This window comes from Rhizobium johnstonii 3841 (genome assembly GCF_000009265.1).
Taxonomy (GTDB): domain Bacteria; phylum Pseudomonadota; class Alphaproteobacteria; order Rhizobiales; family Rhizobiaceae; genus Rhizobium; species Rhizobium acaciae.
Genome location: NC_008380.1, coordinates 2,564,556 through 2,622,226, shown reverse-complemented (window position 1 = coordinate 2,622,226; position 57,671 = coordinate 2,564,556). Strand labels below are relative to the sequence as shown.

Here is a 57,671-nt window from a genome sequence, read left to right as displayed (position 1 = left end):
AAGCTGGCTTCCGTTGCTGTCCTTTACAATGATGTCGGTCATAATGTCCCCGCTTGGTGATCCCGGACGGGAAATCATGGCGACGCAGGATAGTCAATACGAACGGATCAATCGGCCTGACCTCAGATCCGACGCGGCCCTTCAATCATCTCGCGCGCAGGCGTCCCGAACGCAGCCGCGCAGCCAGCGATGCGCGGGATCGGCATCCATCCTGGGGTGCCAGAGCAATGACACCGTGATCTCAGGCGTCGGGACGGGGAGGGGAAAACTGTGCATTCCCGCGCGCAAGGCTCCCGTGTGCCGTTCGGGTACGCTGGCGATCAGATCGGAATTCCGGGCGAGCACCAACGCCGTGGAAAAACCGCTGACGATGGTGGCGATCTGCCGTTCCAGCCCGAGCCTATTCAAGGCGTCATCGATCGGTCCCTTGTCGAGCCCGCGCCGCGAGACGTAGATGTGCTGGCCGGCGGCATAAAGGGAGGGCGTCATCTCGCGCTCGCAAAGCGGGTGCCCCAAGCGCACGACGCCGATGAAACGATCGCGGAACAAGGCCTGCGCCCGCACCTCCGGCCCGGTCGTCCCGCCGACGACGCCGGTTTCCAGATCCACGGTCCCGTCGCGAAGCGGGGCGCTGTCCTTGTCCGGCTTCTGCACGAAGCGCAGCCGCACACCGGGCGCTTGCCGGCCGAGGCGGGCGATGAGATCAGGTCCGAAGCTCTCGGCAAAGCCTTCGCTGGTGCGCAGCGTGAACGTCCGGACCAAGCGTTGAAGGTCGAGCGCCTCGGCAGGACGCAGGATCGCCTGCGCATCCTCCACAATCCGGCCGACCCGCTCGCGCAGTTCGAGCGCGCGCGGCGTGGGGACGAGGCCGCGGCCGGCGCGCACCAGCAACGGATCGCCCGTCGTTTCGCGCAATCGCGCTAAGGCCCGGCTCATCGCCGACGGGCTGAGCCGCAGCCTTTGCGCCGCACGCGCAACGCTGCCTTCGGCAAGTAGCACATCGAGGGTGACAAGGAGGTTGAGATCGGGTGTCGACATGCATCAAGTATAACACGCTTTTATCGTGATGTGGCGTCAGACGCATGAATGAAGTGCAAATCATGCGCCTTCCGCCATATCATGCAGAGGACTAGGTTTTCACAGTTCCATTCGGGGAACTAAGAGAAAACGGAGTTCACGGGGTGAAATCGATCATTGCAGAGCGAAGCGAGGCCATCGCCGAACGGGCACCCTCCGTACGATGGGCGCTTGCCAGTCTTTCCGTCTCGATGCTGCTGCCGTCACTCGGCACCAGCATCGCCAATGTCGGCCTGCCGAGCCTGGCGCACGCGTTCGATGCCGCCTTCCAGGATGTGCAGTGGATCGTTCTCGCTTACCTCCTTGCCATCACCACCCTGATCGTCAGCGTCGGACGGCTCGGCGACATCACCGGCCGACGCCGGCTGCTGCTCATCGGCATCCTGCTCTTCACGCTGGCCTCGATCCTCTGCGGCATCGTGCCGACGTTATGGCTGATGGTTGCCGCGCGCGCTGTGCAGGGCCTGGGTGCGGCCATCATGATGGCGCTCACCATGGCCTTTGTCGGCGAAACGGTGCCGAAGGAAAGAACCGGGAGCGCCATGGGGCTGCTCGGAACGATGTCGGCGATCGGTACCGCTCTTGGGCCTTCGCTCGGCGGCCTGCTGATCGCCGGGCTCGGCTGGCCGGCAATCTTTCTCGTCAACGTGCCGCTTGGCGTTCTGACCTTCGTTCTCGCCTATCGCCATCTGCCCGCCGATATCAGCAAGGGAAAGACGGATCGGAGGGGCTTCGACATGGCGGGCACACTGCTGCTTGCGTTGACGCTGTCGGCCTACGCGCTGGCGATGACGATCGGGCACGGCCGCTTCGGCCCGCTGAACATCGCCCTGTTGCTGGCCGCCGTCTTCGGCACCGGTTTGTTCGTCTTCGCCGAGGCGAGAGCGGCATCGCCGCTGATCCAGTTGACGGTGTTCCGCAATCGCGTGCTCAGTGCCAGCCTGGCGATGAACGCGCTGGTTTCGACTGTGATGATGGCGACGTTGGTAGTCGCGCCGTTCTATCTCTCCCATGCGCTCGGGCTCAATCAAGCTCTCGTCGGCATCGTCATGTCGATCGGCCCCGTCGTCTCCATCTTGAGCGGTGTTCCGGCCGGCCGCCTGGTCGACCGTCTGGACGCGCCATTCGTGGTTGTCGCAGGGCTCGTCGCCATGACGGCAGGCTGCATCGCCATGGCCGTGCTTCCCGGGATATCAGGCTACATCGCCGCCATTGCCATGCTGACACCCGGCTATCAGCTGTTCCAGGCGGCCAACAACACCGCCGTCATGGCGGATGTCCGATCCGAGCAGCGGGGCGTCATCTCGGGCATGCTCAACCTGTCGCGCAATCTCGGGCTGATTACCGGCGCATCCGTGATGGGCGCCGTCTTCGCGTTCTCTTCGGGAACCGCCGATGTCGCTACGGCGCATCCCGAAGCCGTTGCCTCAGGCATGCGGATCACCTTCGCCGTCGCGGGGACATTGATTATCGTCGCGCTCGCCATCGCGGCGGGGAGTTACCGCCGCCGAGCGCTCGGGAAGAGTTGAGTCAGGCACTGATCGGCGCGAGCGAACCCCAGACCAAGGTCCGATCCATCCCGGACTTCGTGCCCATAGCAACTTGCCATCGATGCAATAGGTTGCTTCGGCATGCGTGGAGGTGCTCGGAGTTTTGCTGTGACTAAAATGATCGTTGCGGGGATGATACTGGCGCCGCTCATCTTCTGGGGTTCTATCGGCGTCCTGATATACGCGTACTTCTCGTGAGGGCTGTCAGGCGAAACATCGACATCGCCGAGCCCGTATTTCGAAACATTCTGCGCCTTGACGATACCGGCCTCGATGGCGCCGAAGAGGTTCCGGGCTGCCGCCTGACCGCCCACATATCAGGATCAGTTCGAGTGGCCACGGAAGATCGCAACGGCCGCAGTGACGAGCGCGGCATTGTCGTTGGCAATCGTCCCATCCGGGAGGTGCTTGCCATCTTCCAGGCCGATACGGGTGGAGTAGCGCCGCTCGCGCGCCAACCTGACGAAGGGCCAGACGGTGTCGTCGAAACCGTGCAGAAGAATGGGCCGATTGACTCGGCTATCCCTGAGCACCTTGATAATGCCGTCCGCGATATCGCATGCGTGTTGCGGATCCTGTTCGTCATCGAGCTCGATGAGCACGCGAAAGACCCGCTCATGATCATCGAGGCCGATGTAGCGCTCCGCATCGGCGACCGATGCCAGCCCGACTTCAATGCCGACACCCTTCTGCCGCAGCAGCTGCATGACGCCGGGGCCATCGTCTTCGGAGAGGTTCACCGAGGCATAATCCGGCAGGACATCCCATTGGCGGATGGCTTCCCGCGTTTTCTCCCGATCACCTTCGATCCAGGCGCCCGTGGACACGCCGATCAGCGTTCCCGGGCAGATACGGCGGATCGCGCCGACAGTCTCGTCGACGGCGGCAAGGCTCTCCTTGCCATCGGCTCCGCGCGGATGAACGTGGAGCTCCGCAGCGCCGGCAGCAACCGAAGCCGTGGCATCACGCACCATGGCATCGATCGTCAGGGGAAGGAGGGGATGGAAATCGCTCGGACGTGCGCCGTTGATGCAAGCTTGAACGATCATAAAAGGAGCCTCGCGCTTGTTGGGCCGCCTAAGACGCCGGGTATACCAAATTGGAAACCTGAAGACCTAGGAGCGCTGCCGACAAAGTCATTTCCCTTGCCGTTGCAGCCCCAATAATAACATCTCAGTCGAGATAGGCGACTGCTGCTCTCGTACAGAATCAAGCTGCGCGCACGCCGACCACAGGACGGCCACGTGATCTCGTGGCAGCGACGTGACGTCAATCTGCCGCCCGACCCCATTCTTAAGTTAATGGCGGTCGCGTCCTGTTGCTGCCTGTATATCATCTCATCGTCGACGCAAAGGAGGAGGGTGAAACTCATCTATTGCCCTCAGGGAAGGCCAACCTTCCTGAGGTGCCGCATCGGCGGCGGGACCAACACCATAGGCCGGCGATCACCACCCGCGACCACACCAGCGGCGTGCCGGCCGGTGTTTTCTGGGATGCTCGCTGCCGTTCATCGGAGGTTAATGCTTATTAACCCAGAATCGCAGCCTGAAAGGATGCGCCGATGAAGATGCTTTATTCCTCACTTGCAGCCATGATCTTGTCTGCATCTTTCGCCCTGCCGCTGAACGCCGCGCCGATCGTCGTGCCGAACGCAGTACATATGCACACACCCGACGTCGAGCAGGTCAAACACCGTCGCCACGGTAATGGACATGCGTATGGCCACCGGAAGAAACACCGGTACGCTTACCGCGACTGTCGGTATTACGGCTCGTGCTATCGTCCGCGGTATTACGGCAGTCGCGACTATTACGGCTATCGCGACCGTTACCCCGATCGTCGTCGGTCAGGTGTGACCGTGTATTTCGATTTTTAGCCGGCAGCGCCACTGAAACCAACCTTGGTGCTCAACAAATGCGCCGCCAGCCCACCAGCTGGCGGTTTTCATACTAAAAGCGGGGTTATGACAAGCGTGCAATTCTCGCGCGGAAAGCGGAAATTTTGCAACAAAATCAATAGAACATGGCGGAAGAGGTGGGATTCGAACCCACGGTACGGTTTCCCGTACGCCGGTTTTCAAGACCGGTTCCTTAAACCACTCGGACACTCTTCCATCTGATTGAAAAGGTTGAGACATCAACATGCTGTCGATGTCTACGAACCGGCCATTGCTACCGATTTGCGACCCAATCACTCAATGGCTGGCTTTTTAGCAGCTTTGATAGCAGCGTCAACGTGCTCTGCAGCATTTGCCAGCATCTTCGCCATGACGTGCGACTAGCTCGAGAGAGCCGAGCTTCCGCTGTTCTTCAGCCTGCGCGAGCCGGTAGAGGTTCCGGCGCAAGGACGCTGGAGGTCAGCCCGACGCTACTGAACAACTCAACCCTGTTGCGACCCTTGTTTTTGGCAATGTAGAGCGCCTGATCTGCACGCTTCTGGACGTCTTGTTCGGTCAGCCCCGCTTCCCAAAGTGCCACACCTGCACTGACAGAAGGTGTGACCTGATTTCCTTCGAAGACAAGGCTCACGGCGTTGACAGCCTCGCGTATGCGCTCAGCGAGCGCAAAAGCAGAAGATTGCGTTTGGCCGCGAAGAAAGAGGCTGAATTCCTCGCCGCCCAGCCGGCCGAACACGCAGGAAGAGGGGGCACTCCGAGCAATTGTCCGGGCAACATTTGTGAGAACGACATCACCTTTGTCGTGTCCGTACATATCGTTAACACGCTTGAAAAGGTCGATATCGATGAGGACGAAGGCGTCCCCGGGGGCGAGGCATTTCGGAAGGGAATTGAAGAAATGCTGCCGGTTGGGAATGCCAGTCAACATATCGGTATTTGCAAGTCTGATAAGCTTCTCTTCGGTTCTTTCCTGCACGAGGACGAGCACGAACAGAGCCACTGCGAAATGACAGATAATCAGCAGAAAGAAAGCGTAGCGCGGGGGAAGAGGCGCATCGTCTGGAAAGATGAAACCAACGACGACCAATGCAGAGAGAGACGTCGCCACCCATATTGAAGCGGAGAGGCCAAGCCGCGCGGTAAGACGCTCGTTGAAGAAGTCGCGGGCGATCACGAAACCCGACAAGGCAAGCAGAATGGCGGCGCTGCCATTGAACACGGATGCTCTCAATTCATTGTTCAAATACCATGGCGTGATCGCCGCACTCAGCATCAGGATGACGGGCAGGAGCAACGGCCACCAATCTCGTAGAGAATTCTGACGCCGGCTGAGGCCGAAAAGCCCAACTGTCATCAGCCCGTAACCATTGGCGCCCAGTGCAAAACTCCAGAACGTCCTGGCATTATCGGACATGTGAAGGCTCTCGTCCCACCCTGCCAGCGTTGAGGCGATCGCGAGCAAAGCAAAACCCACGGCAAGTACGCCGAGCCCCGGCGTCGTTCCGGAACGCCATCTCACATAGAAGAAGCAGATCGCTCCGACGATGAAGGAAGACTTGTGTAGAAGAAGGACTGTCGCAAGATCCATTGCCGGAACCCGATGTGAGATGAGAAGCGGGGTCCGAATAACGGCTAAAATCTACTTTTCGATGAACGCTGCGCCATCTTCCGACGGCGGGACTCGCTGCTCTTCTGGAGACTGCCGACCGAGACCGCTGGGAGCCCGTTCCATATATTGGAAATGACTCGCGTTCTCCCCGACTTGAGCGTTAACTGTGTTGTTCTGGCGGAGGAAACAAACCATGGCCATGTATCTCACGCGTTTCAGCTACACGCCCGAGACCTGGGCGCGAATGATCGAAAACCCCGAGGATCGCCGAGAGGCGGCACGTAGCTACATTGAATCCGTGGGCGGAAAGCTGCATGGCTTCTGGTACGCCTTCGGCGAGCATGATGGTTGGAATCTGTGGGAGGCGCCTGATAACGTATCGATGGCGGCCGTCGCACTGGCGATCGGCGCAGGAGGCGCGCTCAGCTCCATGGAGACCACTGTCCTCCTCAGCGTCGAGGATACGATCGAAGCTTTGGAAAAGGCGAAGTCGATTCGCTATCGCCCGCCGGCAGCATAGGCGGCGGCCCACGGCTTCCCATCCAAGTCGAAGATGAGCGATTCGCGCGTATCGTTCCGGGCGCAAGCTTTCTGTGAATTGCGCCGGAGACATGAGAGATTTAGTGTCCGTCAGATCCAAGGCCCTTGGGACCGTTGAGCTGGTTCATATCCTCGCAAAGAGATCGGACCGCCTCCATCGTCGCTGCTAGCGCTGACATCAGGATTGCGATGTCGTTGTCGTTATCCAGTTGGGAAAGCGCGCGCGATCTGGCGTGCAACTGTTGGCTGATCGTGTCGAGCTGCATAATGGTTTCATCGTTCATGGTGATCCTCCAAAGGTCTAAACCTTCAAAGCCCGTGGCGGACAATTCGTTCCCATACAGAAGGAAGCGCCGCCCCGTTGCGGCGCATCAAATACGCGCGGGCCGCGTTTCAATATGGAGCTTTGGGGGCGTCCGGAAGCGCCCGGATGTTCACCATATGCCCCGGATTGGCACGTTGATTTCTGGCCTTATTGCGGCGGCGGAAAGGCAGGGCGGCAGGGCTTTCGTTAGTGATTTATAAACCATAATCATTAGAATTGTCGCTATCGCCGCGAAATTGTTCGTAAAATTGCCACGAACTTAGCAAGATTAAAGCCTCGTTAGGCGGGCGGGAATAAGGCGCTATTGCCCCAGGATGGGGCAGGGTTCCTTAACCATAGCGATCTTTGAGCGGCGTGGGGCATATGAAACTGGATTACGGGGCGGCGTCTTTCGCAACGGCAGCACGGTGGCTGGCGATCTCGGCGATGTGTGCGACGGTTGCGGCTTGCGGCACGACGCAGGCGGTGCCGAAGAAAAAAGCCCACGGCAAAGAATATTTCTCCGAATCCGAATATGGCGTGAAGGCGAGCCCGCGGGTCGCCACCGGCAACAACATCCCCAAGGGCGGCGGCCGCTACATCGTCGGCAACCCCTACGAGGTGAAGGGCAAGTGGTATTATCCGAAGGAAGATTTTGCTTATAACAAGGTCGGCGTCGCCTCCTGGTATGGCTCGGCCTTTCATGGACGCCTGACGGCGAACGGCGAAGTCTACGACCAGATGCATCTTTCCGCCGCACATCCGACCTTCCCGCTGCCGAGCTATGCGCGCGTCACCAATCTCGAAAGTGGTTCTTCCGTCATCGTGCGCGTCAACGATCGCGGCCCCTATCACGAAGGCCGCATCATCGACCTTTCCAACAAGACGGCCGACATGCTTGACCTGCAGCACAGCGGCACCGGCAAGGTACGCGTGCAATATGTCGGCCGCGCCCGCATGGACGGCCACGACATGCCCTATCTGATGGCTTCCTACGCGCCGAAGGGCAGCCGCATTCCCGGCGTCAATCCGGAAGGCCAGATCGCAACCGGCGTGATGGTCGCCTCCAACAGCCGCAAGATCACCCGCGACCAGCTGCAGAGTTCGGAAAACTACGAGACGCCGGCCAACGTACCGGTGCCGAGGTCGGCGACTTCTTATGCCGGCTCGACGCCGAGCGCCCGCAACATTGCGGCAGCCGCCGCAGCACCCGCTCTGGCACCGGCTGCCCATGTTCTGGTGGCGCCATCGGCACCGTCCTTCAACAATGGCGCGCAGGCGATTGACCAGATGGTCGTGCTGCCGGAGATCGGTCCGATGCCCTATGAGCGGCCCCAGAATTCGCTGGCGCTCGGCTATCAGAACGAAGAGGTGAAAACGGTGACCGTCGATCTCGCCTTCGACGCGGTGATGGTGCGCAATGACGGGCTGACCCAAGAGTCCATCCTTGCCTCCGCCAAGCGCCAGCAGGCAAAGTTCGCCGCCCGCTGAGCATGGCATTGCATCGGATTCCCCCTCGCTCTAACCTTCCGATATACGCCGCTCCATAAGTGGAAATTGCGATGCTGAAGCCCGCGCTTCGCCTGCTTGCATGCCTGATGCCGTTCGCCACCGGAGCCTTTGCAGCCGATGGCGGTGCCGCCGGTTTCGCCACCAAGGTGGCGCAGGCCTATATGATCGAGGCTACCACCGGCACGGTGCTTCTCGCCAAGAACGAGGATCAAGGCTTTTCGCCGGCCTCGCTCGCCAAGCTGATGACGATGGACCTCGTTTTCGAGGCGCTGACCAAGGGCCAGATCACGCTCGACACCGAATATCCCGTTTCCGAATATGCTTGGCGGACGGGCGGCGCGCCGTCGCGGGCGGCAACGATGTTTGCCAGCCTGAAATCGCGCGTGCGCGTCGAGGACCTGATCAAGGGTGTCGCCATCCAGGGCGCCAATGACAGCTGCATCATCCTCGCCGAGGGCATGGCCGGAAGCGAGCAGCAATTTGCCGTGTCAATGACGCGGCGAGCCCGCGAACTCGGCATGGAGAAGGCGGAGTTCGGCAATTCCACCGGCCTTCCCGATGGCAAGAGCAAGGTGACGGCACGCGAGATGGTGACGCTCGCCGCCGCCCTTCAGCAGACCTATCCGAACCTTTATCCCTATTTCGCGCAGCCGGATTTCGAGTGGAACAAGATCTTCCAGCGCAACCGCAACCCGTTACTCGGGCTCGATATCGGCGCCGACGGGCTGGCGACTGGCTTTACCGAGGGCGAGGGCTATTCGATCGTCGCTTCGGTTGAGCGCGACGGCAGGCGGCTGTTTGTGGCGCTTGCAGGCATCGCCTCCGACAAGGAGCGGACCGAGGAAGCCAAGCGCGTACTCGAATGGGGGCTGACGGCCTTCGAGAACCGGCAGATCTTCGGCGAGAAGGAAGTAATTGGTGCTGCCAGCGTCTACGGCGGCACGGCCCGCACCGTCGATCTCGTCGCCAAGGCGCCGGTCAGCGTCTATATTCCGATCAGCAATCCTGACCGATTGTCGGCGCGCATCATCTATCGCTGGCCGCTGGCAGCGCCGGTCAAGCCGGATACCCAGGCAGGCACGCTGAGGATTTTCGCCGGCAGCCGGCTGCTCAGGGAAGTGCCGCTTTATACGGTGCAGGCGGTCGGCGAGGGCTCGCTCAGCAGCCGGGCGGTCGACGCCATGCTGGAACTCGGCGAATCGCTGTTCTTCTCCTGGCTCTGGGACAAGCCCGCGCCCGTCTGACGAGCTGTTTCCATGCAATTTGCCGGGAAAGGTGAATATGTCGCCGCGGCGAAAGGTTTTCCTCCCTGATATCTTCGGATAGATAGAAGGAGCGGGGCGCGTGCGGCGCCTGGAATGCGGGAAATTGTCATTGTCATCCGGTACGGGATTGTTCGTTACGTTTGAAGGCGGGGAAGGCGCTGGGAAATCCACGCAGATCCGCCGCCTCGCCGAGGCGCTGAAGGGCGAAGGTCACGACGTGCTGATGACGCGCGAACCAGGCGGATCGCCGGGCGCGGAGGCCGTGCGCCACGTGCTGCTGTCGGGGGCTGCCGAAGCCTTCGGCACGCGGATGGAGGCAATCCTCTTTGCAGCGGCCCGAAACGACCATGTCGAAGAGGTGATCCGGCCGGCCCTGGCCGCAGGCAAGGTCGTGCTCTGCGACCGCTTCATGGATTCCTCCCGCGTCTATCAGGGTATCACCGGCAATCTCGAGCCCGATTTCATCGAGACGCTGCAGCGCATCGCCATCAACGGCGTCATGCCGGATTGTACCGTGATTCTCGACATCCCCGCCAAGGTCGGGCTGGAACGGGCGCAGAAGCGCGCCGCGGCCGATGCTCCCGATCGATTCGAGAAGGAGCGGCTGGAAACGCATGAGAAACGGCGCGAGGCCTTTCTCGATATCGCTGCCCGCGAGCCGGAGCGCTGCCACGTGGTCAACGCCATGCAGACGGAGGAGGCGATCGCCGCCGAGATCCTGGCGATCGTCAAACAGCTGCTGTCGCCCGCAGGCCGCGCGCGAATGCCGGAAGCCGCCCACCATGAGTGAAGCCCATCATGAGTGAGGAAAGGCCCGGACTGCTCGACGGCGCCATCTGGCCGGGGGAAAATACCAGGCTGTTCGGGCATGCGGAGGCGGAAGCCTTCCTTGCGCAGTCCTACCGGTCCGGCAAGGGCCACCACGCCGTCCTGATCGAGGGGCCGGAAGGCATCGGCAAGGCGACGCTCGCCTTCCGCTTTGCCAATCACGTGCTCTCGCATCCCGATCCCGAGACAGCGCCGGAGACAATCGGCGACCCTGATCTAGCCTCTTCCGTCAGCCGGCAGATCGCGTCGGGCGCCTCGCATAATCTGCTGCATCTTGCCCGGCCGGTGGACGAAAAGACCGGCAAGGTGAAATCGGCAATCACCGTCGACGAGGTGCGCCGCGCCGGCAAGTTCTTCTCGCAGACATCCGGCACCGGCAACTGGCGGATCGTCATCATCGATCCGGCCGACGACATGAACCGAAATGCGGCCAACGCCATCCTGAAGATCCTGGAAGAGCCGCCGAAGCGGGCGCTGTTCCTGGTGCTGTCGCATGCACCGGGACGGCTGCTGCCGACGATCCGCTCGCGTTGCCTGCCGCTGAAACTGGCGCCGCTTGCCGACGATGAACTCGTCGCAGCCCTTGCCCATCTCGGCATATCAGGCGAGGGCGGGGCGGTGCTTTCGGCCGCCAAGGGCAGCGTCGGTGAGGCGCTGAAGCTCCTGAACTACGGCGGCGGCGAGATCATCGCCGCTTATGACGAGATGCTAGCCGCCGAGGGGCCGACAGCCCGCAAGGCGATGCATCGGCTGGCCGACGCGCTTTCGGGTCGGGAAAGCGACACGATCTTCGATTTCTTCGTCAGCCATGTCGGCGACGACATCATGAACCGCGCGCGCGCGGCGGCCGGCGAGGGGCAGATCGCCGCGGCGGAGCGGCTGGCGCGGCTCTATTCCGAGATCACCGAGCGGCTCACCATTTCCGATGGCTACAACCTCGACCGCAAGCAGACGATCATCAGCATTCTCGCCGATATCAAGCAGCCGGGCCTTTAAAGCGCGTCACCGCTGACGTTTTTCGGCATCGCGCTTTGATCAGCCGGTCAGCAGCTTCAATGCGACGACTGCAAGCGTGGCGGCAAGGACGATGCGGATGGTGCGTTCGTGCAGTTTCGGCGCCAGAAGGCTGCCGATGATGATGCCGGGGATAGAGCCGATCAACAGGGCAAACAGCATCGGCCAGTCGATCTCGCCGATCAGCCAATAGCCCGTGCCGCCGATCAAGGTGAGCGGTACCGCATGGACGATATCGGAACCGACGATTTCGCGCACATCGAGCCTGGGATAGAGGACCAGCAGGATCGTCACACCCAGCGCGCCGGCGCCGACCGAGGTCAAGGTGACGAGGACGCCGAGAACGAAGCCGAGAATGACGGTGAGGGCGAGGATGGTCGTCGGCTTTGGCGGCGTGCGATCGCCGATGGCGCGGCGCGCCAGTTCGAGGATCGGGCCTCGGAAGACCAGCATGATCGCGGTCATGACGAGAAGCCAGCCAAGCGCCGTTGTGATGGTATTGGTCACGCCGATGCTTTTGCGATCGACGCCGGCCAGCAGCCATAGCATCAGCAGGGCGGCCGGCAGGCTGCCGGCTGCAAGGCTGCCGACGATCTTCCAGTTAACCCGCCCATGCATGCCGTGAACGGCCGTACCTGCCGTCTTGGTGATCGCCGCATAGAGAAGATCGGTGCCGACGGCGGTGGCGGGATGGACGCCGAAGAGCAGCACAAGCAGGGGCGTCATCAGCGAACCGCCGCCAACGCCGGTGATGCCGACGAGCGCGCCGACACACAGGCCGGAAAGCGAATAGAGCGGCTCGAATGTCAAACAAGCGCCCCTGACGGCGCGCAGCGACGACCATTCCGATAGATGAAAACTGGCACTTCGCTCTGTCCCGCCCTCTTTTCCATGACGGGTAGATTGCGGCGGAAGCTGAGTCAAGTTCACGCCCCCATCGTCTCGGAAATCATTGGCGGCGGTAAAACTTGATGTTTCGCTTGACGGTGACATGCGCTAAGAGCGGCTGACCATTTTTATAGAGTTAGCCGGACATTGGCCGCCATGACAGACAAGACACCCTTCTACATTACCACCGCGATTTCCTACCCTAACGGCAAGCCGCATATCGGACATGCCTATGAGCTGATCGCGACGGATGCGATGGCGCGCTACCAGCGCCTCGACGGCAAGGATGTGTTCTTCCTGACGGGCACCGACGAACACGGCCAGAAGATGCAGCAGACGGCGCGCGCCGAGGGAATCACCGCGCAGGCGCTCGCCGACCGCAATTCCGGCGAATTCCAGGCGATGGCGACGCTGCTCAACGCCTCGAACGATGATTTCATCCGCACCACGCAGGAGCGTCATCACGAGACGTCGCGCAACATCTGGAAGCTGATGGCCGACAGTGGCGACATCTACAAGGACAGCTATGCCGGCTGGTATTCGGTGCGCGACGAGGCCTACTACCAGGAAAACGAGACGGAGCTGCGCGCCGACGGCGTGCGCTACGGGCCGCAGGGCACGCCTGTCGAGTGGGTGGAAGAGGCAAGCTATTTCTTCAAGCTCTCCGAATACCAGGAGAAGCTGCTTGCGCATTATGAGGCGAACCCTGATTTCATCGGCCCGGCCGAGCGCCGCAACGAGGTGATCTCCTTCGTCAAGTCGGGCCTCAAGGACCTCTCGGTCTCGCGCACGACCTTCGACTGGGGCATCAAGGTGCCGAACGATCCGGCCCACGTGATGTATGTCTGGGTCGACGCGCTGACCAACTACATCACCGCGACAGGCTATATCGAGGACAAGAACGGCCCGCGGGCGAAATACTGGCCGGCCGATGTGCACATCATTGGCAAGGACATCATCCGCTTTCACGCCGTCTACTGGCCGGCCTTCCTGATGTCGGCGAAGCTGCCGCTGCCGAAGCGGGTCTTTGCCCACGGCTTCCTGCTCAACAAGGGCGAGAAGATGTCGAAGTCGCTCGGCAACGTCGTCGATCCGGTCAATCTGGTGAACCACTTCGGCCTCGACCAGGTGCGCTACTTCTTCCTGCGCGAAGTCTCCTTCGGCCAGGACGGCAGCTATAGCGAAGAGGCGATCCGCACCCGCATCAACTCAGACCTTGCCAACGGCATCGGCAATCTCGCCAGCCGCTCGCTGTCGATGATCGTCAAGAATTGCGACGGCAAGATCCCGGAATGCGGGGCGCTCAACGACGAGGACAGGGCCATGCTGGCTGAGGTCGATGCGCTGCATGCCTCGACCCGCGAGGATATGGGCAAGCAGCAGATCCACCGGGCGCTCGCGTCGATCATTTCGGTCGTCTCCGAGACCGACCGTTATTTCGCCGGCCAGGCGCCGTGGGCGCTGAAGAAGACCGATCCGGAGCGTATGGGCACGGTGCTTTATGTGACTGCCGAAGTGGTGCGCCAGATCGCCATCCTGCTGCAGCCCTTCATGCCGGAATCATCGGCCAAGCTGCTCGATCTGGTCGCCGCAGCTGCAGACAAACGCGATTTTGCTGCCCTCGGCGAAGCCGGCCGTCTGGTTGCGGGAACGGCGCTCGAAGCGCCGACGCCGGTCTTTCCGCGCTACGTGGCTCCGGAGGCTTGAGGCCGTGCTGATCGACACGCATTGCCATCTTGATTTCGCCGACTTCGAGGCGGAGCGGGACGAGATCGTTGCGCGCGCGCATCGGGCCGGCGTCGCACAGATGGTGACGATCTCGACGCGGGTGCGCAAGCTTGAGACGCTGCTTGCCATCACGGAGAAATATCCCTCGGTATTCTGCTCGGTCGGCACGCATCCGAACAATGCCGACGAAGAGCTGGATATTGAGACGGAAGAGCTGGTGCGTCTCGCCTATGCCCATGAGAAGGTGGTCGCGATCGGCGAGGCCGGTCTCGACTATTTCTACGACACGCAGAAGCCTGAGGATCAACAGACCGGTTTTCGTCGGCACATCGCGGCGGCGCGCGAAACCCAGCTGCCGCTCGTCATCCACAGCCGCAGCGCCGACGAGGCCATGGCTGCGATCCTGACCGAGGAAAGCGGGAAGGGGGCCTTCCCCTTCATCCTCCACTGCTTCTCCGCAGGCCCGGAGCTTGCCAAGACCGGCGTCGCACTCGGCGGCTATATCTCCTTCTCCGGCATTTTGACCTTCCCGAAGTCGGAAGAGCTGCGCGAGATCGCCAGGACGATCCCGCATGATCGGCTGCTTGTGGAAACGGACGCGCCCTATCTGGCGCCAAAGCGCTGGCGCGGCAAGCGCAACGAGCCGTCTTATGTCGTCAACACGGCCGAGGTGCTCGCCGATACGATCGGCCTTGCCACCGAAGAGGTCGCGCGGATCACGACAGGGAACGCTTTCCGCCTGTTCTCGAAGATGCCGAGGATCTAGCGGCGTGCTCTACCGGCGGCGTTTCACCATTCTCGGCTGTTCGTCGTCACCGGGCGTACCGCGCATCACCGGCGACTGGGGCGCCTGCAATCCCGACAATCCGAAGAACCGGCGCACGCGCGCTGCCTTCATGGTGCAGCAATTCGCACCCGATGGCGGTGTCACCACCGTCGTCATCGATACCGGGCCGGATTTTCGCGAGCAGATGATCAGGGCAGGGGCCGACCATGTCGATGCCGTGCTCTACAGCCATCCGCATGCAGATCATATTCATGGCATCGACGATCTGCGCGGCTATTTTCACAATACCCGGCGCCGGGTGCCGATCTTTGCCGACCAATTTACCATGGACAGATTGCGGGAAGCCTTCGGCTATTGCCTGGAAACGCCGCCGGGCAGCAATTACCCGCCGATCGTGCTGCCGATCGTCATCGAAAACCTAGACGCGCCCGTCGAAATTCATGGTCCCGGCGGAACGATCGCCTTCCATCCGCATATCCAGCAGCATGGGGATATCCACTCGCTCGGCTTCCGCATCGGCGATGTGGCTTATTGCAGCGATATCAGCGATTTCCCGCCGCAGACCGTCGAGAAGCTGCAAAATCTCGACATGCTGATCATCGACGCGCTGCAATATACCTACCATCCGAGCCATCTGTCGCTGGAACAGTCGCTCGACTGGATCAGCCGGCTGAAGCCCAAACGGGCGATCCTCACCCATATGCACACGCCGCTCGATTACGACGTGGTGATGGCTGAGACGCCGGACCATGTGGTGCCGGCGTATGACCAGATGAGCTTCGAGACCGAGGTCAGGATTTAGAGCCTTTCCTGGTCAGCTTGAAGCATTCTGCCGGAGCAGCTTTTCGTCAGGCCAGAAGCGATTGGCGACGGGCATACCCCTTGGTACGTCCGAGCCGATCGCCTTTGTCCTGGCGCAAAGATGCCCGGCCCACCGGCCGCACTGCTTCGCCATGCGAAGCAATAGGTGCGTCCGGCGATTCTAAGTCTTGCAGATTTGTCGGGCAAATCTGCGGGAAGGTTGGCTGAAACGGACCGGCTGATCGACCGGCCGGCTTGGCCGTAGAGCATGGCTACGACGCGCGCCAGCCGGTCGACCATCCGACTCCGTTTGAGCCAACAGAATGCTTCAATCTGACCAGGAAAGGCTCTTAAAGCTTGAACCCGCTCGCTTGCACGTAGGGCAGCAGTTCGACGCCGCCGCGATGGATCATGTCGAGCGAGACATAGAGGATGATCAGCAGGCCGACATAGGCGATCCAGCGATGGTTGGTGAGCAGGCGAGCGATCAGGTTTGCGGCAATACCCATCAGCGCGATCGACAGGGCAAGACCGATGACCAGTACGCTCGGATGTTCGCGCGCAGCACCGGCAACGGCCAGCACGTTGTCGAGCGACATCGAGACGTCGGCAATGACGATCTGGGTCGCCGCCTGGAAGAAGGTCTTTTTCGGCGCGCCTTCGCCACCCACCGCTTCGTGATTCTCGCCATGGCCGGCGCGAAGTTCGCGCCACATCTTCCAGCAGACCCAGAGCAGCAGCAGGCCGCCGGCCAGCAGCAGGCCGACGATCGCCAGCAGATAGACTGCGACGCTGGCAAAGAGAATACGCAGAACGGTCGCGGCCACAATGCCAACGATGATCGCCTTGCGGCGCTGCGTCGCCTCGAGGCCGGCAGCAGCAAGACCGATAACCACGGCGTTGTCGCCGGCGAGAACCAGGTCGATAGCAATGACCTGCAGCAAAGCCGTCATACCGGCTGCCGTAAACATGTCCATATGAATTATCCCCAATGCGTCAAAGCCGTGCTAGCGTTTCGAAGGTTTGACGTCAACCGCTGAGCGATTTCGCAAGCGGCGTAATTTGCGAGTCTGCGCGCCGAAATGGCAGGCGGCAATGAAACAGCAGGCGATACGGCGGAGCATTCGCCATTCCCTTGGAACATTCAACTCAGCCGCCGGTTCTTCAAGTCAGGAAACCAGACTTCGGCCAAACTTCGGATTGGCGGCTGGATCCAGACATCGAGAGGAGAGTCCCATGGGCAGCATTTACAATGATACCAACCCGGCCTTTTCAGGCTCGACAGGCGGCAGCAGCCTTGCTGCATTCTTCGACAGCCGATCGGACGCAGAATCCGCCGTCTCGCGTCTTGAAGACGCGGGCGTGCCGGTTGCGAGAATAAGGCTGATGCCCGGATATGAGGCGGACGCAAAAAATGTCGGCGCAATGAGTGACGACCGCAGCGGCTTCTTCGACGCGCTGGCAGACTTCTTCTTCCCCGACGAGGATCGTGCGGTCTATGCAGAAGGGCTGCGGCGAGGCGGCTTCCTCGTCCAGGTCAATGATATCGATGACGCGCTCTACGAGACCGTCCACGATATCCTGGACGACGAAGGCAGCATCGACATGGATGAGCGCGCGGATCTCTGGTCGTTGGAGGACAGGCAACAAGGCGCATCCAATACCGGTTTTGCCGGATCGGCCCAGGGCGGCAAAGCCTCGGAAAACCTCGCCGTGTCCGAGAGCGCATTCGACGATACGCGCCCGGTGGCAATGCGGGACACCGCGCATGGAAGCGCCAAAGTGCGTGCCTATACCTTGCCCGGCAGTAGCTCGAGGCCATCGGACGATGCCGATCGGCAATCGCAAAGCCAGTCGCAATCCCAGGGCGGGTCTCACCAGAGCCAAGGTTTCCGGCGTGACCACTGACATTATGAGGCCCGGCCGCAATGCAGGGCCTCATTTCCTCTCGCACACCTATTCGAGGACATACCGATGCAATCATCCATCAACCGCCACGGCCTCGCCCCTGACCCCGACGAACTGATCGCGGAAGGCGATCCGCCCTTTGCCGATGCCGCTGAGCAGACGGCGCGTGAGAAGGCCGACGAGAGCCTGAACGCCCTGCAGCACGAGGTAAGGCTGCTGAATGCCCGCATGGGTGTGCTGCGCGAGGACGCGGAAGCGGCGTTGAAAGCCAAAGCCACATCGGTCGATGCTAGCGCCCATGTCCAGCTCGGCGACTATCCCTGGCTGAAACTTGCCGCGGCGATCGGCGCAACCTTCATTGCGGCCAGGCTGGTTCGGCGTCTTCCGCTCGGCGTGTTGCTTGCGGGGTTTGCCGGCCATATCCATGAAGTGAGACGGCAGTGACGGATCGGCGTTGATGGTGACTGTCTGGTGCGGGCGGCGATTGATACGCGAACAAGCGCTCATGCTAGAAGTAAGCCAGCAATTCCGGCGAAAGTCGCGACAGTGCCGGCGATCGCGAAACGAACAGCATAGGCGATGCTCCCCACACTTGCTGCAAGAACGGCTTTCGCAAGGAGATTGGCGAAAGCGGCGACCGCTATGGCGCGAGCGGCTGCGTCTGCAGGCACCTGGATAGATGACAGTTTCGCAACGGCAAGCGTTATCGCGTCGAGATCGCCCAGTCCTGTGATGAACGCAAGCGCGATCAGCGACTGAGTTCCAAAGACGATCAAGGTCATTCGCGTCAGGACTGTTACGGCGGCGAGAACGAGCGCGAAGCGCAGCACGACCATCACCTCGAGCGGGTTTCGGGGTGAAAAATCGGTGCTGTCATCCGTGCGCTGCAGCAATGCGGCGAAGCCGCCTGCTATGGCGAGGCTGGCAGCAGCCGGAGCCAGTAATGGAGCAAGATCCCTTAAAACAGCTGGTGCAATAACGCCGCAAATCAAAAGCACGCGGGCGAGAGAAACGGCTCCCGCCAGCATTGCTCCCGCCGAGAGGAGTGGCGAGAGGGCAGGCATCTGCTTCGATTGACGGGCAAAGGAAAGCGTCAGGGCCGTCGAGGAGACGATGCCGCCGCTGGTCCCGGTCAGCAGTATTCCGGCGCGGGCGCCGCTCAGCTTGATGAGTATATAACCGGCAAAGGAAACGGCTCCTACCAGGATCGTCATCATCCAAAGCTCGAAAGGATTGATTGTCTGCCAAGGATCAATCGGTTCGTTGGGAAGAATAGGGAGGATGACGATGGTCATCGTCAGCAGGATCAGGGCGGCCCTGAGTTCAAGCCAGGTCAATCGGCGAAGAAATCCATGCAACGGCTCCCGCGCTGCAAGAAGGGCGGTTATTGCCACAGCGCTGGCGGCCGTTACCGTCATATCCGCCACAACCGCACCAAAGCCCAGCGCAAAGACCGCAAGGGCCGCAATGGTACCGGTGGCGCTGTAATCCTCTTCTTGTGCCGCCTGCATGCGGCTGAAGAGGAGAACCGTGATGCAAAAGAATATAAAGATAACTGTCGGCAGAATCGGACCAGTCACAGGCTGCAGGAAACCGCAGAAACCGCCGAGGAAACTTGACAGGCCATAGGTGCGGATACCGGCTACTCTTTTGCCTGGCGCAGCCTCACGATCCCGCCACCCGCGCTCAATGCCGACGAGAATGCCGATTGCAAGCGCCAGACTGAGGCGCTGGAATGCTTCCGTCGTTACCAATGATGTCACCATCCGATGGGGTCCAGACGCGCCGGCCGATTCATCGAAGGCCGCTGCGCCGTATATGCCATTGCTGTTCATCCGCAAGCTGCTGCTCGACGGCGTCCGGACGAGTTTGCTCCGCGCCGTGCTGATATTCAATCGCGCTCCGCACTTCATCGCTTAGCATAGCTCTTCGCCGCTTCGTCCAACGAATTCCGCTTGCTTCCTGATGAGGACGGTCCATATCACGCTCGCGCTTTCGCGGTGGAGCGACCTTGATCTTCGTCAAAGCGTGGGAGACACCTCTACGCTGTGATACTTCCAATCATTCGGAGGACATCAGCCGTGAAAGCGTAATTCCATTTGCCGCTGGCCACCTATCCAGACCCAAGCTCCTTTTCGCTCCTTCAGAATGCTGTCGCTGTCTCCCTTCACCAAAAGGCCGGTTTGACGACAAGTATACCGCTGGTCAGGATCGAACCTGCGAGGGAGCCGTTTGTCGCACAAACTCTTGCCGAACTTTCACGCGCATATGATCTTTCCATTTTGAAAGCATCTGAGCTGATGAGGCCGCTGATCGAGAGCGTGCTGTTTGAAAGCGGTAGACCGCTCCTGCTTTTCCCCCGGATAGTTTCTGCGGCCGGATTGAGGCTGTTGCCGTCGCCTGGGATGGAGGAGCCACTGTCGCGCGGGCACTGACAGGCGCCAGATTGTTGCTGGAACAGGTCTCGCGTGTCGTCCTGATTTCCGTCACCGATGATAAGCAGATTGACGAGCGCCCGCGAGACCGCCTTGTGACCGCGCTCCGAGAGGCTGGTCTTGCCGTCGATATCGCAGCCGTGCAAGCGCAGGAAGACTCGCCAGCCAGCGTCATTCAAGCTGCCGCCCTGGAACGCAAGGCAGATTTGCTCGTCGCCGGCGCATTCGGCCATTCGAGACTACGCGAATTCCTCTTGGGAGGGGTGACACTGTCACTGTTGACCCACCTCGAAATGCCCACTCTCCTTTGTCACTAAAGCGCGTCGCGATCTTTCAGATTCGCTCCTCGCGCTTTAGATCTTTGTTTTTACGCATGTCGTTGTCGCAAAACCGCGGCACACTTTTGCGCGACATGCTTTAATTCAGAGTGCGCGCGTCGCGTCGCCGATAGCAGCAATATCGCCATCACCGAAAGTCTGATGCCGCAACCAACGCTTTGGAAGGAATCAATGAACCTGCGCGACGTCTGAAGGCATCGGCTTGGCAAGCTCCTTGACGATCGCTTCAAGCGCATCGGCCGTCGTCAGCAGACCGGATGATCGCGCAATTTTCAGTGCCGCATTGCAGTGAGCGGACAATTCGTCCTTTTGGACGGGATCATTCGTCGGGAATACGATGCCCGCATATTGCGACGGGTTTCCGGCTTCATCCCTGAAGCAGCGGCCCAAGGCCGCAACGGCGACTATTTGCCCGCTTCGATCAAATACCCGATAATCACAGCGATACGGATTTCCTGTGATCACCGATTCTGAAATCGCTTTGGCCACGGATGGCTTGTCGTCCGGATGAATCCGGTCGAGGTATCTTATGACCGGCAGCCCCGTGAGAGTCTCTTCGGGATCAAGCCCAAAGAGGTTTGCCAGCGCCGAATCCGCATAAACCTTGTCGGTCGCCAAGTCCCAGGTGAAAATGCCGGGCTCTTCGGTGAAGGAAAATTCGGACGTTCCCAAAGCTCTGTTGACAAGACTCATTCCGCATCCCCGGTCTGCACGCCAATGCTGCCAGGTGGCTACGCCCCCCGGTTCTTGAAAGAATACGACGCGCTCGATCAATGACAGGGCGGTCGACCATTTCACCCTCGATCTTAGCCGCGTTTCCATCAGACGCAACTGCGAGACAATCCGCGGGCCTGCGACCACCACACACGCTCGTTGCGCGCAGCCAGCAGCGTCGTTTTCTTGACGCGTACGGCGAAGATGTGCTCCACCTCGGCTTCGACGTTCCAGAATGCGACGAAGCTGACAAGACCGGCGCGAGGGGTTGACGGAAATCATGACGAAAATCGATCTCAATTCTGATCTGGGGGAGGCGTTTGGACCCTGGCGCATGGGCGACGACAAGGCGATCCTTGACGTTGTCACCAGTGCGAACATCGCATGTGGCGGGCACGCCGGAGATCCAGCGACGATGGTCGAGACGCTCACGCTCGCAAGCGAACGGGGTGTCGTCGCCGGAGCCCATCCGGGCTTTGCAGATCGCGAGGGCTTCGGGCGGCGTCTGATCCCCTTGAGCATCCGGGAAGTGGAGCAGCTTGTGGCGACACAGACAGGGGCGCTGATGGGAGCTGCGGCTCTGGCAGGCGCCCGCATCCGTTACATCAAACCGCACGGCGCACTCGCCAACTGGGCGGCCGACGAACGGCCGGTCGCCGACGCCATTATCCGCGCAACCCGAGCGGTCTCGCCGGAACTTGCCATACTGGCGATCTCCGGGACAGAGCTGGAGCATGCGGCCCGCGATGCCGGGATGACCGTCTTCAGCGAGATTTTTGCTGACCGCGGCTACCTCTCCACGGGTCGGCTCGTTCCGCGTACCTTGCCGGGAGCGATGATCCATGACCCCGCGGAGGCGGCATCTAGATTGATCGGGTACCTGTCCAGCGGCCTTATGCCGACGGTCGACGGCGTTCCGATCCCTCTCGATGCGCACTCGATCTGCGTTCACGGGGACAGCCCAGGAGCGCTCGCCATGGCCGTCCACGTGCGCCAGGAACTGCTAAAGGCAGGCATCGAGGTGGGTCCATTCCTTCAACCGACAAAGGAAAACAGGTGATGGCCAAAGGCAATCTTATCGCCCAGGCTTCCGTCACCGATCCGGAAGCCTACGGGACCTGCACGCGGGCAGCGGATGCGGATTTCATTCTGATCGAAAGCACCGACTGACGTGTCACAGGACCCGTCCGCATCGTCCGGCAGCGTTCCGACCTACCGCCCGGTGGGCGGGCACGCCGTGCTCGTCGAATTCGGCGCGACCATCGATAAACGGATCCACGATCAGGTCGTCAAGCTGGATGCCGCCTTGAAGGTGGCACCCTTTGAAGGATTCGTCGAAGCCGTTCCGGCCTATTCCAGCATTCTCGTATGCTTCGATCCGCTCGTGGCCGATCACCGGACGACGGAGGCGGCCATTGCCGAGCGTCTGACGGCTGAGGTTCCAGAGGCGATCGGAGCGATGCGCGAAGTCGAAGTCTGCTACGATCCTGAATTTGCGCCCGATCTTGCCGCTGTCGCCGAGGCAAGCGGATTATTGCCGGAAGATGTTATATCCGCCCATCTATCCGGTGACTACAGCGTCTTCATGTACGGCTTCGCTCCCGGATATGCCTACCTTGCAGGCGTGCCCGAAGCCATTCAGCAGCCAAGGAAGCCGGTGCCCATTCGCGGCATAGCCGCCGGAAGCGTGCTGATCGCTGGTCCGCAATGCCTGGTGAGCACGCTCACCATGCCGACCGGCTGGTGGATTATCGGCCGCTCGCCAACGAAGATCCTCGACGCCGCTTCCGACGAACGTCCGTTCCTTTTCGACGTCGGCGATGCGGTGCGTTTTCGCCGCATATCGAGGGCCGAATTCGACGCGAGGTGCCTCGCATGAGCGAAGCCGTCCTTGCAATCAACTTCGCGGGTCCTCACGTCGCGGTCCAGGATGGAGGACGTCACGGATTGATGCGTTATGGCGTTCCGGCCTCCGGTCCGATGGACAGGACCTCGTTTGCAGCCGCCAACGCCGCCATCGGCAACCCTGCCGATCAGCCCGCAATCGAAGTCTCCATGGGCGGCCTGGTTCTCGACTGCATGTCGGGAGAGGTTACGTTCGCCGTCGCCGGAGGAGGCTTCATCGTAGAACATGCCGGCGACAAGCGCGGCGCATGGATGGTCGCCACCTTGAGGGCCGGCGAGCGGCTGGCAATTCGTCCGGGACACTGGGGAAGCTGGACGTATCTGGCCTTCGCCGGTCATATCGAGGCGAAGACCTGGCTGGGCAGCATGTCGACGCACAGTCTCTCCGGCCTCGGCGGCGGGCGTCTTGCAGCCGGACAGACCATCACCGTCACCGATCCGGAAGTGCGAGACGGTCGACATGGTCCGATCATATGTCCGGTCATAGCAAGGCCGCGATCCGAGCTGCGTGTGGTGGTCGGTCCACAGGATCGGTTCTTCTCGAAAGAAACCTTGTCGAATTTCCTCTCATCGCCTTTCCGCCTGAGCGACGCCTATGACCGCATGGGAGTACGCCTCCAAGGTCCGTCGCTTGCGCCAAGCGTCGCGCTGGACATGCCGTCGGAAGCGATCGTGCGGGGCTCGGTGCAGGTCGCCGGAGACGGTGTTCCCACCATTCTGCTGGCCGACCACCAGACGACCGGAGGATATCCCAAGATCGCCACGGTGGTGGATTCGGATCTGGACGCCTTCGTCCAGCTACGCCCACGCGACCATGTCGGTTTCCTGGCCGTGACGCCGCAGCAGGCGATCGAGCACATTCGGCTTCGGGCTTCGACGATGTCCCGTTACCTCGCGGCAGTCAGCGATGGACCATGACGCGCGAACATCGGCGTGTCGATCTGAAGGGTAAGGCGGCGATAGTCGCTTGGAGCTGCGGTTAGCTCGAAGTACTGTTCAGAAAAAATCCACATTCGGTTCGGGGGCACCATGGATTTTGTGAACATCGCGGCGATCGTTTTCTTCCTTCTCGTCTGGGTGGCCGTCGAGCCTTTGATGGCAGCGGGGTGGCCGAGGAAGAACGACAGCCTTTCCGTTGACATGGTGCGCATTCGCGCCGCCTGGATGCGGGAGGTGCTGACGCGAGACAACAACTTCATCGGCGATGCCGCGATCCTTGGGCACACGATCAATTCGGCGTCCTTCTTCGGCTCCGCCAATCTTATCGTCATCGTCGGGCTCAGCGGCGCGCTGTTCATGGAACCGAACTATGGATCGGGTGGTGGCCTGATCGCGATGTTTGCGGCCCAGGACCCGGCGTGGTTTTTCCAATGCAAGGTCCTGCTGATCATGGCGACGCTGCTGCGGGGCCTATCCGATTTCATCTGGGCGGTCCGGCAGATCAACTACTGCCTGGCGGCCATCGGGGCGAGCCCATCCCGCGATGAGGAGAGGGACATCGCCAGCTGGACGAACGCCCTGACCCTGGTTTTGAACCCTGCGCTTCGATCGTTCAGTGTCGGCGTCCGGTCTTATTACTTCACCTTCGCAGCCGCCTTCTGGTTTCTCGGGCCAATCCCCTTCGCTGTTGCGACCATCCTCAGCGTCGGCATTTTGATCTGGCGTCAATCCTGGTCGGATGCTGCAAAGGGGATCATGGCCATACGCAAGCTGCTTGACTAGAACAGGACAATTTTAGGCGCGGTCGGCCGAAAATTTGAATCCTGTTCTAAATCTAAGAGTTAGAGCATGATGTCGTCCGAAAGACGCGCACACTTTTCGGCATCATGTTTAAAGCCTGGTCTTACGCTGGGTTGCACACAAGTGGTATTGGCGGTGTCCGATGGATCGTCTCGAAGCCATGCGCATATTGCTGGCGGTCGTCGACGCCGGGAGCATCTCGGCCGGCAGCAGGAAGCTCAACGCGCCGTTGCCCAGCGTCAGCCGCAAGGTGGCCGAACTTGAGCGGCAGCTTGGGGCAAACCTCATCGTCCGCACCAGCCGAAATCTGCAGCTCACCGATGCCGGGCGCGACTATGTCGACGCCGCTCGAAAGATCATGGCGGATCTCGATGAGGCCGAACGAAGAGCGTCGGGGGAATACCAGACGCCCAGAGGCGTGCTGACGATCACGATGCCGATCGAATACGGGAGCCGATACGTGCTGCCCATTGCGCTGAGTTTCATGGACAAATACCCGGAGGTGTCGCTGAACCTTCTGTCGCTCGACCGCACGGTCGATCTCGTGTCCGAGCAGGTGGATATCGCGATCCGTCTCGGCGACCTTGCCGACAACGCCCTCCATGCCGCCAAGGTCGGGGAATTCCGCCTACTGACCTGCGCGAGCCCTGCCTATCTCAAGCGGCATGGCATGCCGGAGCGTCCCAGCGACCTCATCGATCGCGACGGGATCATCTTCAACAAGCGAACATTCTTCTGGACATTCGACGTCGATGGTACACCGATGGAAGCGGTGCCCCGCAACCGGCTGGAAGTGAATACCGCGGCAAACTGTGTTGCGGCGGCGGTCGGCGGGGCGGGGATCGCGCGGCTGTTCGACTATCAGATTCCCGACGAGCTGGCGTCTGGCGCGCTCGTTCCCATCCTCCGCGATTTCGACGGCCCACCCCAGCCCATTCATATCGTCTACGCGCGACAGGGGCTTCTCGCGTTGAAAGTACGCGCTTTCGTCGACTGGGCACTGCCGCAGCTTCGGAATTTCCGCTAAGATAATCAAGTGTTATCTGAATGATGCGCCTACTTCTTCAACCGTTTGTTCCGGTTTCTGAAGGTGTGGAAAATGACCGATGTCGGGCAGGACGTCGACTTTTGCACCGATCTTGCCGGCGAACTCGATGCCCATCTCGCTTGCGATGTAGATGTCTTTCTCGCCCCAGATCACCTTCACGGGCGTCTTCAGCCGGGTGAGGTTGGCCTCGAGATAATGCTGATCACGGGTGAAATTCGCATAGTAATGGGCGAAGGCATCCGCTGAAGTCATCCCGTCAAGGCTCCACGAACGGGTCATGTCCTGCTGGACGTCAGCCGGCAGATCGAATTGTTCCGCGGGTGAGAGGCCGCGCCTGTGCACGTTCTCAAGGATCTCGTCGCTCGTCTTGTTCATGTAGACCCGGGTCGGCGAAGCGGTCGGCTCGGCTTTGAGGTTCTGCAGATTCTCCCACATGTGTTGCGGCCGGTCGAACGGCGCGAAGTCTCCGACGATGATCTGCCTGGCGATCGTTGGCTCGTCGAGAGCAAGCAGCAGGACGGGGAGGGCACCGATGTCAGTCGCATAGATCACGAGCTTCGACCGGTCGATGCCTGCCCGTTCGATATAGGCCTTCAACACCTGGGCGTACGCCTTCGGCGCGTAGGAAAACCGCTCGAAGGCCGGGCGCGACGATTGCCCGTAGCCCGGCCAATCGAAGGCGTGGACGTCGTAGTCGGCAGCAAGCGTTGTCGCAATATCCTTCCACACCGTCAGCGTTTCCGGAAATCCATGCAGGAAAAGCACGGTGCCTTTTGGAGCGGGGGCGCGGACAACCTTCCTCCTCAGGGTCAGGAGGTCGTCGATCTCGATGAAGTCGACGGCGTCTTGCGCGGCTTCTCCGGAAGCGGAAGCGAAGGCTTCAGCCGTGTGGGAAGACGGAGTTGCTGCGACTGATGCAGCATTTACGGTTTTGTCCTTAGACATAGGATGTCCTTTCTGAACGGCGGTCAGCCAAAGCCCAAAAGCCGGCTGTCTCCACAAATAATTGAGCACGGCGTCAGCCCGCGGTAGCCGGAGAAAGTGAGAGGCACCCTCTCCACGGCGGCAGCGCAGCAACCCGCTGCCCAAGGCTGACATCTGAACGAGAGGGTGCCTCTCACTTTCCCGAGGTGCCGGCCGTCCGTCGACCCGCCCAAATATCCACCAGCCGCCGATTTGAGACAGCTCGTTGGCGTTGGCTTGCGGACGGCAGAGCGTCGGCCGCGACAATATAAGGAAGAACTGATATGAGTGACATTACCCAAAGCAGACAGGTTGCGGCCGCCCCCGACAAGGCCCGCGGCCTCCCGGGCCACGCCACTGTCGGCACGAACGATCTGGATGCCGCCTCGGTATTCTACGACAAGCTTCTGGCCGTGTTCGGGATCGGACGAGTCCTCGTCCAGCCCAACCGAGCCATCTACTACGGTCATCGCACGCTCGAATTCGGCATCATCAAGCCGTTCGATGGCCGCCCTGCCACCGTCGGCAACGGTGGAATGATTGCTTTCGAAGCGCCGTCCCGTTCAAAGGTCGACGAAGCCCATGCAACTGCATTGGCGGCGGGTGGCTCGGACGAAGGGGCTCCTGGTCCGCGTGGCGAGAACGGCACGGGTCCTTACTGCGCCTATTTTCGCGATCCCGAAGGCAACAAGTTTCTGATCTTTCGTTCCGGCGCGGACGCGGCCTGACATTTTCGGCATTGAAGCGGGCAGGGCATCTTTTCCTCTCCCCGACATCACGAAAGGACACGGCATCATGGCAATGCTGAACGTTTTGAAACACCGCGACATATCGCGCCGCTCGCTGCTGTCAGGCTTTGCCGCGGCCGGCATAACCGCCGTTCTCCTTCCGCGCGCGTCCGACGCCGCTGATGTTGTCGGCCCCGCGTCCGAGGAGATCCGACCGTTCAGGGTTGAGGTCTCCGAGGCGGCGCTCGCAGATCTTAGGCGGCGTCTTGCAGAGACCCGGTGGCCCGACGGCGAAACCGTCATGGATCGTTCGCAGGGCGTCCAGCCCGACAGGCTGAAGGAGCTGGTTCGCTACTGGCAGTCGTCCTACGACTGGCGGAAGGCAGAGAGCAAGCTGAACAGTTTTCCGCAGTTTCTCACCACCGTTGATGGACTGGACATCCATTTCATCCATGTCCGTTCCCGTCATGAAAACGCGCTGCCGTTGATCATGACCCACGGCTGGCCAGGTTCGGTCTTCGAGCTGCTTGACGTCATCGGGCCGCTCACCGATCCGACGGCGCATGGCGGCACGGCTGATGATGCCTTCCATCTGGTGATCCCATCGATTCCAGGATTCGGCTTCTCCGGAAAACCTCCTGCGACGGGTTGGAACCCCCAGCGGATAGCGGCCGCCTGGGACGTGCTGATGAAGCGACTGCATTATGACCGCTATGTCTCGCAAGGCGGCGACTGGGGCGCGATCATCAGCGACGCCTTGGGCCGCCAGGCACCCGACGGGCTGCTCGCGATCCACGTCAACCGGGTCGAGCGTGCCACGACGTTTCCATCGGACGCAGCCCAGGCTCTCAAAAATGGAGGGCCGGCTCCCGACAGCTTGTCTCAGGATGAGAAGGTCGTCTTCGACGAGGCCCGGGACTTCCTCAACAATGGCTTCGGCTATGCAGCGATCATGAGCACGCGGCCGGAGACGGTCGGCTACGGCATTGCGGATTCTCCGGTCGGCCTCGCCGCCTGGCTTTACGACAAGATAGCCGACTGGGTGTATACACGCGGCGATCCCGAACAGGCCCTTGGCAAGGATGCCATCCTCGACAACATCACGCTGTATTGGCTGACGAACACCGGCCCTTCCAGCGGTCGCATCTATTGGGAAAACGTCATGTCGGGCGCCAAGCTCACAACCGTCAAAGTCCCGGTCGCCGTCACGGTGTTTCCCGGCGAGGTCTACAAGCCGCCAAAGCACTGGCTGTCGAAGGCCTATCCGAAGCTCATCTACTACAATCGCGCTTCCAAGGGCGGTCACTTCGCTGCCTGGGAGGAGCCAGAACTCTTCAGTCAAGAGATCCGGGAGGCCTTCAGAAGCTTGCGGTCTTAATACCGCCTAGCCCTTGCCAGACGGGTTGGTCGATTGACGTTGGTCGTGCAACGCTGCACAAAGTCCGAAGTTTCGACCAACCAGGCAAAAGCGACGACAACGTCGCGGGGACCACGGCTATATGCGCATCATCGACGACCGTCATCCCCGCCGCAGAGTGTGCGCATTCCTGATGCTGGTATTTTCAACGCTTCTACTCGCGAGCGCAAACCCCGGATCGGCGGCTGAGCCGACCAATTCCTCGGCACCGATCCGGGTTATTATCGAATTGCCGAATGATGATTCCGGACGAGCGCTGGTCAATCGGATCGTTCCGGGTAATCAGGAACCGACGCAGACAGTGGCAGTCTCGCAAGAGGCGGCACCGACGTCGATTGCCACGTCACTACAGGATTTGCGCCAGAGGTTGCTCACACTCGTCGATGCCGTTCCGACCCTCCCAGGGCAGATACAGTCGGCGATCCGGGTCTTCCAAACGGATGATCGTATCGAGCCTCTCGGCCTGATCTTGGCGGTCATACTCTTCGTCGCAGGCGGGTTCGTTGCGCAACGCCTTGCCTGGTGGTCAGGGCGAGGGCTGCTCCATTTTGTGCTGAACGCGCCTGCCGACACCGTCCGGCAGCGCATCAAGCTCCACGCCGCCCGGCTTTCAATGGGTCTTCTCGCCTTGGTCGGTTACCTGATCGGAAGCCTCGGCGCGTTTATCCTCTTTCCATGGCCTGCCGTGTTTCGCGATATCGCCCTCATTCTGCTATCAGCCGCGCTCATGGTGCGCCTTGGCGTGCTTGTGGGCCGCATTGTCATCGCGCCAGGCGCCCGCCTGCCGCATATGCGGCTTCTGACGCTTGTCACCTCGCTTGCCTGGTTCTGGTACTACTGGCTCCTCGCAATCGTCGCAGTGCTGGCGGCTGGCTGGGCCACCATTGAAGTGATCGGGACGATCCGAGCTTCACCCATCTTGGTCGACCTCTTTACCGCAGCATGGCTTGGTGTCGTTTCAATCGCTTTGATCGTTATGATCTGGCTGCGGCACTTTCGTTCCGACGGGCCGCCGGTGAGCCGGCTGGTCTGTGTCGGTTTCAGCGCGAGCATCATTGTATCGTGGCTGTTATGGGTGTCCGGGCTCCACGGGGCATTCTGGACAGTGATCGTCATCACGCTTCTGCCGCTTACCGTTTCGGTGGCTCGTGATATCATTCGTCGCATTGTTCAATCCGGGGAGGGGCAGGCTGTCGAAGATCCGGCCATCGTCGGATGGTCTGTTGTCATCATGCAAACGCTGCGGAACGGCCTCATCGTGGTCGCTGCGCTGCTCATTGCCCGCTCGTGGAATGTCAATCTGAGTGATCTCGCCGCAGCCGAAACGGTGACCACGCGTTTGATCCGCGCAGGAATCCGCATTGTTATCGTGCTGCTGGTGACCGACGTTATCTGGAAGCTCGCTAGCACGTTGATCGACAGTCAGATGGCGGTGGCGTCGCGAAGTGCGCAGGCGGGGCATCAGGACGGACCCGACGCGCGCCGGCGTCAGCGGTTGAATACCCTCCTTCCCATTCTTCGCAATGTGCTGTTTCTGGCGATCGGAGCCGTCGGCTTCCTGATGATCCTGGACGCCGTTGGCATTCAGATCGGACCGCTGCTGGCGGGCGCCGGTGTCGTCGGCATAGCCGTCGGCTTCGGTGCCCAAACACTCGTCAAGGACATCATCTCTGGCGTCTTTTATCTGTTCGACGATGCATTTCGCATCGGCGAATACATCCAGGCGGCGAAATATAAAGGCACGGTTGAAGGTTTTTCGCTGCGATCGATCCGCTTGCGGCATCACCGCGGCCCGGTCACGATCGTTCCCTTCGGCGAACTCGGCGCGGTGCAAAACCTCAGCCGTGACTGGGTCATCGACATCATCACGCTCACCCTGAATTATGACAGTGACCTTGAGGAGGTACGCAAGACCATCAAACGCATCGGCGTTGAGCTTCTGGAGGATGCCGAACTCGGGCCTAACATCATCGAGCCCTTGAAAATGCAGGGTATCGAGCAGATGGCGGATTATGGTGTGCAGATACGGCTGAAGTTCATGACGAAACCCGGCGAACAGTTCGGCGTTCGCCGAAAGGCCCTTGCCATGCTCAAGAAGACATTCGCGGAAAAAGGCATCCAGTTTGCAACGCCGACCGTTCATGTTTCCGGCGGTCCCGCCGATGCAGCGGCAACCGCCGCCGCCTCGGAGCTGCAAAGACCACCGAAAGTCATCCCGACACTTGAGGAATAGCAACGGCGAGCCCACGTGCGAGCTTTCCATCGAATACCGTCAATCGAGACGCTGGTTTCTAAATGAATCTGTTGGCTGGAATCAGCCGCTCAACGAGGCACGTCCGCACGCGAACTCGTCGATATGCTGGATCGTCCAGGCGCAAATTCGAGTGGGGCGATTTTAAGAGAGTGGGCTATAAGATGGCTGACGCAGGTATGCCGTTGTAATCAAACGGCATCCTATAGTTCCATAATCTATCTTATGCGATAGCCGCATCTATCTTGGGTACATTCTATCTCGAACTGCAACAAAGGCGCTAAGCTGCCTGCTTTTCGGGAGCCATGGTTTGATCCGTACCTTTTCGCATTTGAGTTTTGACGAACGCCGATCGATTTCCAGGATGTTGGATCAGAAGTTTAGCCAGTCTGAGATCGCCAGACGCCTCGGCCGGGACCGTGCGACCATCTCCCGGGAGATAAAACGCAACTACTGGCACGATCAGGAATTCCCCGATGCCGAGGGCTACTGGGCGATGACCGCCAACGACATGGCGCGCGACAGGCGCCGGCGGATCGGCAAGCTCTTTCGTCGCGAGGATCTGCGGAACGAAGTGATCGGAAAGTTGGAATCCGGCTGGTCGCCGGAACAGATTGCTGGACGACTGAAGATCGAACCAGCGGCCAAGGCAAGCGTCTGTCACGAGACGATCTACCGGTATGTCTATTCACCAGAAGGACAACGGCAGCAACTCGCGCGGCTTCTCCCGGAACGGCGGAGAAAGCGCCGGCCGCGATATGCTCGCAAGCCGCAGAATCCAGTCTTTCCAGATGAGCGTTCGATCAAACATCGGCCGGAAGCCATCAACGATCGCAAGGAATTCGGTCACTGGGAAGCCGATCTCATGATCTTCGAAAGGGTTCAGGGCAATGCCAATGTGGCAACGGTTGTTGAGCGGACGAGCCGGTTCACCATGCTGTTCAAGAACAACGACCGGCAGTCCAAGCCGATCATGGAGCGGCTCATCGACGTGCTCAGCCCCCTGCCCAGGCATGCCCGGCAAAGTTTGACGTTTGATCGCGGATTTGAATTCGTCTCCTGGCGGCGACTGAAGCAGGGAATGGGAACCGATGCATGGTTCTGCGATCCGTCTGCGCCCTGGCAAAAAGGCTCCGTTGAGAACATGAATCGGCGGATTCGGCGTTACCTGCCGAGGGATACTGCTGTCCTGTCAGTTCCTGATGAATCGATACGATCACTGATCGATCGGTTGAACAGTACGCCGAGAAAATGCCTTGGTTTCCGCACCCCAACTGAAGTGTTCAGGCGTGAAGTGAACAAATGACGGCAAGCTGGGGCGGAGGACGGATCTTATGAATGATCCTGCGGTGATTGCGCGGCGAGAGAAAGCGTTATTAGGCAGCCAGCGGCAGAATAGAGATCGTCAATGCACGCCGATATCGCTTTGCGTATCCGATTCCAACTGCAGGCAAGCTGCCCAAAGTAGCGTCTTGTGGAAGGATCCATCCTGCAGAAGAGTGAGCCCCTCTCGTGCCTCGTAGAGCAAGCCGAGCCAGCATAAGCGTTGGAAGACGCCATACTGAAGATCGGATTTCAACTCCCAGGCTTCCAGGGTCATTTCGGTGTCCGACAAAGGCGCCAGCTCTGGATAGAGGATTTTCACAACGTCCATTGGCGTGCAACCTTTTCTGGCCTTGATATTGAGAAGATTGAGGAACATGCGCCACCAGCGTAACCGCGCTCGGACCTCCTCTTCCCGCTCGGTGGCGTGGACATAGGAATAGAGATAATCCGTGGCGACCAGATCGAAGAAGGCTTGCGGGTTCACCAAAAACTCCCGGCCGCGTCTGGTTGGCAGCAGCACATCCTTTTTCCGGCGAAGAAGCTTCAGATGACGGGCCATGTCGCGCACGACCCAAAGCGGCGGCATGTCGCTTTCATTGAGCACCTTGTTCATGCTGTAGAGGTCCTCGGCTGTGAATCCTGGCCAGAGGAAGTGCACAGCGGCCCAATGCACGAACTTGCGGTTCATGGCGCCGGTCGCCGTCAATCCTATGCCACCCTCACCGTCAGCATAGGCAACCGAAAGAAGCATGCCGCGAAGAAGTGGTGACAGCGCGGCGATGTCGACGTCACCTTGCAGGTTGATTTCCGGAAGCATCGTGCGGCTTTGATCCCCAACTGCGCCATGCAAGTCCCAGCGAGTATCGAGCGGTAAAAGAACAATTGCTAGTGAGAAAGCTAAAGCCGAAGGGGTGCGTCATCACCCGCCCCCGCTCCGCCCTTTCAACCCGGCCCAGCCGGTCGGATCGGGGGCTGATCTCCTTGCCCTGTAGTAGCCTTTAAGCCCTTGTTGCATTTACATTAGAAGTCACACCGCAAAGTTGAAGTGTCCTGTTTCTGCAAAGTTGGAATGTCACACTCCCCGGGTTTGATGACGGTGGAGATTGCGGATGGGACTGATAGCGATGAGCGAGCGCGACCTGCAGCGGATCGAGATTTTGTCGAAAGTGATGGCCGGCCGGATGACGATGGTGTCGGCGGCGCATGTGCTTGATCTGAGCACGCGCCAGGTGCGTCGTCTGTTGGATCGGATACGCACTGGCGGCGCGGCGTCGATCCGGCACAAGGCGATCGGCCGACCGTCGAACAACCGCATCAGCGATGGTGTTCGGGATTACGCCGTGACGCTGGTTGGCGAACGCTATGCGGACTTCGGGCCGACATTGGCGGCCGAGAAGCTTGCCGAGCGCGATGGATTGCGGGTGTCGCGCGAGACGTTGCGCAGCTGGATGGTGGATGCGGGCCTGTGGCTGTCGCGCAAGCAGCGGCGGACGTTTCATCAGCCACGGGGCCGGTGCGACTGTTTCGGTGAACTTGTTCAGATCGATGGCTCGGCGCCCTCACCCGCCCCGATCTGATTTTGCAAAACGGGTTATCTCAACGGGGCAAGGTCACGACACGCATGGCCCCATCCACTGGCCTAATCCTGATTGGCAACCGCTGGCAAACTGCCTTCGTTCGAAAGACGGGTTTCGGTCTGCCGGGCAGCAGAGACAAGGCGGCGCTTTGCGCGGATCGCGTGCCATTGTTGGTCGATCAGGACACCGATGAGGATCACGCCACCCATGACAGCGAAATTCAACGACGAAGGGATACCAAGCAGATTCACCAGATTCTGCAACTCCTGGAGCAGGACCGTTCCCAGCACGACGCCGACGATCGATCCCTCGCCGCCGCGAAGCGAAAAGCCGCCGAGCACGGCAGCGGCGATCGCGTAGAGTTCATAGAACTGGCCATGGCTCGCCGGCGAGATCGAGCGTGTGTACATGGCGAAATATATCGCCGAAAGCGCCGTCAGCAGCCCGCAGATGACATAGGCCGACATCACCATGCGGGCGGTGCGGATACCGGAATAGCGGGCGGCCTCCTCGTTCTTCCCGATCGCGTAAAGATAACGCCCGAAAACAGAGCGATGCAGCATGATCCACATGACCACGGCAATGATGACGAGTGCGATGAAGGTGTTGGGAACGCCGTAAAACCGTCCGGCGGTCAGGAATTCGAGGTCGGGGAAATTTTGGCCGAAAGCAAAACCCGCCGTTCCGTCGGCCGTATAGAAGCGCGCTGCCCCACGATAGATCAGGAGGCCGCAGAGGGTGACGACGAAGGGCTGCAGGTTGAGCCGGGTGATCAGCCAGCCGTGGACGGCGCCTATGACCGCGCCGAGCGCGAGAATGAGCGGCAGCGCCAGCATCCAGGACATATCCTGGACCGCGATGAAATCGACGAAGAGCACGCCGAGAAGCGCGACGAGCGAGCCGACGGAAAGCTCGATACCACCTGTGATGATGACAAAGGCCTGGCCGATCGACAGGATGCCGAACAGGCCGATCAGGTTGGCGGTGTTGGCCAGGTTGATCGGCAGCAGGAAGCGCGGATTGATGATGGCGACGACGATGCCGACGACGACAATCAAGAGCAGCAGTCCGAGATCTTTTTTGATCATTCGAGATCCATCCCCCGATACTTATATATAGCCGCAGCCGCTATTTTACCCTTTTGCCGACAGCAAGCAAAAGGACGCTTTCCTGGCTGATTTCGTCCTCTTCCAATATGCCGGCGATCTGGCCCTCGTGCATGACGGCGATGCGGTCAGAAACGCCGATCACCTCTTCCATGTCGCTGGAGATCATCAGGATCGCCACTCCGGCATCGGCAAGCGCTCGCATCAGACCGTAGATCTCGTTCTTCGCGCCGATATCGATGCCGCGTGTCGGCTCGTCGAAGATCATCACCTTCGGGCTCATCGACAACCATTTGGCAAGCACCACCTTCTGCTGGTTGCCGCCGGACAGAGTGCCGGTTCGTGTCGAAACGGAGGGCGCCTTGATACCGAGGCGAACGCGCTGCTTTTCGGCCGCCGCCCTCTCCCGCTCGGCAGAAAGCATGAAGCGGCTGGAGAGCTTGGGGAGATCGGCAAGGGTTATGTTCTGGGCGATCGGGAAATCAAGAAGAATGCCGTTGCGCTTGCGATCCTCCGGGACCAGGAAAATGCCACGAGCGACGGCGTCCCGGGCAGAACTGACCGCAATTTGCCGCCCATCCTGCAGAATGGCCCCGCCGTAGCTCCGGTCGATGCCGAAGAATACCCTTGCAAGCTCGGTGCGGCCCGACCCCACGAGCCCTGCAAGCCCCATGATTTCTCCATACCGGATTTCCAGATCAACGGGACGGCCGGGATAGGCCTCGGTGCGCACGCCGCTTGCCTTCAGTGCAACCGAGCCGGGCGAGCGCTGCGGTTTTGCGGTCCGGGCCGCAAGCACGCGGCCGATCATCAGCTTGACCATCTGGTCGTGGCCGATGTCTTTCTTGGCGAGCGTGCCCACAAGCGTGCCGTCGCGCAGGACTACGACCCGGTCTGCGACGCGCTCAACCTCGTGGAGGCGATGCGAGATGAAAATTACACTGATGCCATCGGCTTTCAGCGATTTGATAATGCTCAGGAGCCGCTCGGTTTCGGCGAGCGGCAGGCTGGACGTGGGTTCGTCGAAGATGACGAGCCTGGCGTTGATGGACAGCGCCTTGGCGATTTCCACCATCTGCTGCTCGGCAAGGGAAAGCGATGCCACGGGTGTGTCGGCGGAAAAATGAGCCCCTACCCGCTTCAAGAGCGGCTTCACCATGTCTCGCAGCCGATTGCGATCGACGAGCTTGAGAGGTCCCGCCTTCAGCGGTTCGCGGCCAAGGAAGATATTGGCGGCAACGTCGAGATTCTCAAAGAGATTGAGTTCCTGGTGCACGAAGGCGATGCCGGATGCGATGCTCGATTCAACAGTGAGGAAACGAAGCTCAGTGCCGTCGAGCAAGATCGCGCCTCGGTCGGGTGCGATCACGCCGCCAAGAATCTTCATCAGCGTCGATTTTCCGGCCCCGTTCTCGCCGACGAGGCCGATGACCTCTCCCGGCATGATGTCGATCGACAGGCCCTCAAGCGCAACGACGCCCGGATAGGTCTTGCCAACGCCGGAAAGCGACAGGAATGGCTTTGCAAGCGCGTCCGGTGACGGGATGTCGGAGCTGTGGTTCATCGCCTGTCCATGGCTGCTAACGCTGTCGGCATGAGACGTCTTTCGCGGCGGCGGCAAGTGCCTCCGCCGCGAAGGAGGGTTATTTTCCAGCCATGGCCTTCAGGCTGGCGGCATATTTGTCAACGTCATCCTTGCCGATGATCACCGTCGGGATGATGATCAAGCCGTTGCTGGGAACGCCTGATTTGTCGCCCTTGAGATAGGCCGCCATCAGCTTCATGCCCTGATAGGCCCATTCGAACGGCTGCTGCACGACGGTCGCTGCGATCGTGCCTTCCTTTACCCCGCCGAGCGTGATCGGATCGTCATCAAAGCCGACGACGGTGATCTGGCCGAGTTTGCCGGCGTCGCGCAGCGCCTCATAGATGCGCGGCGTATTGTAGGAGTAGAAGCCGACCATGCAGGTGACATCGGGGCTGGCCACCAGCGCGTCCTCGACGTTCTTCTTTGCGCGCGTCTGGTCGATATCGTCGCCGCGTACATCTGTCAGCTCGATCTTCGTGCCCTTCAGGCCGTCCTTCATGCCCTGGATGCGTTCCTTGGCATTGTCGGCGCCCAGGAGGCCGACGAAGCCGATGCATTTGCCGCCGTCAGGCATCGCCTTCTTGGCGATTTCGGCGGCCTGCATGCCGGCGTCGATATTCGACGAGCCGATATAGGCGACGCGGTTGGTCTGCGGCGCGTCACTATCGGTCGTGAAGAGAGCAGTCTGCGAGCCGATCTTGTTCAAGCCGTCCGTCTGGGTCTTGGGATCGACCGCGGAGACCATGACCCCCTTGACGCCGGCACTGACCAAGTCTTCCATAAGCCGTTGCTGAACGGCGACCGATGCCTGCTCAGGGTACTTCAGCTCCATCTGGTAGTCTGGCATCTCGCTCTGCGCCTTCTTCACGCCCGCCTCTGCGGCTTTCCAGAAGTCGGACGCGCCATTGACGACGAATGCAAGTGTCGGTTTGTCGGCAGCATGCGATACGGCAATCGGCGCCGCGCTCAGCATCAACCCGGCGAAGAACACGGCTGCATTGCGTTTCAGCTGTTTCATAATACACCTCCCGAGGGGCCGCAGTTGCACGGGCCCGTTTCCGATTTACGGCCGGCCGGATGCGCCCCCTCCCAGGGCCGTCGCAAAGCGACGAGTGCATAGGTTCCGATCGCTCCCTGACGGTATACAAGAATTTTAATTAGTAAATAGTATTATCAATGCAGATCAAAACATTTCATCGCGCGGTGGTTATGATGGCAATTTTGTACTGGCATTGACCAACAACTGATAGTTTTGCAACAATTCATGCAATTGCCAGCGCTTTCAGATAAATGATAATATTAATTATCTAAGCCGACGATCAATCACCCTGACCTATTATCAAGCAGAGACAGTTTCCACGAATGCGAAAACCCAAGACCCAAAATAAGCCTGTGCGCGTGACGATGATGGACATCGCCGCGGCGGCTGGCTGCTCGCAGGCGGCTGTCTCCTTCGTCCTCAACGACACGCCCGGCACCCGCATCTCGCAGCAGACGCGCGATCGTGTATTGGAGGCGGCGCGCGCGCTCGGTTACATGGAGAAGACCTATACGACGAAGGCCTCTTATTCGGGACTGGACAACGTCATCGGTTTCGCCGTGGATCAACTCGCCACCAGCCCGGAAGCGATCGTTGCGATCGAAGGCGCGCGGCAAGCCTCCTGGAACGCCGGCAATGTCCTTCTGGTAACCCAGACGCTCAGTGACCCCGTCATGGAGCCGAGGGCAATCGAGGCGTTGACGAACGGAGGCATATCGGCGCTCATATATATGACGATCTATACTCGCCAGGTGGAGCTTCCATCCTATGTCAGCAAGCTCAACATCCCGACGGTCCTGCTGAACTGTTATACGGCGGACCATGCCTTTCCCGCCGTGGTGCCAAGCGAGATTGCGGGAGGGCAGAGCTCCACCCGGCATCTGATCATGCACGGACACCATCGTATCGCGACGATCACCGGCGAAATCTGGATGCAGGCTGCGCAGGATCGGCTGACGGGATATCGCCGCGCCCTGGCGACCGCCGATATACCTTTCGATCCGGAGTTGGTCATTGAGGGCGACTGGTCGGCCAGTGCCGGCTATGCCTCCACGATGAAACTGCTTGCCCTGAAAGAGCCGCCCACCGCGATCTTCTGCCAGAACGACCGCACTGCCATCGGGTGCTACGAAGCGCTCAAGGATGCAGGGCTTCGCATTCCCCAGGACATGTCGGTGGTGGGGTATGACGACGAAGAAATTTCACGACATCTCGTACCCCCGCTGACGACTTCGGTCCTTCCACATCTTGCCATGGGGCAATGGGCGATCGAACATCTCAACCCGGAAAGTGTGCCCGGCAAGCGCTATCCCATTGCGAAGCTCGAATGCTCGCTCGTCAAGCGTCATTCCGTGGCCGCGCCGCGGACCGAGGCGCGGCAGATCCTCGATGGCGCATATACGTCGCCATAACGTTCGCGCCGGGCCACTCATCCGCTGAGTGGAGCCCCATAGCCGCCGCCGGTCGGGGTGACGATGGTGATCGCCTCGCCTTCATCAAGCCGTGTCTGAGCACAGCCTGGCAGCACTTCGATTTTCAGGTTGAGGCGGCGCACGAGGTTTCTGCCGGTTTCGCCCGCTTCTCCGCCGGCGAGGCCGAACGGCCTGACGGTTCGGTGCCCGGAGAGGATCGCGCAATCCATCGAGCGCCGGAAACGGATCGTGCGGCTGGTGCCGTCACCGCCGTTCCACTGCCCTTTGCCCCCTGAGCCTTCGCGTATGTGGAAATCCTCGAGCACAACGGGAAAGCGCAGTTCGAGGATTTCCGGATCGGTCAGGCGCGAATTCGTCATATGGGACTGAACGCCGGCAACGCCTGAAAACCCCTCACCTGCCGGAGCGCCCGAGCACAGAGTTTCGTAATATTGATGTGCCTCATTCCCGAAGGTCAGATTGTTCATCGTCCCTTGCGACGAAGACAGCTTGCCGAGCGCGCCAAAGAGACAATTGGTGACGGCCTGGCTCACCTCGACGTTTCCGGCAACGACCGCCGCCGGGCGGCGAGGTGCAAGCATCGATCCTTCCGGGACGATGATTCTGATCGGCCGCAGGCAGCCGGCATTCATCGGGATATGGTCTTCCACCAGGACACGGAAGACATAAAGAACCGCCGCGCGGGTGATCGGTTCAGGAGCATTGAAATTATCCGGCTGCTGTTGCGATGTGCCGGTAAAGTCGACCGTCGCTTCGCGTTTCGCGCGGTCGATGCTGATGCGCACCTTAATCTCGCATCCCTGATCCATCGGATAGGTGAATTCGGCACCGTCAAGGCGGGCGATCAAGCGGCGGACACTTTCGGCCGCATTGTCCTGCACATGGGCCATATAGGCTTCGACGACGTCGAGGCCGAACTGATCGACCATCTTTCCGAGTTCGTCGGCGCCCTTCCGGTTGGCGGCGATCTGCGCCTTGATATCCCCGATGTTCTGGCCGAGATTGCGCACCGGGTGGAGCGCTCCCGTCAGCAGTTCGGCAAGTTCAGCCTCCCGAAAACGGCCTCGGTCCAGGAGCTTGAAATTGTCGATATAGACGCCCTCTTCATCGATGGTTCGGGCGTTCGGCGTCATCGATCCCGGCGCGATGCCGCCAATGTCGGCATGATGGCCGCGGGATGCCACCCAAAACAATATTTCATTGCCCTCGGCGTCGAAAATCGGGGTGCAGACCGTGATGTCGGGCAAATGTGTGCCGCCGTTATAAGGTGCGTTGACGGCGAAGACATCGCCCGCATGGATCACCGGATTGCCGGTGATGACCGCCTCCACCGAGCGATCCATCGACCCGAGATGCACCGGGACATGCGGGGCATTGGCGACGAGCGCGCCATGACGATCGAAGATCGCGCAGGAGAAGTCGAGCCGCTCCTTGATGTTGACGGACGATGCCGTGTTTTGAAGCGTGAAGCCCATCTGCTCGGCGATGGACATGAAGAGGTTGTTGAATATTTCGAGCATGACCGGATCAGCCGCCGTGCCGAGCGCTAGCGACCGCAATCTGGCGGTTTTGCGTTCCAGAACGATGTGATCCTTGGCTGTCAGCGTGCCTGTCCAACCGTCTTCGATCACGATGGTCTGGTTGGGCTCGATCAGCAGGGCCGGACCTTCGACGACATTTCCGGAGGAAAGTTGCTCGCGGCGATAGACCGGCGCCTCGTGCCACTGCCCCTCGGAAAAGAAGCGCGTGCGGGCGGCGGGATCGAGACGGACATTCTTGGTGACTGCGTTTGCCGCCGGTTCCACGCTCCGGCCTCCCCCAACCGCCTCGACGGCGAGCGTCTCGACGATCAGCGGTTTGTCATGGTCGACAAAGCCGAAGCGGGATTTATGCGCGGCTTCGAAGCTCTGTTTCAGCGCATCGACGTCAAAATGGCTTGCAGCAATTTCGGCTTCCGTCGCGGTGATCCGGGCAGCGGTGGTTTCCAGTGCGGTGTCGGCACCGGCATAGCGGATATGCAGTCGCAGATGAACAGCGATCTCGGAAGCATCGACGCCCTGTTCGCGGACCTCGCGAAACGCCTCTTCTGACAATGGCTGCGCTGCCGTGACGATTGCCGGGATGCTCCCGGCATGAAGAGGCAGATCGAGCGAGGCCTGGCGCATGGCATGGATGTCAGCAAGCCCCATGCCATAAGCGGACAGCAGGCCAGAGAATGGATGGACGAGGACTTTCGTCATCCCGAGCGCATCCGCCACCAGGCACGCATGCTGGCCACTCGCCCCGCCGAAGGCGTTCAAGGCATAGGTGCTGACATCGTATCCCCGTGCGATCGAGATCTTCTTCACGGCTTCCGCCATATTGGCGACGGCAATCTTCAGGAAGCCGTCGGCCACCTCCTCGCCGCTGCGCCCATCGCCGATCTCCTCGGCGAGTGCGTCGAAGGCGGTCTTGACCGCAGCGTAGTCGAGAGGCTGATCCTGGCTTTCTCCGAAGATCGCCGGAAACATGTCGGGTATCAGCTTGCCGACCATGATATTGGCATCGGTGACGGCAAGTGGCCCATCCCTGCGGTAACCCTTTGGGCCTGGATAGGCGCCGGCAGATTCCGGGCCAACGCGGAAACGCGCACCGTCATAGCGCAGGAGCGATCCGCCGCCGGCTGCGACCGTGTGGATCTGCATCATCGGTGCGCGCATGCGCACGCCGGCGACCTGGGTTTCGAACGTTCGCTCATATTCTCCGTCGAAATGGGCAACATCCGTGGAGGTGCCGCCCATGTCGAAGCCGATCACTTTTGCAAAACCGGCTTCCGCGCCGGTCTGCGCAAGGGCGACCACACCGCCCGCAGGTCCGGATAAAATGGCGTCCTTGCCCTGGAACAGGCTGGCCGCAGTCAATCCGCCCGACGAGGTCATGAAGGTCAACCGGGCTCCGGTCCGCTCGAGATCGAGTTCTTCCGTCACCTGCGCCACGTAGCGGCGCAGGATCGGCGAAAGATAGGCATCGACGACCGTCGTGTCGCCGCGACCGACGAACTTCACCAGCAGCGAAACTTCGTGGCTCACGGAAACCTGCGGAAAGCCCATCTGGCGGGCGATGGCAGCGATCGCCTGCTCATGGCTTGGATAGCGGTAAGCATGCATCAGCACGATGGCAATGGATTTGAAGCCACGTGCGGCGATCTCTTCAAGGGCTTTGCGGACTTCCGCTTCGTTCAATTTCTTCTCGACTTCGCCATCGGCCAGAACGCGCTCGTCGATCTCGGCGACGAAGCCATAGAGCAGTTCCGGTTTGACGACCTGCTTGGCGAAAATATCGGGCCGCGCCTGGTAGCCGATCTCCAATGCATCGCGGAAGCCGCGCGTGGTGATGAGGGCAGTCGGCTCGCCGTTGCGCTCCAGGAGGGCATTGGTCGCAACCGTGGTTCCCATGCGCACCTCGCCGATGGCGCCGGCCGGTATCGATTCATTCGCATTGAGACGCATCAACGCCCTTATGCCGGCAACGGCCGCATCCCGATAGGCGCTGGGATTTTCGGACAGCATTTTGCGGGCATGCAGGCTGCCTTCGGGATCGCGTCCGATGACATCGGTGAACGTGCCGCCGCGATCGATCCAGAAATCCCAATGTGATTCACTCATGACTTGTCCATCCGCGCAGAAAAGCACGGTCCTTGTTTCATCGATTTGGAAGAGAGGCGGATTGCAGCGCGTTGCCGCAATCCGGAGGGGTGTCAGTCGGCCGCCAGTTCCTTGCCCTTGGTCTCGGGCAGGATGAAAGCGGCGACGATGACCAGCAGGTAGGCGATGACGGCGAATATGGCGATTGCCTTGCCAAGCGGCATGGCGGCCGTCGCGATGCCCACCAGCGTCGGGTTGAGGGCGGCGACGCCACGGCCGAAATTATAGGTGAAGCCCTGCCCTGCCGCACGCGTCCGGGTCGGGAAATTCTCGGTCAGAAAGGCGCCCATTCCCGCGAAGATGCCGGAAGCGAAGAAGCCCAACGGAAAGCCGAGAAACAGCATCAGCGTGTTGTTGATCGGCAAGTAGGTATAGATCACGACAGTGACCATCGCGCCGATCGCAAACAGCATGAACTTCTTGCGGCGGCCGATGATGTCGGACAAATAGGCGCCAGTGACGTAGCCGAAGAACGAGCCGATGATGATGACGGCGAGGTAGCCGCCGCTGCCGATGACGCTCAAGTGCCTTTCCGTCTTGAGGAAGCTCGGCAGCCAGGTGGCGATTGCATAATAACCGCCTTGCGCACCTGTGGTCATCAACGACAGCAGCATGGTCCGGCCGAGCATCGAGGGTGCGAAGATTTCGGTGATGCGCACGACCTCGCCGGAGGCTTTCAGCTTCTTCTGCGAGGCGGTGTAGACCTCGGGCTCCTGAATGAACCGCCGCACGATGATGGCGAGAATGGCCGGTGCCAGCCCAGCCCAGAAGAGCCCGCGCCAGGCCTCTTCCTGAGGCATCAGGCTGAACAGGATGGTGGACAGCAAAACGGCCGCACCCCAACCGACAGACCAGGCACTCTGCACCATGCCGACCGCTTTCCCACGGTGCTTGGCTGCGATCACCTCGGCCATCAGCACCGCGCCGGCCGACCATTCGCCACCAAAACCAAGCCCCATCAGCGCACGGCATACGAGAAGCTGTTCGAAATTTTGGGCAAAGCCGCTGAGGAAGGTGAATACGGCGAACCAGATCACCGTGATCTGCAAAGTGCGCACCCGCCCGAAGCGGTCGGCGAGAATGCCGGCAAACCAGCCGCCGAGTGCGGAGGCAAGAAGCGTCACCGTGGCGATGATCCCGACATCGGTGTTGGAAATTGCAAGCGTGGCAATGATCGCCGGTATTGCGAGGCTGTAGATCTGGACATCGAACGCATCCAGCGCGTATCCGGAAAAGCACGCCCAGAATGTGCGTTTCCCCGGCTGCGTCAGTTCACCATACCAGCTTCGCGGCTCGGCACGCGTTGAGACGGCGTAGTTGTCTGTCATGTCATTCCCCTTTTCGTTGTTGAGTTTGCCATGACCCCGCGATTTTCCCAGTTCTTATTGGCGGGGCGTGATTGTCCAATCCTGTTCTAAATTAGATAGTTGGAGCATGGTGTTATCCGAAAACTGCCCATACTTTTCGGCATAACGCCCTAGAAAGCGATGAGGGCCGCGTTCGGCTTGTCCGTGACCAGCATGCAGCCGGGCGCATGCGTGATTGCAAATTTCGGGCGGGCGGCCTGGATGACGGCTTGCGGCGTCACCCCACATGCCCAGAAAACCGGCATTTCGTCAGGCATAATGCGGGTCGGATCGCCGTAGTCCGGTTGGTCGAGGTTCTCGATGCCGATGGACGCGGGCAAGCCGATGTGAATGGGTGCGCCATGCACTGCGGGCATTCTCGATGTGATCTGGACCGCCCGGATGGCGTCGGCTGGAGCGAGCGGCCGCATGGAGACGACCATCGGGCCGGAGAACGGACCCGCCGGGACACATTCGATATTCGTCCGGTACATGGCGACATTGTGCCCTTCGGCGACGTGGCGAAGCCCTATGCCATTTGCGATCAGCGCTTCTTCGAACGAGAACGAACAGCCGATGGCGAAGACCACGAGGTCGTCGCTCCAGAGATCGCTGATGTCGGTTGGCTCGGCGGCCAGTTCGCCATCTTCCCAGACGCGGTATCTCGGCACATCCGTCCGAATGTCGAGATCGACGCCCAGGTCCGGAATGCGCGGCGAGCCTTTTTCGGATATGCCGACAAGCGGACATGCCTTGGGGTTGCGCACGCAAAAGCGCAGGAAATCATCCGCCAGCGCGCTCGGCAGGATGGCGAGATTGGCTTGGACGTAGCCGAGGGCGGCGCCGCTTGTTTCCCTCGTCCAGCTGCCATTCCTGGAGGCGGCCCGCATGGCGAGTGGATTGGAGAAAGCCTGCTCCTGACGGTTCGATACTATGTTCATGGAGACACCTCGTTTTCTTCGGATACCAGCATCGGCAAAAACGCGATAATTTCAAATTGTCATTTTTCATGAATATCGATAAATTCTATTTATCGGAGGAATTGTGCATGGTGGATTTCAAGGCGTTGGAAACGGTGTTGTGGATTGCGCAGCTTGAGAGCTTCCGAGCCGCTGCCGAAAAGCTGAACACGACCCAGCCGGCCATTTCCGTTCGGGTGGCGCAGTTGGAGGAGGAACTCGGGACCCAGCTATTCGATCGGTCTAGCCGGACATTGTCGGTCACGCCAGCCGGACGACAGGTGCTGACCTATGCCGACCGGCTGCTTCGGCTCCGGGCCGAAATGCTCCACGCGGTCGCCGACCGAACCCATCTCAGCGGTACATTCAAGCTGGGTGTGGCAGAGACGATCGTCCACACGTGGCTTCCGAGCTTCCTCGAACAGGTGAGCAACACCTACCCCAAGCTTGCGCTGGAGATCGAGGTCGATATTTCGACCAATCTGCGCGAGCGGTTGCTCCAGCAGAAAATCGATCTGGCGTTTCTGGTCGGACCATTGAGCGCTCCTGCCGTCATTCAACGCCAACTGTGCCGGTTTCCGGTGAGTTTTGTCGCCAGCCCGAAGGTCAAGGCGGATCTCAAGGACGGTTCGCTGGAGGAAATCGCGCGTTGGCCGATCCTCACCTTCGCGCGCAACACCCAGCCCTATGTGCAGGTAACCGAACTGTTTTCCGATCCCGCCCTGCCGACGCCCAGAATCTACGCGAGTTCGTCGCTCGCCACGCTGATCCGCATGGCATTGGACAGTTTAGGCATTGCTGTTATTCCGCCCGCCATCGTCGCGCTCGAGCTCGCGGCCGGAAGACTGGTGGCCCTCGATATCTCCCCCAAACTGCCTGATCTTCAATTCGTTGCCGGCTGGCTCGGAACGCCTGACCGGCGCACACTGGAGGAAGTGGTCGAAATCGCTTCGCGGGCGATAGAACGAGCAGAGTTTGCCTTTGGTCGATAGCTTGCGAGCGGTTCGCCCCCTGCCCTTGCGTCGTCACTGACCGAACCACTGATGTCAAATATTCTCAACCACAGATAAAATCTGCGCAGAGACGTCGTTGACGACGTGTAAATTCGGAGGTAGCTCTATCGCCCATGAAAATCGCAATGGTTCTCGTAGTGGTGATATCGCGCATGGGCAGGACGGTCTGATCGTCCGGCAATAGCCACCCATGCGCCGAAAACAGGTCCCTGACGGGGCCTTTTTTTATGCCCCGTCGCACCATCACCTCACTCACGACGGAACCCAGATATGACCGGCGAGAAAGCCAACTTTTCCCTCAACAACCCCTCTGATCGTCGCATGAACGGCGGCGAGATCGTTCTGCAGGCACTGCGCGACAACGGTGTCGAACACATTTTCGGTTACCCCGGCGCAGCGGTGCTGCCGATCTATGACGAAATCTTCCAACAGGAGGACATCAAACATTTCCTGGTGCGCCATGAGCAAGGCGCCGGACATGCAGCCGAAGGCTATGCCCGCTCGACCGGAAGAGTTGGCGTCATGCTGGTGACATCAGGACCAGGCGTTACAAATGCGGTTACGGCGCTGCAGGATGCCTTTATGGACTCCGTTCCGCTCGTCTGCCTCGCCGGCCAGGTTCCGACAAGCCTGATCGGTACGGACGCTTTTCAGGAATGCGATACGGTCGGCATCACCCGCCCCTGCACAAAGCACAATTTCCTCGTCAAACACGTCGACGATCTGGCTAAAACGATCCATCTGGCTTTCCGGGTCGCGGCGGCCGGTCGACCCGGTCCTGCTCTCGTCGACATGCCGAAGGACGTGCTCTTCGCCAGCGGGACCTACGTCTCACCTGAGAAGGTAGCTCCGCTGCCGAGCTACCAGCCGGCAATGCAAGGCGATCAGAACGCGATCCGAGCGGCGGTCGCATTGATGGCCGAAGCCCGGCGCCCCATCATCTATACCGGCGGCGGCATCATCAACGCCGGACCGGAGGCATCGAGATTGTTGCGCGAGTTCGTCGACCTCACCGGCTTTCCAGTGACGTCCACCATTATGGGGCTTGGAGCCTATCCCGCCACCGGGCCAAACTGGCTGCGGGTCGCCGGACAGGACGGCTCGCATGAAGCCAATATGGCAATTGGCGAGTGCGATCTGATGGTCGCCATCGGCGCGCGGTTTGACGATCTTGCGATCTCGCGCGTCCATGAGTTTTCGCCTCACTCGAAGAAAATCCAGATCGATATCGATGCCTCGTCGATCAACAAACGCGTTCCCGTCGATATCGGCATTCAAGGCGACGCCGCGCATGTGCTGGCGGATATGATCCATGCCTGGCGGTCGCTTTCCACCGTCCTCGACCAGAAGCGGTTGCGAGCGTGGTGGACACAGATCGATCACTGGCGAACCCACCATTCGTTTTCCTACCGGCGGCTGGACCATGCAATCATGCCGCAACATGCCCTGGAGCGCCTGCATGCGCTGACAAAGCCGCACGACCCGATCATCGCCACCGAGATCGGTCAGCAGATGTGGGTGGCGCAGTTCTTCGGTTTCGACAGGCCCAATCGCTGGATTACCTCGGGGGGATTGGGGACCATGGGTTTCGGTCTTCCTGCTGCGCTGGGGGCGCAGCTCGCACATCCCGGCCGCCTTGTCATCGACATTGCCGGCGACGCGTCGGTGCAAACGACGATGAAAGAGCTGTCGACGGCGATACAGCATCAAGCGCCGATCAAGATCTTCGTCTTGAGCGATGAACGCCCGGGCATGGCGCGAGAATGGCGGCAAGTGCCGGATGACAGTGGTCGATCACGCTCTTATTCGGCTTCGCTGCCCGATTTCGCGAAGCTTGCCGAAGCCTATGGCGCTGTCGGCCTTCGCTGCGAGAGCCCGAGCGAACTCGATGCCAGGATCGAGGAGATGATTGACGCGGACCGGCCGGTGCTCCTCCACTGCCGGGTTGCGAGGCTTGCCGACACCAATCGGCAGTAACGGCTGATGATCGAACACGCCAAAAGCAAGCCGCGATCCTGCGAACCAGAGTCATCGTCGATGCTAGCCGAGGACCTCATGATCGAGACTGGCGTCTCGATCATGTCTTTGTACCGTTCGATGGGATCGATTTTTTCCAGCCCGCAGAGAAGCCGAATTGCTGGCCGAGGAATCCGAGGTATCCGTTCTCCCTGTGTCACGAGGCAGCCTCGCTGTCTCGGGGATGATCTGATCAGGATCATCATCGTCGGTCCGCCGCTTGTTTAGTGCTTGCGGGCCTGCGGCAGCAGGTTCATGCTTGTCCCCTGTCTGAGGCGCCTGCTGGTTGCGGCTGAAATAGTCGTACATCGGGGTTTCGTGAGATGCGTCCGATGGAGTGCAGCGGCTGCGGGTTCGATATTCAGAGCGGTTTTGCTTTCTGTCCGCGATGCGGCGCAAGGCAACCTGTCACCTGCGCCGCCTGCGGTAATCCTTGTCAGCCCGATTTTGCCTTCTGCCCCGCATGTGGTGCTTCTATTCCCAGCAAAGTCCAAGCCGCATCGAAGCCTAAGATCGAGGCGGTGCCGTCTAAATCGGAGGGCGATGCCGACCGGCGGCCGGTGACCGTGCTCTTTGCCGATCTCTGCGGCTTCACGACCCTGAGCGAGCAGATCGACCCCGAAGTCATGCGGGTGCTGCAGAACGAATTGTTCGAAGAGATGACCCAGGCAGTCGAGGCCTATGGCGGCTTCGTCGACAAGTTCGTCGGTGATGCGCTGCTGGCGCTGTTTGGCGCGCCTGTCGCTCATGAGGACGATCCGGTCCGGGCGCTCGGTGCCGCACTCGATATGATCGGTCGGGCGACGCAGGTCGGCGAGCGCTGGCACGCCCGCGCCGGCGTGCCGCTGCGTCTGCATATCGGCATCAATAGCGGCCCTGTCGTCACCGGCGGCTTCGGCGCGGTCAGTACAAAATCCTATTCGGTGACCGGCGACACGGTGAACACCGCCCAACGCCTGCAATCCATGGCCGGCGAAAACGATATCCTTGTCGGGCCGCTGACCTATCGCCTCACCCGCCATGCCTTTGCCTTCGAGAGTCTCGGCGCGCAGGCGTTGCGCGGCAAAAGCGGAAACGTCCTTGTCCATCGGCTGACAGGGCTGTCGGAAGCGCCGCATACGGCGCGCGGGCTCGAGAGTTTCGGCCTTCAGGCGCCGATGATCGGACGGGATACGGAAATGTCGCGGTTGCTGACATGCCTCGATCTTGCCTGCGGTGGTGCGGCGCAGCTCGTCCGCCTGATCGGCGAAGCGGGCATCGGCAAGTCGCGGCTGGTCAACGAATTCGTCGCGATAGCCAGCAATGCCGCCCGTTTCCAGGGCCTCGCCATCCGCAAGGCGACCTGCTCTCCCCTCGGCGAACAATCCTATGGCACGCTTGGCGCGGTCGTCCGCAGCGCCTACGGCATCGGCGAGCGGGATGATCTCGACAGGGCGCGGCAATTGCTGGCAACGGGGTTCCGCGCGCTCGATCTAACACAGGAAGACGTCGAGGGACTTCTGCCGCTCTTTCTGCATGTCCTCGGCCTCGGCGATCCCGATGGCGCGTTGCGGTACATCGAGCCGGAGCAGCTGCGGCGGCAGATCTTCTATGCCGTCCGCACCGTCTTCGAGCGGCGGCTGGCGCAAGGTCCCCTGCTGCTTGTCATTGAGGATCTGCATTGGGCGGACGCCGCCTCGCTGGAAGTGCTTCGCTTCATGATGGACCGGCTGGAGCGCAGCCGGTTGATGCTGCTGGCGGTCTACCGGCCGACATCGCAGACCGACCCACTGGACTCCAATCGTGTCAGCGTCACCGTGCAGCGTCTTGCCCCACTCTTTGCGGCCGACGGGCAGAAGCTGCTTGCTGCGTTTTTTGGCGAGAGCTATGCCAAGTTGCCGGTAACGATGCGCAAACGCATCCTCGATCGCGCCGGCGGCAATCCGCTTTTCATCGAAGAAACCCTTCGGGCGCTGATCGACATGGGCACGTTGCACAATGACGGCCAGCGCTGGCATGTTGCAGCGGAAGACACGGATGTCGATATACCACTGAACCTGCAAGCCCTGTTGCTTGCCCGCGTCGATCGTCTGCCACAGGACATCAGACGGCTGGCGCAAGAGGCGGCGGTGGTCGGCCCGAAGTTCGATACCGCCCTGCTCCGCACCATCGCCACAGACCCGGCCGCCATCGATGCCGCATTGGACCATCTCTGCGATGCCAATATCATCGAGGAATTGCGCGGGCCGGATGCCGGCGGGTCACCGGGCTATCGCTTCAGCCAGACGCTGATGCATGATGTCATCTATCACAATCTCCTGCTGCAACGGCGCATGGAGCTTCATCGACGGGTCGGCCAGGTTCTGGAACGTCAATATGGCGCAGCGCCCGACCGGCCGGAACACCTGGCACAGCTCGGCCATCATTTCAGCCTGACCACCGAAAAGGCCAAGGGCGCCACCTATCTGATGGCGGCGGGCGATCTGGCGCGCAAGGCCTACGCCAATGACGATGCAATGCGCCTCTACCGTCAGGCCCTTGCGGCCTTCGCAACCGAGGCGGAGGTGACACCGGAGCAACAGGCGCTCTTGGAGCGTCTTGCCGATCTCTGCGGTCCCGCCGGCCTGCGCGACGCCGCCTTGAACCATTATCAGCGAGCGCTGGCGATCCACCGCACCAAAGACGATCCTATCGCCGCGGCGAGGATATTGCGCAAGATCGGCCGTTTGCATCTCGATGCAGGACGCCGCGATCAAGCGGAGACACATTTGGCCGAAGCCGAAGCGATGATCGCAACGATCGATGCGCCGGTCGAACGTGCACATGTCCTGCAGGAGCGTGGGCATCTGGCCTTCCGCATGGGGGATCAGGCCGCTGCCGCAGAGTGGGCGACGCAGGCGCTGCAATGCCTGCAAACACTGCCGATCGACGGGACGACCGAGGCCGGACGGGAGACAGCGCGAGCGATGGCGGAGGCGTTGAATACGAAGGGTGCGGCCTTTGCGCGGCTCGGACGTCGCCGCGAGGCCGTACAGGAAGTGGAGCGCAGCCTCTCGGTTGCCGAAAAGGCCGATCTGCAAAGTGCTGCCTGTCGCGCCTATTCCAATCTCGGCGTTCTCTACACGATCGTCGATCCTGCCAACGCCATCAGAATCTGCCGGCGCGGTCTGGAGGTTGCGACCCGTATCGGCGATCTCGGCTTCCAGGCGCGCCTTCTCGCCAACCTCGCAGTTGCCTGCTGCACCTTCACCGATCGCTGCGCCGCCGAGGGTGTACCAGCGGCGGAGAAGGCCGTCGAAATCGACCGGGCGCTCGATCAGCGCGACCATCTCTCCGTGCCGCTGATCGTGCTGGGCCAGATTCATCAGTGCCGCGGGCAGCCAAAGCTAGCTCGTAAGTATTACGAGGAAGCCCTTGAGGTTGCGAAGGAAATTGATGAACCGCAACTACTCTTTCCGTGCTATGATGGCTTGGCGACACTCAGCCTTGAGCATGACGACATGGACGAGGCGGAACGGTATTTCACGCTGGCACAGGATGTGTGCATCCGCCACAATCTCGATCCCGGCACGCTCGTCGTCCTGCCGTTTCTCGACTGACTTGTCCTCGTTGCAGTGATCGCCGGAGATCGATTAGGCAAATCGATTCAAGTAGATAAAGGGAGGAACGAAACATGCAGGAGAACCACGCCGCAAGACCGTTGCAGCCGGGAGATCGCGCGCCGAACGTGGTGCTGGATGCGATCACCCGCCAGGGCAAGGTCGCCATCGACGATTTTCGCGGCCAGAAGCCAGTGCTCATTGGGTTGTTCCGCGGATTGCATTGCCCCTTCTGTCGCCGGCAGATCGCCGCGATGGCCGAACTCACCGGCGCATTGCAGGAGAAAGGCATCGACAGCCTGACCGTCGTCAACACGCCGATCGAGCGCGCCCGCCTCTATTTCCGCTACCATCCGCTTCCCAATCTGCTGGCGGCCTCGGACCCGGAACGGGCATCGCACAGGGCCTTTGGCCTGCCGAATCTTCAATTCACCGAAGATGAGAATGAGTGGCCGCGCAAAGTCAGCATGAACACTGTGATGTCGATGCGCATCGACATGCCGGGCGAGCTTCCAGCGCCTATGGACCCGATGGCGGCGTCGGAATTCCTCGACAAGGCGGACGGCTATGAAATCACCGAGGATGACAAGCAGATGATCGCCACCGGCCACGGCCAACTCGTCGGCGAATTCCTGCTCGATCGGGATGGCGTCGTGCGCTGGTGTTTCACGGAAGTCGAGGAGGATGGCCGCCATATGTTCGGCGGTCCCGCCCCTCGGGAAGTGATGTCGGCAGCGTCGAACATGGCTGTTTGAAACGAATGAGGCCGTGCTTGAAAGGTCGGACGCTTCAACAAAGCGAGCAATTCCCGGTCCCGCGTGATCGCCCTTATTCCATCCTGAACTTGGCGTGGCAGGTCGTACACGTCTGAAGCATGAGGTGGAACGCGTGTTCTGCCGGCATTGCCAGCAGCTGCTGCTCGTTGCGGACGTGGGTGCCGAGCGGTCCGCCGCCCATGGCCTCTCCGGGCTTAATGCGCATGCTGGCGGACATCGGTCCTGGGTTGTTCTGCGCGGCGGCGTCCAGCGCGACGGCGTAGTCGCGCAGGTCGTTGGCGATGCGGTCGAACCGGTCGCGCTCCTTAAGGATGTTCGGCCCGGCCTTCGACTGCCGACTGTCGGCCTCGGACGCGAAATGTGCGGAGAGAACGCCCCCGGACCTGTCGCGGATGGTGTCGGCCGCCCATTTGAACTCGTTAGCCTTGTAGGTCGTCGGATCCTTGAACATGCCGGAAATCGTCTTCGTCGCTGCGGCCATGGCTTTCATGTCCGCCTGCCGAATGGCGACGACGTCCCCCGCGGCCGAAGACATGGCCGCCGTCATCAGGACCGCCGCCACGAAGGCCAGCAGTCCGAATTTGTTCGCATCAGCTGTTAATCTCATCGACGCCGCCGCCCGGATTGGTGACCACGATGCTGCAACGAATATCCGATGCCGTGAGCGGATATCCGTCTTTATTTGGGCAGCAAGAGGGCGGATGCGCCCCCAATCAGGCGGCCATCTCCTCACAGTTCTCGGCGCGCAACGGCGCGACGCGTCGACGCAGCTCAGCACATCGCCCAACCGCTCTCAGTCCGGTTGATCTGTAGCATTCAGATCTTTTGGCAACCCGGAATGAGAAAGCATTAACTGTCGCCAGTTAGTCTGCACCTTTCGCTCGGAGAGGATCGATGAGGAGTGGCTACTCGCTGGCCCAGATAGGACTTCACTGGCTCGTCGCCTTCATGGTGCCGGTCCAGTATCTGACCGGCGGCAGCATCGAGAGAATCCACCACGCTGTCCACATGGGTATCACGCCATCCTATTGGGATGTCGTCCAGCACCAGCTTCATAACTATGCGGGAATGGCGATCGGCCTGCTGATGGGTCTGCGGCTGGTTCTTCGTCTCCTTCAGCCACCCGAAACCAGCGGGCCTGGTTCATGGCCCGGCTCATGGGCCGAGCGGGCGGCGAAGGCTCTTCACTATGGCTTCTACGCCGCAATCATCGGACAGGCCTGCATGGGCTTCGTCGCGAGCTACCTCTGGTTCGCCATAGCGCCATATCACGTGGTCGGCTCGCAAATTATCCTGGCGATGGTCGCGCTGCACCTCGCCGCGGCGGCTTGGCACACGCTGGTCGCCCGTGACGAGACGGTCGACCGGATGGTGTTCTCGCGCCGGAAACGATCAGCCGAGAATTTCTGGAGTTGCCAGCGTCAGCACGACATTGAGGCCGGTCTTGGCGACGAAGACCAGGATCGTGAACGGGATGAGCGGCTCCGTGCCACATAAAGGACTCGAACATCGACGACAGATGAGTCGCAATTGAAATCGAGCTGCTTTGCATGTAGTTCGAGGAGCATGGGCAAGATGTACCGAATCGCAATGAGCAGGCTGCTCGTGATGATGCGGCTGGTGATCATCGTATCACTGGCGGGGTACTCGCTGTCGAACGCTAGCGCCGCCATGCATGGCTCCTCGTTCCCCGAAATGGCAGCGGTCGTGTCCGAGTCCTATGCAATGCAGCATCACGATGGCCATGACATGACGAAGATGGCCGTCCATGACCACTCCCAGGGCGACGTCAGCGATGACGCAGATGGCGTATCGAAGACTGTCAAGCAAGAATGCTGCAAGGATTTCTGTGGCGGGCTCGGCATCATTTGTGAAGGCCAGGATGTCGGCGGACCCGTCGTAACCTCGATCCGGCAGTTCATCGACGACCGAACAACCCTTGGCGAGCTGCCGCCCCTCCACCGTCCCCCGAATATCTGAATAGAGACGTACCCGTTTGATCGGGTCTAGTCGGACGCTTGCCTGCTTCGGGGCGAGCGCGCCGTAGGCTATCTCCTATTCGGAAATCTCATAATGAAACCCTCGCTTTTCGTGGTGGGGCTGCCGCTTATCGTCGGCGGCTGCGCATCCACACTTCCTCCCGACGTGGTGGCGTCTCCCACCGCGGTCGACAAGCCGTCCGCACCTCCGGCGGCATACAGGTCGCCGATCGCAGGCTACGTCGCCCGGCAGCCGGTCGATCCCAAGCCCTGGCGCAGACAGAACGATCTGCAGTCTCCCATGAATGGAGACGGCTCATGATCGGCACCAGAAAACTGATCGTGGCGCTGGCATTCCCGCTCGCCTTGAGCGGCTGCGTCACAGGCGCCGAGTATTCCCGCAAGGAGGCCGGCTTCACCTCCGTTGCCAACAAGACCGCCATTGTCACGGCGAAAGAGACCGTCTGGATCCAGAATCGGAACCAGGCCCGATCGGCCGCCGTACAGGTCACAAGCCTGCTTGCTCAGACGAAGCCTCTCGACGTCGAGACGGCCGTCCAGATCGCGCTGCTCAACAACAAAGGCCTCCAGGCCGCCTATGCCGATCTTGGCGACAGCGCCGCCGACGCCTGGCAGTCAACAATGTTCCTGAACCCGACTGTAGCCGTTGGCTTGACAGGCATCGGGACGCCCGGGTTAGAGGCCTTCAAGACAGTCGAAGGGGCCGTCGTCACCAACATCCTGGCCCTTGCCACGAAGAAGCGTGACATCGAAATCGCTGACACGCGGTTCCGGCAAGCGCAGTTGAACGCTGCTGTGCGTACGCTTCAGCTTGCCGCCGACACCCGTCGCGCCTGGATCAACGCCGTTGCTGCCTGGGAGAACGTGGGCCAGTTACAACGCGCCCAGGCGACTGCCGATGCCGCCTCCGAGCTAGCACAGAAGCTGGGCGAGACCGGAGCGATGACCAAAGGCGCTCAAGCTCGCGAGCATGTTTTTGTAGCCGAGCTTGCGGGCGAAACCGCAAAGGCACGTCTGGCGGCCCGGCTGACAAAGGAAGAGCTTACGCGCCTTATGGGGCTTTGGGGCTCAGACCTCGACTATCAAGTCCCGAACAGCCTGCCGTCCCTGCCAAGGGCTGTCGTCAAGCGCGATACCATCGAGGCGGAGGCACTTCGCAACCGTATCGATCTGCAAGTTGCCAAACTTGAGTTGGAGGCAACCGCTCGCTCCTATGGACTGACAGAGGCAACTCGGTATGTGACCGATCTGGAAATCCTGACGGGGCTTGAAACGGAACGCGAAATCGAGGACGGCGACAAGAAGGTCGACACGACGGGATTTGCCGAGCTGGAATTCGCGATCCCAATCTTCGACACCGGCAAGGCCCGGATGCGCAAGGCCGAGCTTGGCTACATGCGTGCCGCCAATGAGTTGGCGGAGAAGGCCGTCAATGTCCGGTCGGAGGCGAGATCGGCATACGAAGCCTACCGCTCGAACTACGATATCGCGCGACACTACCGCAACAGCGTCGTGCCGCTGCGAACGAAGGTCGAGGAAGAATCCCTGCTGACCTACAACGGCATGATCTCGAACACTTTCGAGTTGCTCACCGACACCCGCGACAAGATCAACTCCATCCTGCTTTCCGTCAACGCGAAGCGAGATTTCTGGCTGGCCGAAGCCGATCTGGCGCCTGCGATCTACGGCGGCGGCGCGACGAAGGCGTCGGCAGAGACCGAGGTCGCCGCTGCTTCCGAAAGCAGCGCTGGCGGCGGCCATTGAGAAAGGACACACCATGTTCAACAGACGACAACTTTTTGGAGCCAGCGCCGCTCTGCTCACCACAGCCGCCTGGACGAAGACGTCGGCGATGGGCCTGCCCGACGCACCGACCATGGAATCGGCGGACATGCAGCCGCCGCTCCACCCTGCCTCAGGTCCGGATTATCAGCCCGTGGTCACCCTCAACGGCTGGACCCTGCCGCACAGGATGAACAATGGCGTCAAGGAGTTCCACCTTGTCGCCGAACCAGTCGAGCGCGAGATGGCAGACGGCATGACCGCCTATCTGTGGGGCTACAACGGACAGTCACCGGGACCGACGATCGAGGCTGTCGAGGGGGATCGCGTCCGCATCTTCGTCACCAACAAGCTGCCGGAGCACACGACAATCCACTGGCACGGCATGATCCTGCCGTCGGGCATGGACGGCGTTGGCGGCCTGACGCAGCCGCATATTCCAGTCGGCAAGACCTACGTCTACGAGTTCCACCTCGTGAAATCCGGCACCTTCATGTACCACCCGCATTCCGACGAGATGGTGCAGATGGCCATGGGCATGATGGGTTTCTTCGTGGTCCATCCGAAGGATCCGAAGTTCATGCGCGTCGACCGCGACTTCGTCTTCCTGCTCAACGCCTACGACATCGACCCCGGCTCCTACGTGCCGCGGATCATGGAGATGACCGACTTCAACATGTGGTGCTGGAACAGCCGCGTGTTCCCGGACATCAGCCCTCTGGTCGTGTCGAAGAACGACAAGGTGCGCGTCCGCGTCGGCAACCTGACGATGACCAACCATCCGATCCACATGCATGGCTACGATTTCGAGGTGACATGTACCGACGGTGGCTGGGTGCGGCCGGAGGCGCGGTGGCCGGAGGTGAGCATCGACATCCCGGTCGGCGCGATGCGTGCCTACGAGTTCGATGCCAAGTACCTCGGCGACTGGGCGATCCACTGCCACAAGTCCCACCACACGATGAACGCCATGGGTCACGACATTCCAACCTTCATCGGTGCGGACAAATCGAAGGTCGCCGAAAAGATCAGGAAGCTGCAGCCGGAATACATGCCCATGGGCACCAAGGGCATGGCCGACATGGGCGAAATGGAAATGCCCATCCCCGAGAACACAGTTCCGATGATGACCGGCTGGGGGCCGCATGGTCCGATCGAAATGGGCGGCATGTTCTCAGTCGTGAAAGTCCGCGAGGGGATCT

Annotated in this window: 49 protein-coding genes, 1 tRNA gene and 3 pseudogenes (2 of these 53 cut by a window edge); 34 read left to right on the top strand and 19 right to left on the bottom strand. The window is 60.6% G+C overall.

Annotation, left to right across the window (positions count from 1 at the left end):
* On the bottom strand, positions 1 to 42 hold the 5' end (the start) of the coding sequence (locus RL_RS12810) for an alkylphosphonate utilization protein (protein ID WP_020050017.1). The gene continues 180 nt to the left of window position 1, outside the view; only the first 42 of its 222 coding nucleotides appear in the window; the start codon lies at positions 40 to 42; the stop codon falls past the left edge of the window.
* Between the two features lie 99 nt (positions 43 to 141).
* On the bottom strand, positions 142 to 1,038 hold the full coding sequence (locus RL_RS12805) for a LysR family transcriptional regulator (protein ID WP_011652047.1): 897 nt from the start codon (positions 1,036 to 1,038) through the stop codon (positions 142 to 144).
* 143 nt (positions 1,039 to 1,181) lie between these two features.
* On the opposite strand from RL_RS12805, the gene RL_RS12800 reads away from it, so the two are divergent.
* Entirely contained in the window at positions 1,182 to 2,606 is a 1,425-nt protein-coding gene (locus tag RL_RS12800; RefSeq protein WP_011652046.1) for an MFS transporter, read from the top strand.
* Between the two features lie 344 nt (positions 2,607 to 2,950).
* Here the strand turns inward: RL_RS12800 and RL_RS12790 are convergent, their stop codons facing one another.
* Complete coding sequence (locus tag RL_RS12790; protein ID WP_011652045.1) at positions 2,951 to 3,676, bottom strand: 3-keto-5-aminohexanoate cleavage protein; 726 nt, start codon at positions 3,674 to 3,676, stop codon at positions 2,951 to 2,953.
* A gap of 512 nt (positions 3,677 to 4,188) precedes the next feature.
* Here RL_RS12790 and RL_RS37535 point away from each other — a divergent pair.
* The gene (locus tag RL_RS37535; protein WP_011652044.1) at positions 4,189 to 4,503 is read left to right on the top strand and encodes a hypothetical protein; all 315 of its coding nucleotides are present in this window, start codon (positions 4,189 to 4,191) and stop codon (positions 4,501 to 4,503) included.
* A gap of 147 nt (positions 4,504 to 4,650) precedes the next feature.
* Here the strand turns inward: RL_RS37535 and RL_RS12785 are convergent.
* Both RL_RS12785 and RL_RS12780 read right to left on the bottom strand, forming a co-directional pair.
* Positions 4,651 to 4,740, bottom strand: a tRNA-Ser gene (locus tag RL_RS12785).
* Between the two features lie 196 nt (positions 4,741 to 4,936).
* The gene (locus RL_RS12780; RefSeq protein ID WP_011652043.1) at positions 4,937 to 6,112 is read right to left on the bottom strand and encodes a GGDEF domain-containing protein; all 1,176 of its coding nucleotides are present in this window, start codon (positions 6,110 to 6,112) and stop codon (positions 4,937 to 4,939) included.
* Between the two features lie 214 nt (positions 6,113 to 6,326).
* On the opposite strand from RL_RS12780, the gene RL_RS12775 reads away from it, so the two are divergent.
* A complete protein-coding gene (locus RL_RS12775) occupies positions 6,327 to 6,653 on the top strand; it encodes a GYD domain-containing protein (protein ID WP_011652042.1) in 327 nt (108 codons plus the stop codon).
* A 100-nt stretch (positions 6,654 to 6,753) separates the two neighbouring features.
* Here the strand turns inward: RL_RS12775 and RL_RS12770 are convergent, their stop codons facing one another.
* Positions 6,754 to 6,957: a hypothetical protein gene (locus RL_RS12770; RefSeq protein ID WP_028741325.1), complete on the bottom strand. Its 204-nt coding sequence runs from the start codon at positions 6,955 to 6,957 to the stop codon at positions 6,754 to 6,756.
* A gap of 404 nt (positions 6,958 to 7,361) precedes the next feature.
* Here RL_RS12770 and RL_RS12765 point away from each other — a divergent pair, with 404 nt between their 5' ends.
* The 4 genes from RL_RS12765 (at position 7,362) to RL_RS12750 (ending at position 11,578) form a co-directional block, all read left to right on the top strand.
* Positions 7,362 to 8,468, top strand: a complete 1,107-nt coding sequence (locus RL_RS12765) for a septal ring lytic transglycosylase RlpA family protein (RefSeq protein WP_011652040.1) — start codon at positions 7,362 to 7,364, stop codon at positions 8,466 to 8,468.
* 71 nt (positions 8,469 to 8,539) lie between these two features.
* Positions 8,540 to 9,733: a D-alanyl-D-alanine carboxypeptidase family protein gene (locus RL_RS12760; RefSeq protein ID WP_011652039.1), complete on the top strand. Its 1,194-nt coding sequence runs from the start codon at positions 8,540 to 8,542 to the stop codon at positions 9,731 to 9,733.
* 130 nt (positions 9,734 to 9,863) lie between these two features.
* On the top strand, positions 9,864 to 10,544 hold the full coding sequence (gene tmk / locus RL_RS12755; RefSeq protein ID WP_011652038.1) for a dTMP kinase: 681 nt from the start codon (positions 9,864 to 9,866) through the stop codon (positions 10,542 to 10,544).
* 8 nt (positions 10,545 to 10,552) lie between these two features.
* Positions 10,553 to 11,578, top strand: coding sequence for a DNA polymerase III subunit delta' (locus RL_RS12750; RefSeq protein WP_011652037.1), 1,026 nt, complete (start codon positions 10,553 to 10,555; stop codon positions 11,576 to 11,578).
* A gap of 39 nt (positions 11,579 to 11,617) precedes the next feature.
* Here the strand turns inward: RL_RS12750 and RL_RS12745 are convergent, their stop codons facing one another.
* On the bottom strand, positions 11,618 to 12,406 hold the full coding sequence (locus RL_RS12745) for a sulfite exporter TauE/SafE family protein (protein WP_011652036.1): 789 nt from the start codon (positions 12,404 to 12,406) through the stop codon (positions 11,618 to 11,620).
* A 234-nt stretch (positions 12,407 to 12,640) separates the two neighbouring features.
* On the opposite strand from RL_RS12745, the gene metG reads away from it, so the two are divergent.
* The 3 genes from metG to RL_RS12730 are packed head-to-tail and all read left to right on the top strand — an operon-like array spanning position 12,641 to position 15,801.
* Positions 12,641 to 14,191 carry a methionine--tRNA ligase gene (gene metG, locus RL_RS12740; RefSeq protein WP_011652035.1) on the top strand — a complete coding sequence of 517 codons (1,551 nt, stop codon included), beginning with the start codon at positions 12,641 to 12,643 and terminating at the stop codon, positions 14,189 to 14,191.
* Positions 14,192 to 14,195: 4 nt separating this feature from the next.
* Positions 14,196 to 14,978 (top strand): TatD family hydrolase, encoded by a 783-nt coding sequence (locus RL_RS12735; protein WP_011652034.1) that lies wholly within the window; start codon positions 14,196 to 14,198, stop codon positions 14,976 to 14,978.
* 4 nt (positions 14,979 to 14,982) lie between these two features.
* A complete protein-coding gene (locus RL_RS12730; protein WP_011652033.1) occupies positions 14,983 to 15,801 on the top strand; it encodes an MBL fold metallo-hydrolase in 819 nt (272 codons plus the stop codon).
* Between the two features lie 349 nt (positions 15,802 to 16,150).
* Here the strand turns inward: RL_RS12730 and RL_RS12725 are convergent, their stop codons facing one another.
* Positions 16,151 to 16,777 (bottom strand): TerC family protein, encoded by a 627-nt coding sequence (locus RL_RS12725; protein WP_011652032.1) that lies wholly within the window; start codon positions 16,775 to 16,777, stop codon positions 16,151 to 16,153.
* A 259-nt stretch (positions 16,778 to 17,036) separates the two neighbouring features.
* Here RL_RS12725 and RL_RS12720 point away from each other — a divergent pair, with 259 nt between their 5' ends.
* Positions 17,037 to 17,708 (top strand): hypothetical protein, encoded by a 672-nt coding sequence (locus RL_RS12720; protein ID WP_041936329.1) that lies wholly within the window; start codon positions 17,037 to 17,039, stop codon positions 17,706 to 17,708.
* A 66-nt stretch (positions 17,709 to 17,774) separates the two neighbouring features.
* The gene (locus RL_RS12715) at positions 17,775 to 18,152 is read left to right on the top strand and encodes a hypothetical protein (protein ID WP_028741334.1); all 378 of its coding nucleotides are present in this window, start codon (positions 17,775 to 17,777) and stop codon (positions 18,150 to 18,152) included.
* 59 nt (positions 18,153 to 18,211) lie between these two features.
* Here RL_RS12715 and RL_RS12710 read toward each other — a convergent pair whose 3' ends face one another.
* Positions 18,212 to 19,474 (bottom strand): MgtC/SapB family protein, encoded by a 1,263-nt coding sequence (locus tag RL_RS12710; protein WP_011652030.1) that lies wholly within the window; start codon positions 19,472 to 19,474, stop codon positions 18,212 to 18,214.
* Here RL_RS12710 and RL_RS39985 point away from each other — a divergent pair.
* Positions 19,410 to 19,628 (top strand): hypothetical protein, encoded by a 219-nt coding sequence (locus RL_RS39985; protein WP_162039354.1) that lies wholly within the window; start codon positions 19,410 to 19,412, stop codon positions 19,626 to 19,628. The two genes, RL_RS12710 and RL_RS39985, sit on opposite strands and share 65 nt — an antisense overlap.
* A 179-nt stretch (positions 19,629 to 19,807) precedes the next feature.
* Positions 19,808 to 20,460 (top strand): annotated as a pseudogene (locus RL_RS37530) (universal stress protein).
* A 189-nt stretch (positions 20,461 to 20,649) separates the two neighbouring features.
* Here the strand turns inward: RL_RS37530 and RL_RS12700 are convergent.
* Entirely contained in the window at positions 20,650 to 21,174 is a 525-nt protein-coding gene (locus RL_RS12700; protein ID WP_011652029.1) for a PAS domain-containing protein, read from the bottom strand.
* Between the two features lie 301 nt (positions 21,175 to 21,475).
* Here RL_RS12700 and pxpA point away from each other — a divergent pair, with 301 nt between their 5' ends.
* The 5 genes from pxpA (at position 21,476) to RL_RS12675 (ending at position 25,867) form a co-directional block, all read left to right on the top strand.
* Complete coding sequence (gene pxpA, locus RL_RS12695; RefSeq protein ID WP_011652028.1) at positions 21,476 to 22,255, top strand: LamB/YcsF family protein; 780 nt, start codon at positions 21,476 to 21,478, stop codon at positions 22,253 to 22,255.
* A gap of 111 nt (positions 22,256 to 22,366) precedes the next feature.
* Positions 22,367 to 23,074: a 5-oxoprolinase subunit B family protein gene (locus tag RL_RS12690; RefSeq protein WP_011652027.1), complete on the top strand. Its 708-nt coding sequence runs from the start codon at positions 22,367 to 22,369 to the stop codon at positions 23,072 to 23,074.
* Positions 23,062 to 24,018 (top strand): biotin-dependent carboxyltransferase family protein, encoded by a 957-nt coding sequence (locus RL_RS12685; protein ID WP_011652026.1) that lies wholly within the window; start codon positions 23,062 to 23,064, stop codon positions 24,016 to 24,018. Before RL_RS12690 ends, RL_RS12685 begins: the two co-directional genes overlap by 13 nt.
* Positions 24,019 to 24,129: 111 nt before the next feature.
* Positions 24,130 to 24,822, top strand: coding sequence for a DUF599 domain-containing protein (locus tag RL_RS12680; protein WP_028741341.1), 693 nt, complete (start codon positions 24,130 to 24,132; stop codon positions 24,820 to 24,822).
* Between the two features lie 160 nt (positions 24,823 to 24,982).
* The gene (locus RL_RS12675) at positions 24,983 to 25,867 is read left to right on the top strand and encodes a LysR family transcriptional regulator (protein WP_011652024.1); all 885 of its coding nucleotides are present in this window, start codon (positions 24,983 to 24,985) and stop codon (positions 25,865 to 25,867) included.
* 12 nt (positions 25,868 to 25,879) lie between these two features.
* Here the strand turns inward: RL_RS12675 and RL_RS12670 are convergent, their stop codons facing one another.
* Positions 25,880 to 26,833, bottom strand: coding sequence for an alpha/beta fold hydrolase (locus RL_RS12670; protein ID WP_011652023.1), 954 nt, complete (start codon positions 26,831 to 26,833; stop codon positions 25,880 to 25,882).
* A gap of 302 nt (positions 26,834 to 27,135) precedes the next feature.
* Here RL_RS12670 and RL_RS12665 point away from each other — a divergent pair, with 302 nt between their 5' ends.
* The 4 genes from RL_RS12665 (at position 27,136) to RL_RS12650 (ending at position 32,553) form a co-directional block, all read left to right on the top strand.
* Positions 27,136 to 27,579 carry a VOC family protein gene (locus tag RL_RS12665; protein WP_011652022.1) on the top strand — a complete coding sequence of 148 codons (444 nt, stop codon included), beginning with the start codon at positions 27,136 to 27,138 and terminating at the stop codon, positions 27,577 to 27,579.
* Positions 27,580 to 27,646: 67 nt separating this feature from the next.
* The gene (locus RL_RS12660) at positions 27,647 to 28,957 is read left to right on the top strand and encodes an epoxide hydrolase family protein (RefSeq protein ID WP_011652021.1); all 1,311 of its coding nucleotides are present in this window, start codon (positions 27,647 to 27,649) and stop codon (positions 28,955 to 28,957) included.
* A 121-nt stretch (positions 28,958 to 29,078) separates the two neighbouring features.
* Entirely contained in the window at positions 29,079 to 31,229 is a 2,151-nt protein-coding gene (locus RL_RS12655) for a mechanosensitive ion channel family protein (protein WP_011652020.1), read from the top strand.
* Positions 31,230 to 31,557: 328 nt separating this feature from the next.
* Positions 31,558 to 32,553: an IS30 family transposase gene (locus tag RL_RS12650; protein ID WP_041936327.1), complete on the top strand. Its 996-nt coding sequence runs from the start codon at positions 31,558 to 31,560 to the stop codon at positions 32,551 to 32,553.
* A 99-nt stretch (positions 32,554 to 32,652) separates the two neighbouring features.
* On the opposite strand, the gene RL_RS12645 is transcribed toward RL_RS12650, so the two are convergent.
* The gene (locus RL_RS12645) at positions 32,653 to 33,390 is read right to left on the bottom strand and encodes a hypothetical protein (protein WP_041936326.1); all 738 of its coding nucleotides are present in this window, start codon (positions 33,388 to 33,390) and stop codon (positions 32,653 to 32,655) included.
* Positions 33,391 to 33,682: 292 nt separating this feature from the next.
* On the opposite strand from RL_RS12645, the pseudogene RL_RS12640 reads away from it, so the two are divergent.
* Positions 33,683 to 34,126 (top strand): annotated as a pseudogene (locus tag RL_RS12640) (helix-turn-helix domain-containing protein); the annotation flags it as partial.
* An 86-nt stretch (positions 34,127 to 34,212) separates the two neighbouring features.
* Here the strand turns inward: RL_RS12640 and RL_RS12635 are convergent.
* The 3 genes from RL_RS12635 to RL_RS12625 form a co-directional block, all read right to left on the bottom strand.
* Positions 34,213 to 35,238 (bottom strand): ABC transporter permease, encoded by a 1,026-nt coding sequence (locus RL_RS12635; RefSeq protein ID WP_011652017.1) that lies wholly within the window; start codon positions 35,236 to 35,238, stop codon positions 34,213 to 34,215.
* A gap of 40 nt (positions 35,239 to 35,278) precedes the next feature.
* Positions 35,279 to 36,820: a sugar ABC transporter ATP-binding protein gene (locus RL_RS12630; protein ID WP_011652016.1), complete on the bottom strand. Its 1,542-nt coding sequence runs from the start codon at positions 36,818 to 36,820 to the stop codon at positions 35,279 to 35,281.
* Positions 36,821 to 36,899: 79 nt separating this feature from the next.
* Positions 36,900 to 37,862 (bottom strand): sugar-binding protein, encoded by a 963-nt coding sequence (locus RL_RS12625; protein WP_011652015.1) that lies wholly within the window; start codon positions 37,860 to 37,862, stop codon positions 36,900 to 36,902.
* Positions 37,863 to 38,206: 344 nt separating this feature from the next.
* Between RL_RS12625 and RL_RS12620 the strand changes: the two genes are divergently transcribed.
* A complete protein-coding gene (locus tag RL_RS12620) occupies positions 38,207 to 39,295 on the top strand; it encodes a LacI family DNA-binding transcriptional regulator (protein ID WP_028744415.1) in 1,089 nt (362 codons plus the stop codon).
* A gap of 17 nt (positions 39,296 to 39,312) precedes the next feature.
* On the opposite strand, the gene RL_RS12615 is transcribed toward RL_RS12620, so the two are convergent.
* The 3 genes from RL_RS12615 to RL_RS12605 form a co-directional block, all read right to left on the bottom strand.
* Complete coding sequence (locus tag RL_RS12615; protein ID WP_011652013.1) at positions 39,313 to 42,960, bottom strand: hydantoinase B/oxoprolinase family protein; 3,648 nt, start codon at positions 42,958 to 42,960, stop codon at positions 39,313 to 39,315.
* Between the two features lie 92 nt (positions 42,961 to 43,052).
* Positions 43,053 to 44,327 carry an MFS transporter gene (locus tag RL_RS12610; protein WP_011652012.1) on the bottom strand — a complete coding sequence of 425 codons (1,275 nt, stop codon included), beginning with the start codon at positions 44,325 to 44,327 and terminating at the stop codon, positions 43,053 to 43,055.
* Positions 44,328 to 44,476: 149 nt separating this feature from the next.
* Positions 44,477 to 45,235, bottom strand: a complete 759-nt coding sequence (locus RL_RS12605) for a putative hydro-lyase (protein ID WP_244432377.1) — start codon at positions 45,233 to 45,235, stop codon at positions 44,477 to 44,479.
* Between the two features lie 158 nt (positions 45,236 to 45,393).
* On the opposite strand from RL_RS12605, the gene RL_RS12600 reads away from it, so the two are divergent.
* The 4 genes from RL_RS12600 (at position 45,394) to RL_RS12585 (ending at position 52,666) form a co-directional block, all read left to right on the top strand.
* Complete coding sequence (locus RL_RS12600) at positions 45,394 to 46,296, top strand: LysR family transcriptional regulator (protein WP_011652010.1); 903 nt, start codon at positions 45,394 to 45,396, stop codon at positions 46,294 to 46,296.
* Between the two features lie 291 nt (positions 46,297 to 46,587).
* Positions 46,588 to 48,294 carry a biosynthetic-type acetolactate synthase large subunit gene (ilvB, locus tag RL_RS12595; RefSeq protein ID WP_011652009.1) on the top strand — a complete coding sequence of 569 codons (1,707 nt, stop codon included), beginning with the start codon at positions 46,588 to 46,590 and terminating at the stop codon, positions 48,292 to 48,294.
* Between the two features lie 371 nt (positions 48,295 to 48,665).
* Positions 48,666 to 51,911 (top strand): adenylate/guanylate cyclase domain-containing protein, encoded by a 3,246-nt coding sequence (locus RL_RS12590; protein ID WP_041936325.1) that lies wholly within the window; start codon positions 48,666 to 48,668, stop codon positions 51,909 to 51,911.
* Positions 51,912 to 51,985: 74 nt separating this feature from the next.
* The gene (locus RL_RS12585) at positions 51,986 to 52,666 is read left to right on the top strand and encodes a peroxiredoxin-like family protein (protein WP_011652007.1); all 681 of its coding nucleotides are present in this window, start codon (positions 51,986 to 51,988) and stop codon (positions 52,664 to 52,666) included.
* A gap of 73 nt (positions 52,667 to 52,739) precedes the next feature.
* Here the strand turns inward: RL_RS12585 and RL_RS12580 are convergent, their stop codons facing one another.
* A complete protein-coding gene (locus RL_RS12580) occupies positions 52,740 to 53,294 on the bottom strand; it encodes a c-type cytochrome (protein WP_041936324.1) in 555 nt (184 codons plus the stop codon).
* A 287-nt stretch (positions 53,295 to 53,581) separates the two neighbouring features.
* Between RL_RS12580 and RL_RS12575 the strand changes: the two are divergent.
* The 5 genes and pseudogenes from RL_RS12575 to RL_RS12555 form a co-directional block, all read left to right on the top strand.
* Positions 53,582 to 54,091 (top strand): annotated as a pseudogene (locus RL_RS12575) (cytochrome b); the annotation flags it as partial.
* 162 nt (positions 54,092 to 54,253) lie between these two features.
* Entirely contained in the window at positions 54,254 to 54,667 is a 414-nt protein-coding gene (locus RL_RS12570; protein ID WP_173364440.1) for a hypothetical protein, read from the top strand.
* Positions 54,668 to 54,760: 93 nt separating this feature from the next.
* Positions 54,761 to 54,988: a hypothetical protein gene (locus RL_RS12565; protein ID WP_028744406.1), complete on the top strand. Its 228-nt coding sequence runs from the start codon at positions 54,761 to 54,763 to the stop codon at positions 54,986 to 54,988.
* Entirely contained in the window at positions 54,985 to 56,451 is a 1,467-nt protein-coding gene (locus tag RL_RS12560) for a TolC family protein (RefSeq protein WP_011652003.1), read from the top strand. The genes RL_RS12565 and RL_RS12560 overlap by 4 nt, the downstream gene beginning before the upstream one ends.
* A 13-nt stretch (positions 56,452 to 56,464) precedes the next feature.
* Positions 56,465 to 57,671, top strand: partial view of a multicopper oxidase family protein gene (locus RL_RS12555; RefSeq protein ID WP_011652002.1) — the 5' portion only. The gene runs 140 nt beyond the window's last position; the window shows 1,207 of its 1,347 coding nt (coding positions 1-1,207); the start codon lies at positions 56,465 to 56,467; the stop codon falls past the right edge of the window.

Excerpts from the sequence above, each read along its gene's own strand:
- RL_RS12645 (WP_041936326.1), bottom strand. The coding sequence starts at position 33,390 with ATGCTTCCGGAAATCAACCTGCAAGGTGACGTCGACATCGCCGCGCTG.
- RL_RS12560 (WP_011652003.1), top strand. The coding sequence starts at position 54,985 with ATGATCGGCACCAGAAAACTGATCGTGGCGCTGGCATTCCCGCTCGCC.
- RL_RS12760 (WP_011652039.1), top strand. The coding sequence starts at position 8,540 with ATGCTGAAGCCCGCGCTTCGCCTGCTTGCATGCCTGATGCCGTTCGCC.
- RL_RS12805 (WP_011652047.1), bottom strand. The coding sequence starts at position 1,038 with ATGTCGACACCCGATCTCAACCTCCTTGTCACCCTCGATGTGCTACTT.
- RL_RS12660 (WP_011652021.1), top strand. The coding sequence starts at position 27,647 with ATGGCAATGCTGAACGTTTTGAAACACCGCGACATATCGCGCCGCTCG.
- RL_RS12630 (WP_011652016.1), bottom strand. The coding sequence starts at position 36,820 with ATGAACCACAGCTCCGACATCCCGTCACCGGACGCGCTTGCAAAGCCA.
- RL_RS12565 (WP_028744406.1), top strand. The coding sequence starts at position 54,761 with ATGAAACCCTCGCTTTTCGTGGTGGGGCTGCCGCTTATCGTCGGCGGC.
- RL_RS12615 (WP_011652013.1), bottom strand. The coding sequence starts at position 42,960 with ATGAGTGAATCACATTGGGATTTCTGGATCGATCGCGGCGGCACGTTC.
- RL_RS12600 (WP_011652010.1), top strand. The coding sequence starts at position 45,394 with ATGGTGGATTTCAAGGCGTTGGAAACGGTGTTGTGGATTGCGCAGCTT.
- RL_RS12620 (WP_028744415.1), top strand. The coding sequence starts at position 38,207 with ATGCGAAAACCCAAGACCCAAAATAAGCCTGTGCGCGTGACGATGATG.
- RL_RS39985 (WP_162039354.1), top strand. The coding sequence starts at position 19,410 with ATGCCGATTGCAAGCGCCAGACTGAGGCGCTGGAATGCTTCCGTCGTT.
- RL_RS12610 (WP_011652012.1), bottom strand. The coding sequence starts at position 44,327 with ATGACAGACAACTACGCCGTCTCAACGCGTGCCGAGCCGCGAAGCTGG.
- RL_RS12580 (WP_041936324.1), bottom strand. The coding sequence starts at position 53,294 with ATGAGATTAACAGCTGATGCGAACAAATTCGGACTGCTGGCCTTCGTG.
- RL_RS12790 (WP_011652045.1), bottom strand. The coding sequence starts at position 3,676 with ATGATCGTTCAAGCTTGCATCAACGGCGCACGTCCGAGCGATTTCCAT.
- RL_RS12635 (WP_011652017.1), bottom strand. The coding sequence starts at position 35,238 with ATGATCAAAAAAGATCTCGGACTGCTGCTCTTGATTGTCGTCGTCGGC.
- RL_RS12770 (WP_028741325.1), bottom strand. The coding sequence starts at position 6,957 with ATGAACGATGAAACCATTATGCAGCTCGACACGATCAGCCAACAGTTG.
- RL_RS12710 (WP_011652030.1), bottom strand. The coding sequence starts at position 19,474 with ATGGTGACATCATTGGTAACGACGGAAGCATTCCAGCGCCTCAGTCTG.
- RL_RS12680 (WP_028741341.1), top strand. The coding sequence starts at position 24,130 with ATGGATTTTGTGAACATCGCGGCGATCGTTTTCTTCCTTCTCGTCTGG.
- RL_RS12715 (WP_028741334.1), top strand. The coding sequence starts at position 17,775 with ATGCAATCATCCATCAACCGCCACGGCCTCGCCCCTGACCCCGACGAA.
- ilvB (WP_011652009.1), top strand. The coding sequence starts at position 46,588 with ATGACCGGCGAGAAAGCCAACTTTTCCCTCAACAACCCCTCTGATCGT.
- RL_RS12750 (WP_011652037.1), top strand. The coding sequence starts at position 10,553 with ATGAGTGAGGAAAGGCCCGGACTGCTCGACGGCGCCATCTGGCCGGGG.
- RL_RS12605 (WP_244432377.1), bottom strand. The coding sequence starts at position 45,235 with ATGCGGGCCGCCTCCAGGAATGGCAGCTGGACGAGGGAAACAAGCGGC.
- RL_RS12670 (WP_011652023.1), bottom strand. The coding sequence starts at position 26,833 with ATGTCTAAGGACAAAACCGTAAATGCTGCATCAGTCGCAGCAACTCCG.
- RL_RS12625 (WP_011652015.1), bottom strand. The coding sequence starts at position 37,862 with ATGAAACAGCTGAAACGCAATGCAGCCGTGTTCTTCGCCGGGTTGATG.
- RL_RS12675 (WP_011652024.1), top strand. The coding sequence starts at position 24,983 with ATGGATCGTCTCGAAGCCATGCGCATATTGCTGGCGGTCGTCGACGCC.
- RL_RS12655 (WP_011652020.1), top strand. The coding sequence starts at position 29,079 with ATGCGCATCATCGACGACCGTCATCCCCGCCGCAGAGTGTGCGCATTC.
- RL_RS12700 (WP_011652029.1), bottom strand. The coding sequence starts at position 21,174 with ATGAGTCTTGTCAACAGAGCTTTGGGAACGTCCGAATTTTCCTTCACC.
- RL_RS12590 (WP_041936325.1), top strand. The coding sequence starts at position 48,666 with ATGGAGTGCAGCGGCTGCGGGTTCGATATTCAGAGCGGTTTTGCTTTC.
- RL_RS12570 (WP_173364440.1), top strand. The coding sequence starts at position 54,254 with ATGGGCAAGATGTACCGAATCGCAATGAGCAGGCTGCTCGTGATGATG.
- RL_RS12765 (WP_011652040.1), top strand. The coding sequence starts at position 7,362 with ATGAAACTGGATTACGGGGCGGCGTCTTTCGCAACGGCAGCACGGTGG.
- RL_RS12665 (WP_011652022.1), top strand. The coding sequence starts at position 27,136 with ATGAGTGACATTACCCAAAGCAGACAGGTTGCGGCCGCCCCCGACAAG.
- pxpA (WP_011652028.1), top strand. The coding sequence starts at position 21,476 with ATGACGAAAATCGATCTCAATTCTGATCTGGGGGAGGCGTTTGGACCC.
- RL_RS12720 (WP_041936329.1), top strand. The coding sequence starts at position 17,037 with ATGGGCAGCATTTACAATGATACCAACCCGGCCTTTTCAGGCTCGACA.
- RL_RS12725 (WP_011652032.1), bottom strand. The coding sequence starts at position 16,777 with ATGGACATGTTTACGGCAGCCGGTATGACGGCTTTGCTGCAGGTCATT.
- RL_RS12780 (WP_011652043.1), bottom strand. The coding sequence starts at position 6,112 with ATGGATCTTGCGACAGTCCTTCTTCTACACAAGTCTTCCTTCATCGTC.
- RL_RS12775 (WP_011652042.1), top strand. The coding sequence starts at position 6,327 with ATGGCCATGTATCTCACGCGTTTCAGCTACACGCCCGAGACCTGGGCG.
- metG (WP_011652035.1), top strand. The coding sequence starts at position 12,641 with ATGACAGACAAGACACCCTTCTACATTACCACCGCGATTTCCTACCCT.
- RL_RS12585 (WP_011652007.1), top strand. The coding sequence starts at position 51,986 with ATGCAGGAGAACCACGCCGCAAGACCGTTGCAGCCGGGAGATCGCGCG.
- RL_RS37535 (WP_011652044.1), top strand. The coding sequence starts at position 4,189 with ATGAAGATGCTTTATTCCTCACTTGCAGCCATGATCTTGTCTGCATCT.